At 59.5% G+C, this 57,671-nt stretch carries 51 protein-coding genes, 1 tRNA gene and 1 pseudogene (2 of these 53 running past the window's edge); 24 read left to right on the top strand and 29 right to left on the bottom strand.

Annotation, left to right across the window (positions count from 1 at the left end; all coding sequences use genetic code 11):
- Positions 1-65, top strand: partial view of a zinc ribbon domain-containing protein YjdM gene (locus tag PspTeo4_RS17425; RefSeq protein WP_322365153.1) — the 3' end only. Its footprint begins 277 nt before the window's first position; the window shows 65 of its 342 coding nt (coding positions 278-342); its start codon lies off the left edge, out of view; its stop codon occupies positions 63-65.
- An 85-nt stretch (positions 66-150) separates the two neighbouring features.
- A complete protein-coding gene (locus PspTeo4_RS17430; RefSeq protein ID WP_322365154.1) occupies positions 151-396 on the top strand; it encodes a hypothetical protein in 246 nt (81 codons plus the stop codon).
- A gap of 114 nt (positions 397-510) precedes the next feature.
- Here the strand turns inward: PspTeo4_RS17430 and PspTeo4_RS17435 are convergent, their stop codons facing one another.
- The 5 genes from PspTeo4_RS17435 to PspTeo4_RS17455 all read right to left on the bottom strand — a co-directional run bounded on the left by PspTeo4_RS17435 (position 511) and on the right by PspTeo4_RS17455 (position 5,180).
- Complete coding sequence (locus tag PspTeo4_RS17435) at positions 511-1,128, bottom strand: FKBP-type peptidyl-prolyl cis-trans isomerase (RefSeq protein WP_322365156.1); 618 nt, start codon at positions 1,126-1,128, stop codon at positions 511-513.
- An 85-nt stretch (positions 1,129-1,213) separates the two neighbouring features.
- Positions 1,214-1,519 carry a DUF6482 family protein gene (locus tag PspTeo4_RS17440; protein ID WP_322365158.1) on the bottom strand — a complete coding sequence of 102 codons (306 nt, stop codon included), beginning with the start codon at positions 1,517-1,519 and terminating at the stop codon, positions 1,214-1,216.
- Positions 1,520-1,653: 134 nt separating this feature from the next.
- On the bottom strand, positions 1,654-2,142 hold the full coding sequence (locus PspTeo4_RS17445) for a TIGR00645 family protein (protein WP_003247486.1): 489 nt from the start codon (positions 2,140-2,142) through the stop codon (positions 1,654-1,656).
- 98 nt (positions 2,143-2,240) lie between these two features.
- A complete protein-coding gene (locus PspTeo4_RS17450; RefSeq protein WP_322365160.1) occupies positions 2,241-2,579 on the bottom strand; it encodes a hypothetical protein in 339 nt (112 codons plus the stop codon).
- A 162-nt stretch (positions 2,580-2,741) separates the two neighbouring features.
- On the bottom strand, positions 2,742-5,180 hold the full coding sequence (locus tag PspTeo4_RS17455) for a Lon protease family protein (RefSeq protein WP_322365161.1): 2,439 nt from the start codon (positions 5,178-5,180) through the stop codon (positions 2,742-2,744).
- Between the two features lie 255 nt (positions 5,181-5,435).
- Between PspTeo4_RS17455 and PspTeo4_RS17460 the strand changes: the two genes are divergently transcribed.
- The 4 genes from PspTeo4_RS17460 to PspTeo4_RS17475 all read left to right on the top strand — a co-directional run bounded on the left by PspTeo4_RS17460 (position 5,436) and on the right by PspTeo4_RS17475 (position 9,004).
- Positions 5,436-5,924, top strand: a complete 489-nt coding sequence (locus PspTeo4_RS17460; RefSeq protein ID WP_322365163.1) for a DUF3015 domain-containing protein — start codon at positions 5,436-5,438, stop codon at positions 5,922-5,924.
- Between the two features lie 76 nt (positions 5,925-6,000).
- Entirely contained in the window at positions 6,001-7,854 is a 1,854-nt protein-coding gene (locus tag PspTeo4_RS17465) for a DUF4105 domain-containing protein (RefSeq protein WP_322365165.1), read from the top strand.
- A gap of 212 nt (positions 7,855-8,066) precedes the next feature.
- On the top strand, positions 8,067-8,423 hold the full coding sequence (locus PspTeo4_RS17470) for a hypothetical protein (protein ID WP_322365166.1): 357 nt from the start codon (positions 8,067-8,069) through the stop codon (positions 8,421-8,423).
- Between the two features lie 83 nt (positions 8,424-8,506).
- Entirely contained in the window at positions 8,507-9,004 is a 498-nt protein-coding gene (locus PspTeo4_RS17475; RefSeq protein WP_322365167.1) for a GreA/GreB family elongation factor, read from the top strand.
- 217 nt (positions 9,005-9,221) lie between these two features.
- Here PspTeo4_RS17475 and gdhA read toward each other — a convergent pair whose 3' ends face one another.
- The 3 genes from gdhA to PspTeo4_RS17490 all read right to left on the bottom strand — a co-directional run bounded on the left by gdhA (position 9,222) and on the right by PspTeo4_RS17490 (position 13,299).
- The gene (gdhA, locus tag PspTeo4_RS17480; RefSeq protein WP_322365168.1) at positions 9,222-10,562 is read right to left on the bottom strand and encodes an NADP-specific glutamate dehydrogenase; all 1,341 of its coding nucleotides are present in this window, start codon (positions 10,560-10,562) and stop codon (positions 9,222-9,224) included.
- 322 nt (positions 10,563-10,884) lie between these two features.
- Complete coding sequence (ettA, locus tag PspTeo4_RS17485; RefSeq protein WP_322365169.1) at positions 10,885-12,552, bottom strand: energy-dependent translational throttle protein EttA; 1,668 nt, start codon at positions 12,550-12,552, stop codon at positions 10,885-10,887.
- Between the two features lie 336 nt (positions 12,553-12,888).
- Positions 12,889-13,299 (bottom strand): hypothetical protein, encoded by a 411-nt coding sequence (locus tag PspTeo4_RS17490; protein WP_322365170.1) that lies wholly within the window; start codon positions 13,297-13,299, stop codon positions 12,889-12,891.
- A gap of 257 nt (positions 13,300-13,556) precedes the next feature.
- Between PspTeo4_RS17490 and PspTeo4_RS17495 the strand changes: the two genes are divergently transcribed.
- From PspTeo4_RS17495 to PspTeo4_RS17505, 3 genes are all read left to right on the top strand, one after another.
- Complete coding sequence (locus PspTeo4_RS17495; RefSeq protein ID WP_322365171.1) at positions 13,557-17,387, top strand: EAL and GGDEF domain-containing protein; 3,831 nt, start codon at positions 13,557-13,559, stop codon at positions 17,385-17,387.
- Between the two features lie 286 nt (positions 17,388-17,673).
- The gene (gene glyA, locus PspTeo4_RS17500; protein ID WP_322365172.1) at positions 17,674-18,927 is read left to right on the top strand and encodes a serine hydroxymethyltransferase; all 1,254 of its coding nucleotides are present in this window, start codon (positions 17,674-17,676) and stop codon (positions 18,925-18,927) included.
- Between the two features lie 426 nt (positions 18,928-19,353).
- Positions 19,354-20,310: an arsenic resistance protein gene (locus tag PspTeo4_RS17505; RefSeq protein WP_322365173.1), complete on the top strand. Its 957-nt coding sequence runs from the start codon at positions 19,354-19,356 to the stop codon at positions 20,308-20,310.
- A 40-nt stretch (positions 20,311-20,350) separates the two neighbouring features.
- On the opposite strand, the gene arsH is transcribed toward PspTeo4_RS17505, so the two are convergent.
- The 5 genes from arsH to PspTeo4_RS17530 form a co-directional block, all read right to left on the bottom strand.
- Positions 20,351-21,052: an arsenical resistance protein ArsH gene (gene arsH / locus PspTeo4_RS17510; protein WP_322365174.1), complete on the bottom strand. Its 702-nt coding sequence runs from the start codon at positions 21,050-21,052 to the stop codon at positions 20,351-20,353.
- An 8-nt stretch (positions 21,053-21,060) separates the two neighbouring features.
- Entirely contained in the window at positions 21,061-21,531 is a 471-nt protein-coding gene (locus PspTeo4_RS17515; RefSeq protein ID WP_322365175.1) for an arsenate reductase ArsC, read from the bottom strand.
- Positions 21,532-21,558: 27 nt separating this feature from the next.
- Positions 21,559-22,842: an arsenic transporter gene (locus tag PspTeo4_RS17520; RefSeq protein ID WP_322365177.1), complete on the bottom strand. Its 1,284-nt coding sequence runs from the start codon at positions 22,840-22,842 to the stop codon at positions 21,559-21,561.
- A gap of 20 nt (positions 22,843-22,862) precedes the next feature.
- Positions 22,863-23,210, bottom strand: coding sequence for a metalloregulator ArsR/SmtB family transcription factor (locus tag PspTeo4_RS17525; protein ID WP_322365178.1), 348 nt, complete (start codon positions 23,208-23,210; stop codon positions 22,863-22,865).
- A 72-nt stretch (positions 23,211-23,282) separates the two neighbouring features.
- On the bottom strand, positions 23,283-24,905 hold the full coding sequence (locus PspTeo4_RS17530; RefSeq protein ID WP_322365179.1) for a methyl-accepting chemotaxis protein: 1,623 nt from the start codon (positions 24,903-24,905) through the stop codon (positions 23,283-23,285).
- Between the two features lie 253 nt (positions 24,906-25,158).
- On the opposite strand from PspTeo4_RS17530, the gene PspTeo4_RS17535 reads away from it, so the two are divergent.
- Genes PspTeo4_RS17535 through PspTeo4_RS17545 form a run of 3 tightly spaced genes read left to right on the top strand, consistent with a single transcriptional unit; the run spans position 25,159 to position 28,296 of the window.
- A complete protein-coding gene (locus tag PspTeo4_RS17535; protein WP_322365180.1) occupies positions 25,159-26,619 on the top strand; it encodes a CHASE2 domain-containing protein in 1,461 nt (486 codons plus the stop codon).
- Entirely contained in the window at positions 26,579-26,944 is a 366-nt protein-coding gene (locus tag PspTeo4_RS17540; protein ID WP_322365181.1) for a hypothetical protein, read from the top strand. Before PspTeo4_RS17535 ends, PspTeo4_RS17540 begins: the two co-directional genes overlap by 41 nt.
- Complete coding sequence (locus PspTeo4_RS17545; RefSeq protein WP_322365182.1) at positions 26,935-28,296, top strand: M48 family metalloprotease; 1,362 nt, start codon at positions 26,935-26,937, stop codon at positions 28,294-28,296. Before PspTeo4_RS17540 ends, PspTeo4_RS17545 begins: the two co-directional genes overlap by 10 nt.
- A gap of 289 nt (positions 28,297-28,585) precedes the next feature.
- Here the strand turns inward: PspTeo4_RS17545 and PspTeo4_RS17550 are convergent, their stop codons facing one another.
- Positions 28,586-29,044, bottom strand: a complete 459-nt coding sequence (locus PspTeo4_RS17550) for a helix-turn-helix domain-containing protein (protein WP_322365183.1) — start codon at positions 29,042-29,044, stop codon at positions 28,586-28,588.
- Between the two features lie 136 nt (positions 29,045-29,180).
- Here PspTeo4_RS17550 and PspTeo4_RS17555 point away from each other — a divergent pair, with 136 nt between their 5' ends.
- Positions 29,181-30,461: an MFS transporter gene (locus PspTeo4_RS17555; protein ID WP_322365184.1), complete on the top strand. Its 1,281-nt coding sequence runs from the start codon at positions 29,181-29,183 to the stop codon at positions 30,459-30,461.
- Positions 30,462-30,521: 60 nt separating this feature from the next.
- Here PspTeo4_RS17555 and PspTeo4_RS17560 read toward each other — a convergent pair whose 3' ends face one another.
- From PspTeo4_RS17560 to PspTeo4_RS17605, 10 genes and pseudogenes are all read right to left on the bottom strand, one after another.
- On the bottom strand, positions 30,522-30,761 hold the full coding sequence (locus tag PspTeo4_RS17560; RefSeq protein WP_322365185.1) for a hypothetical protein: 240 nt from the start codon (positions 30,759-30,761) through the stop codon (positions 30,522-30,524).
- A gap of 396 nt (positions 30,762-31,157) precedes the next feature.
- Positions 31,158-31,322 (bottom strand): DUF2256 domain-containing protein, encoded by a 165-nt coding sequence (locus PspTeo4_RS17565; protein WP_322365186.1) that lies wholly within the window; start codon positions 31,320-31,322, stop codon positions 31,158-31,160.
- Positions 31,319-31,681 (bottom strand): annotated as a pseudogene (locus PspTeo4_RS17570) (cryptochrome/photolyase family protein); the annotation flags it as partial. The gene PspTeo4_RS17565 and the pseudogene PspTeo4_RS17570, both read right to left, overlap by 4 nt.
- Before the next feature lie 167 nt (positions 31,682-31,848).
- Complete coding sequence (locus tag PspTeo4_RS17575; protein ID WP_322365187.1) at positions 31,849-32,088, bottom strand: hypothetical protein; 240 nt, start codon at positions 32,086-32,088, stop codon at positions 31,849-31,851.
- Between the two features lie 447 nt (positions 32,089-32,535).
- The gene (locus PspTeo4_RS17580; protein WP_322365188.1) at positions 32,536-32,679 is read right to left on the bottom strand and encodes a DUF2256 domain-containing protein; all 144 of its coding nucleotides are present in this window, start codon (positions 32,677-32,679) and stop codon (positions 32,536-32,538) included.
- Positions 32,676-34,190, bottom strand: a complete 1,515-nt coding sequence (locus PspTeo4_RS17585) for a cryptochrome/photolyase family protein (protein ID WP_322366884.1) — start codon at positions 34,188-34,190, stop codon at positions 32,676-32,678. Before PspTeo4_RS17585 ends, PspTeo4_RS17580 begins: the two co-directional genes overlap by 4 nt.
- Before the next feature lie 23 nt (positions 34,191-34,213).
- Entirely contained in the window at positions 34,214-34,756 is a 543-nt protein-coding gene (locus PspTeo4_RS17590; RefSeq protein ID WP_416196962.1) for a DUF3833 domain-containing protein, read from the bottom strand.
- Between the two features lie 11 nt (positions 34,757-34,767).
- On the bottom strand, positions 34,768-35,319 hold the full coding sequence (locus PspTeo4_RS17595; RefSeq protein ID WP_322365190.1) for a chalcone isomerase family protein: 552 nt from the start codon (positions 35,317-35,319) through the stop codon (positions 34,768-34,770).
- 535 nt (positions 35,320-35,854) lie between these two features.
- On the bottom strand, positions 35,855-39,397 hold the full coding sequence (locus PspTeo4_RS17600; RefSeq protein ID WP_322365191.1) for a hypothetical protein: 3,543 nt from the start codon (positions 39,395-39,397) through the stop codon (positions 35,855-35,857).
- A 257-nt stretch (positions 39,398-39,654) separates the two neighbouring features.
- Positions 39,655-41,034 carry a B12-binding domain-containing radical SAM protein gene (locus tag PspTeo4_RS17605; protein WP_322365192.1) on the bottom strand — a complete coding sequence of 460 codons (1,380 nt, stop codon included), beginning with the start codon at positions 41,032-41,034 and terminating at the stop codon, positions 39,655-39,657.
- A gap of 41 nt (positions 41,035-41,075) precedes the next feature.
- On the opposite strand from PspTeo4_RS17605, the gene tmk reads away from it, so the two are divergent.
- Entirely contained in the window at positions 41,076-41,708 is a 633-nt protein-coding gene (gene tmk, locus PspTeo4_RS17610; protein ID WP_322365193.1) for a dTMP kinase, read from the top strand.
- 44 nt (positions 41,709-41,752) lie between these two features.
- Positions 41,753-44,464, top strand: coding sequence for a tetratricopeptide repeat protein (locus tag PspTeo4_RS17615; RefSeq protein ID WP_322365194.1), 2,712 nt, complete (start codon positions 41,753-41,755; stop codon positions 44,462-44,464).
- 608 nt (positions 44,465-45,072) lie between these two features.
- Here the strand turns inward: PspTeo4_RS17615 and PspTeo4_RS17620 are convergent.
- Both PspTeo4_RS17620 and PspTeo4_RS17625 read right to left on the bottom strand, forming a co-directional pair.
- Positions 45,073-45,669, bottom strand: a complete 597-nt coding sequence (locus PspTeo4_RS17620; RefSeq protein WP_322365195.1) for a hypothetical protein — start codon at positions 45,667-45,669, stop codon at positions 45,073-45,075.
- Between the two features lie 65 nt (positions 45,670-45,734).
- Positions 45,735-48,872, bottom strand: a complete 3,138-nt coding sequence (locus tag PspTeo4_RS17625) for an HsdM family class I SAM-dependent methyltransferase (protein WP_322365197.1) — start codon at positions 48,870-48,872, stop codon at positions 45,735-45,737.
- Between the two features lie 1,553 nt (positions 48,873-50,425).
- Here PspTeo4_RS17625 and PspTeo4_RS17630 point away from each other — a divergent pair.
- Both PspTeo4_RS17630 and PspTeo4_RS17635 read left to right on the top strand, forming a co-directional pair.
- Positions 50,426-50,644, top strand: a complete 219-nt coding sequence (locus PspTeo4_RS17630) for a hypothetical protein (protein WP_322365198.1) — start codon at positions 50,426-50,428, stop codon at positions 50,642-50,644.
- Positions 50,645-51,315: 671 nt separating this feature from the next.
- Positions 51,316-51,519, top strand: coding sequence for a hypothetical protein (locus PspTeo4_RS17635; RefSeq protein ID WP_322365201.1), 204 nt, complete (start codon positions 51,316-51,318; stop codon positions 51,517-51,519).
- Positions 51,520-51,950: 431 nt separating this feature from the next.
- Here PspTeo4_RS17635 and PspTeo4_RS17640 read toward each other — a convergent pair.
- Positions 51,951-52,026: transfer RNA gene (locus tag PspTeo4_RS17640), tRNA-Thr, on the bottom strand.
- 71 nt (positions 52,027-52,097) lie between these two features.
- Complete coding sequence (locus tag PspTeo4_RS17645) at positions 52,098-52,508, bottom strand: pilin (protein ID WP_322365203.1); 411 nt, start codon at positions 52,506-52,508, stop codon at positions 52,098-52,100.
- A gap of 215 nt (positions 52,509-52,723) precedes the next feature.
- On the opposite strand from PspTeo4_RS17645, the gene PspTeo4_RS17650 reads away from it, so the two are divergent.
- Genes PspTeo4_RS17650 through yacG form a run of 4 tightly spaced genes read left to right on the top strand, consistent with a single transcriptional unit; the run spans position 52,724 to position 55,621 of the window.
- Positions 52,724-53,932: a type II secretion system F family protein gene (locus PspTeo4_RS17650; RefSeq protein WP_322365204.1), complete on the top strand. Its 1,209-nt coding sequence runs from the start codon at positions 52,724-52,726 to the stop codon at positions 53,930-53,932.
- Positions 53,933-53,934: 2 nt separating this feature from the next.
- Positions 53,935-54,801 (top strand): A24 family peptidase, encoded by an 867-nt coding sequence (locus tag PspTeo4_RS17655; protein ID WP_322365206.1) that lies wholly within the window; start codon positions 53,935-53,937, stop codon positions 54,799-54,801.
- Positions 54,801-55,424: a dephospho-CoA kinase gene (gene coaE / locus PspTeo4_RS17660; protein ID WP_322365208.1), complete on the top strand. Its 624-nt coding sequence runs from the start codon at positions 54,801-54,803 to the stop codon at positions 55,422-55,424. The genes PspTeo4_RS17655 and coaE overlap by 1 nt, the downstream gene beginning before the upstream one ends.
- Positions 55,421-55,621, top strand: a complete 201-nt coding sequence (yacG, locus tag PspTeo4_RS17665; protein WP_114169548.1) for a DNA gyrase inhibitor YacG — start codon at positions 55,421-55,423, stop codon at positions 55,619-55,621. The genes coaE and yacG overlap by 4 nt, the downstream gene beginning before the upstream one ends.
- Before the next feature lie 197 nt (positions 55,622-55,818).
- Here yacG and PspTeo4_RS17670 read toward each other — a convergent pair whose 3' ends face one another.
- A complete protein-coding gene (locus PspTeo4_RS17670; RefSeq protein WP_322365211.1) occupies positions 55,819-56,502 on the bottom strand; it encodes an energy-coupling factor ABC transporter permease in 684 nt (227 codons plus the stop codon).
- Between the two features lie 105 nt (positions 56,503-56,607).
- On the opposite strand from PspTeo4_RS17670, the gene PspTeo4_RS17675 reads away from it, so the two are divergent.
- The 3 genes from PspTeo4_RS17675 to PspTeo4_RS17685 form a co-directional block, all read left to right on the top strand.
- Entirely contained in the window at positions 56,608-57,237 is a 630-nt protein-coding gene (locus tag PspTeo4_RS17675; protein WP_322365213.1) for a DUF1780 domain-containing protein, read from the top strand.
- A 133-nt stretch (positions 57,238-57,370) separates the two neighbouring features.
- Positions 57,371-57,544, top strand: coding sequence for a DUF3094 domain-containing protein (locus tag PspTeo4_RS17680; protein ID WP_012316344.1), 174 nt, complete (start codon positions 57,371-57,373; stop codon positions 57,542-57,544).
- Positions 57,545-57,628: 84 nt separating this feature from the next.
- A protein-coding gene (locus PspTeo4_RS17685; protein WP_322365215.1) for an NAD(P)/FAD-dependent oxidoreductase crosses the window boundary here: on the top strand, positions 57,629-57,671 show its beginning. The gene runs 1,253 nt beyond the window's last position; only the first 43 of its 1,296 coding nucleotides appear in the window; the start codon lies at positions 57,629-57,631; its stop codon lies beyond the right edge, outside the window.

Genomic DNA, 57,671 nt, shown 5'->3' on the forward strand with positions numbered 1-57,671 from the left:
TCGACTGCAAGATCGACGGCATTGGCGCGATGAAGCTGAAGTCGGAGTTCGTACGTAAGGTCTGACTTTACACAGAAATTGCCAATTGGCGCTTGCTATTTAGATAATAAGAATTATTCTCATTGGGACTGCTATCCAAGGAGAATAGCCATGACTTATCTGATCGACGCCTGGCTGGACCGCCCTCACCCTTACCTGCGCATACTTCATCGCGAAACCGGCGAGGTGTGCGCGGTGCTTGAAGAAGAAGCGCTCGATGAACTGCGTGACCAGGGCGACCTGGACATGAGCGGGTTGAATTCGAGTGAACCGGGGGTGCTCAAGGAGCTGGTGCGCAACCTGTTTCTGTTCTGCTATGCGCGGGCGTTGCGCCCCACGGGAACAGACTGGAATTGAGGCTGGCAGCGCCGCCCTCATCGCCGGCAAGCCGGCTCCCACAGGTGCCCCGCAAGCCTTGAGCTACGAGCAATCCTGTGGGAGCCGGCTTGCCGGCGATTGGGCAGCAAGGTCTTACAGAACGTCGAGCAGCTCGACGTCGAACACCAGTACGCTGTGCGGCGGGATGCTGCCAACGCCTTGGGCGCCGTAAGCCAGCTCGCTCGGCACGTACAGGCGCCATTTGCTGCCAGCGTTCATCAGCTGCAGGGCTTCGGTCCAGCCAGCGATCACACCACCTACCGGGAATTCAGCCGGCTGGCCGCGCTCGTAGGAGCTGTCGAACACAGTGCCGTCGATCAGGGTGCCGTGGTAGTGGGTACGCACGTTGTCTTCGCGGGTCGGCTTGGCGCCTTCACCTGCGGTCAGCACTTCGAACTGCAGGCCCGAAGCCAGGGTGGTGATGCCGTCACGCTTGGCGTTCTCGACCAGGAATGCCTTGCCTTCGGCAGCGGCGGCTTCGGCCTTGGCGGCAGCTTCGGCTTGCATCACTTCACGGATGACCTTGAAGCTGGCCGACAGGTCGGCTTCGCTGACGCGGCTGTCGGCGCCGTTGAAGGCATCGGTCAGGCCGGCCAGGATCGCGTCCAGGCTGACGCCTGGTGGCGGGTTGTCGCGCAGCTGGCCGCCCAGCTGACGGCCGATGCCGTAGCTGACGCGAGATTCGTCGGTGGTCAGGTTGAGTTCGGACATTGTCGTGCTCCACTGCAGGGCGCAGTGAGGCCGCGCCCTTGATGAAAAGGGCGAGCAGCCTAGCACACTGGGAAGCTGTGAGCAGCTACCAGGCCGAGCGCGGGGAAATCGGTACTTTGAGGTCTTCTTCCGGGTGTGAGCCCATGCCGACCATTTCGTCCTGCACGGACCAATGCACCAGGTTCATGGAGACCATCGGGATGGTCTGCAGCAACTTGCGCGCATCCTCCACCGAATGCACCCGCAAGCGCTGGCCACGGGTATCGGCCAAGGGATGGGCATGGCCCTTGACCCGGGCCTCGAGCAGGTAGTCTCCCCCCTCGATGGCGATCAGGTTGACTTCATCGACATGGCCGGCCCTGGCCTCGGAATTGAGCTGATGCAGGTTCATGAGAGCACCTCGCTTTGGGAACCACGCATGAGTGCTCATTTTTTGTACAGGCGCTTGGAAAGCACAAGCCGAAAACGACACCGCCCGTCCGTTTTGCAACGGACGGGCGGTGCCAGGCAGGGTTAACGCCCGGATCAGTGCTTGGTCAGCTTGTCCAGATAACCCATGCAGAACGCCGACACCACGAAGGTCATGTGGATGATCACGTACCACATCAGGTAGTCGGTAGAGATGTTCTGCGCGTCCATGAACACCCGCAGCAGGTGGATGGAGGAAATGGCAACGATCGAGGCAGCCACCTTCATCTTCAGCGACGAGGAATCCATCTTGCCCAACCAGTTGAGCTTTTCCTTGCTTTCATCGATATCCAGCTGCGAAACGAAGTTTTCGTACCCCGAGATCATCACCATGACCAGCAGGCCGCCAACCAGCGACATATCGATCAGTGACAGGATGACCAGAATCAGGTCGGCTTCGCTCAGGGCGAAAACGTTGGGCAATACATGGACGACTTCCTGGAAGAACTTCAGGGCAAGTGCCAGTAAGCCGAGGGACAGGCCAAAGTAGATGGGTGCGAGCAGCCAGCGCGAGGCATACATCGCGTTTTCGAGAATACGTTCCATGAAGTAATAGGGACTCGTCAGGTGACTGGAAAAGCGTGCGCGAGTATAGCCAGCCACCTGTGACAGCAAAAGCCTGCGGCTTGATGCCGCAGGTCTGCTCAGGTTTCAGGATGGAACTGATAATCCCCAAGGTTCCGGCATCGCTCGCCATTGATCCGTCGCAACTGCGCCTGCAGGTGCAGCGCCCAGATCTGCGGGTCGTTGGCCACCTGGTACCCATGCAAGGTCAGGCTGTCGACGATGGCATTGAGCACCGATTCGGCCACCAGTGGCCCATGAAACGGGCCTTGGGCCTTGATCGCCGAAGGTTGTTCACCGGCCATGCCGGCTGCGAACAGCAGGGTCCACATGCCGTTGTCCCCGGCCAGTGGGCGAATGCTGCATTCAATGCGAGTCACCAGGCCCAGGCACTGGCGAGTAAGGCTGAGGTTGCGCATGGCCGCGTCCCCTCCAATGAGCCCTGTTCAGCCTGCAATCCCAGGCTGTTTCCATCCTGAACCCTGACAACGTCCTTAGGTTCCAGCATAGAAGAACACCGGAAAAAGATGGAAAACCGGCGCTGAACGGTAGCACATCGCCTTCAGCGCCGATTTATTGACTCAAGCCGGTTTGGCTTGGGCAATCATGTCCTCCAGTCGTTCTTTTTCTGCCTCTTTGATGTCTTCTTCGCTGATCATCTCGGCGATTTCACGCAGGCGTTCCACCACTCGGGCATTGACGCTGCCTTCGGTGAACTGGCCCTTGTCGTCCAGCACCCCGGCCTCCTCGCCCACCAGCAAGCTCAACGCCTCGTCGGCCTGGCTCACTGCATAGACATGGAACATGCCGCTCTCGACCGCTTGCAGTACCCGTTCGTCGAGCATCAGCGTGGCGACGTTGGCCCGCGGGATGATCACGCCCTGGTCGCCGGTCAGGCCACGGGCATCGCACAGGCGGAAGAAGCCTTCGATCTTCTCGTTGACTCCACCCACAGCCTGCACTTCACCGAACTGGTTGATCGAGCCGGTGATCGCGAAGCACTGCTTGAGCGGCGTGCGCGACAAAGCCGAGATCAGCGTGCACACCTCGCCCAGCGACGCACTGTCGCCGTCGACGTAGCCGTAGGACTGCTCCAGGGCAATGCTCGCCGAAATCGCCAGCGGGAACTCCTGGGCGTAACGGCTGCCCAGGTAACCGGTGAGGATCATCACGCCCTTGGAGTGGATCGGCTGGCCAAGGTTGACCTCTCGCTCGATATCGACGATGCCGCTGCCGCCTGGGTAAACCGTGGCGGAGATACGCGCCGGCATACCGAACGCCGAATCACCGACTTCGAGCACCGTCAGCCCGTTGCACTTGCCGATGGCGGCACCTTCGGTGTCGATCAGGATGATGCCGGCGAGCATGTCGTCCAGCACCCGCTGCGAGACCCGTCCGGTACGCGTGGCCTTGGCCTTGAGCGCACGCTCGATATGCCCGGCGTCGGTCATCGTGTCGCTGGCCAGGTGGCGGATGAAGTCGGCCTCGCTGACCAACTGGAACAGGTCACCGATACGCGCCGACAGCCGCGACTGGTTTTCCGCCAGGCGAGCGCTGTAGGTGGCCAGGCGTGCCACGGCATCGCTGGTCAGCGGCGCCATGCCTTCTTCGTTGGTGCGGGTACGCAGCAGCTGGGCGAACTGCTCCAGATTTTCGTCGACCATGGGCATGTCTTCGTCGAAGTCCACCAGTACCCGGAACATCTCCTGGAAGTCCGAGTCGTGGTCCTGCAGCGCGTAGTACAGCTGACGCGAACCGATGATCACCAGTTTGACGTTCAGCGGGATCATCTGCGGCGTGAGGCTGACGGTGGCCACACGGCCCAGCTCGCCCAACGGCGACTCCATCTTCAGCTTGCGCGACTGCAGGGCGCGCTTGAGCGCATCCCACACGAACGGCTCACCCAGCATTTTCTCGGCTTCCAGAATCAGGAAGCCGCCATTGGCGCGGTGCAACGCGCCTGGGCGCAGTTGGCGATAAGAGGTGTACAAGGCGCCCTGGTCAGTGCTGTATTCGATACGGCCGAACAGGTTGTCGTAGGTCGGGTGCGGCTCGAACACCACCGGTGCGCCGCCATCGGCATGGTGGCCGACCACCAGGCTCGGGGCGTACTGCTCTTCCAGCAGCTTGCGCGCTGCGGCGTCGGCCTTGCTGTCGTCGACCAACTGCTCGACGACCGTGCGCAACAGGTTCAGCTGCATGGACTGCAGGTACGCGCACACGGCCGCGTTCTCGGCGTACTTTTGCGACAACGGCGCCAGCAGCGGCTGCAAAGCCAGGGTGATGGTTTCTTCGTTGAGCTGGCGCAGCTGGTTGTTCGATTCACGCTTCCACTGCGGCAGGCTGGCGAGCTCTTCGTTGAGGCGCTCTTCCAACAGGGCGATGTCTTCGTGGAACTGCTCACGCACCTCTTCCGGCAGCTGCGCGAACTCGGCTTCGTCCAGGGCCTTGCCATCGGCCATGGGGGTGAAGGCGACGTTGCTGGCGTCGCGGTACAAGGCCACGTCCTTTTCCAGCGAGGCGCGTTCGATCACGTCCAGGGCGCGGTCGTAGCGCTGGTTGAAGGCGCGGTCGATGGCGCCCTTCTTCTGCTGGTAGGACGGGTGCTCGAACACCGCTGGGAAGGTGGCCAGCAAGTTGTCGATCAGGCCGCCCATGTCGGCGATGAACTCGGCGGCGCTGCCCGACGGCAGCTCCAGCGCACGCGGCTCGCGGGTGTCATCGAAGTGGTTGACGTAGACCCAGTCGGCGGGGGTCTGCTGACGCTTGCCCTCGGCCTTGAGGTAGCGTTTGACGAACGAGAAGCGGCCGGTGCCGGGCTCGCCCATTACATACACGTTGTAACCAGGGCGTGGCATGGCCACGCCGAATTGCAGGGCCTCTACGGCACGCTCCTGGCCCAGGACTCCGCGAAACGGCTCCAGATCGTCGGTGTTGGTGAATGCAAACTGCTCGGGGGAAAAACGCCGGGTCAGGGCTTCAGGCGCGAGACGCAGGCGCGCAGCGACAGGATCGGGCATTGGGTTTCCTTACTTCGGCGGGCGGATAGCAGCATTCTGGCGCTGCCCGCGCGCGCCTTGCAAGGCTCGGCGGGACTTTATGTCGCAGCTGCGATAACCCTTGAATTGCGAGCAAATTTTTCGCAATCAACAACGCAACCTTTAGATCGTGCCTAAACTCCAAGCTGCGCGGGTGGGTGAAACGCTTTCCCGACCTGGCAACCGCGTTGCCAGACAACCCTGACCCTTGGTTAAGACAAATAGAGAACAAATGCTATGAAACGGATTCTTCTGGGTACTCTGTTCACCGTGGTCTCTCTCAACGCCCTGGCCGAAGCGCCAGGTGGCCCGAACTGCGGCTGGGGCAACATGCTGTTCGAAGGCCAACGCGGCACCCCGGCCCACTTCCTGGCCTCCACCACCAACGGCACCTCCGGTAACGCCACCTTCGGCATGACCTCCGGCACCAACGGCTGCTCGACCAAGGCATCGCTGACCTATGGCGGCAAGTCGTGGTTCGCCATGAATGGCATGATGAACGAGCTGTCCGAAGACATGGCCATGGGCAAGGGCGAAGCGCTGACCACCTATGCCGTGGTCCTCGGCGTGGCACCTGAAGACCGCGACTACTTCGCATCGGTCACCCACCAGCACTTCAACCAGATCTTCAGCAGCGCTGACGTCACTGCCGAGACTGTCCACAGCAATACCCTGGCCGTTCTGAAAGGCGACCCACGCCTGGCCAAATACGCTACCGAGGCTTGAGTGCAGTTGCTCCCGCCCCGTTCCCGGGGCGGGTTTCGCCTTTTCTTTCGGCATCGTTAAGAAGTAGTTGCCCGACATGCTCAAACGCCTCGCTTACCTGGCGCTGATTGCCTGCGCCCCCGTTCATGCCGCGCCGGTGCTGGATGACGCCCGCGTGCAGCAACTGGCCAACACCCCTTACTGGATTGCCCTGGGCCATTACGAAACCGCCAAGCTCGGCGGCTGGCGCAGCTATGTGGACGATGATGCGTTCTTTCTCGCCGACGATGGCGCCCACCACCCCGAGCGCGAACTGCGGGCTACCGTACAGGCGCTCTACGCCCCGGCGAGCCTGGGTGACAAACACGCCCAATGCGTGTTTCCCGCCCGCACCCGCTGGCTGCGCGAGCAGCTTGGGCTGACTGACCTGCCGCAGCCGGACTGCCAGGAGTTCAAGACCTGGTACCAGTCGATCGACCCGCACAGCGCCGCGTTGATATTCCCGGCGGCCTACCTGAACAGCCCGTCGTCGATGTTCGGCCATACCCTGCTGCGCATCGACCAGTCCAACACCCGCAGCGACGACACCACGCTGCTGAGCTACGCGATCAACTTCGGCGCGTACATCGAAGGCAGCGACAACAGCATCCTGTATGCCTGGAAAGGCCTGATGGGCGGCTACCCCGGTCTGTTCGCGCTGATGCCCTACCAGGAGAAGCTGTCCGAGTACCGCAGCCTGGAAAACCGCGACCTGTGGGAGTACCAGCTGGACCTGACGCCCGAAGAGACCGGGCGCATGGTCGAGCACGTGTGGGAACTCAAGCAGATCCAGTTCGATTACTTCTTCTTCGACGAGAACTGCTCGTACCGTCTGCTGGAGCTGCTGCAGGTGGCCCGCCCGAGCCTGGACCTGACCTCGCAGTTCCCGTTGACCGCCATCCCCACCGACACGGTCAAGGCGGTGAAGCAGTCCGGCCTGGTCAGCAGTATCAACTACCGCCCCTCACGCGAGCGCGAACTGCTGGCCCGCGCCGAGCCGCTCGATCACCAAGAAAAGCGCCAGGTATTGGCCGTCAGCGCCGACACCGCGCAATTGCAAAGCCCTGAATTCACCGCCCTGCCCCGTGAGCGCCAAGCCCTGGTGCAGGACGCCGCGTACCGCCTGGAGCGCTATCGCGCCAACGGCCAGCAGCGCGACCCCGAGCAGGCCAAACGCAGCTTCGAGCTGCTGCGGGCGATCAACCGCAACCCGCCGCCGGCGCTTGAAATAGAGCGCCCAGGCCTGCCCGAGGACGGCCATGACTCGCGCACCTGGCAACTGGGCGTCGGCACCCGCGAAGACCGCGCCTATGCCGAGTACGGCCTGCGCATGGCCTATCACGACCTCAACGACAACGCCTATGGCTTCCCCTTGGGCGCGCAGATTGAAATCCTCCAGCTCAAGCTGCGCCAGTACGAAGGCAACGACTGGCAGGTGCAGCGCCTGGACCTGGCCACCATCCGCTCCCTGACGCCTCGCAACGAGCTGCTCAAGCCGTGGTCATGGCAGGTTACCGGGGGCCTTGAGCGGGTACCGGGCAAGCATGATGACGAGGTACTGGTCAGCCATGTGAACGGCGGCGCTGGTGGCACCTGGCAACTGGCCGACGGGCTGCTGGGCTTTGCCCTGGGCACGGTACGGGTCGAGCATCACAACGACTTCGCCCAGTTCATCGCCCCTGCGGCGGGTTTCAACGGCGGGCTGTTGTGGCGCAACGGGTTGGGCAACATGACGCTGGAGGCGAAGGGTGATTACTTCACCAATGGCGAAGTGCGGCGCAGCGTGAGCCTGAACCAGCAGTGGGAGATCAGCCAGAACCTGGGGTTGCGGTTGAGTGCTTCGCGGGAATTCAGCCACCTGGCGACGGCGCAGAATGAGGTGATGCTGGAGTTGAAGTGGTATCACTATTGAGGGTTTCTGCGCTGGCCTCTTCGCGGGTAAACCCGCTCCCACAGGTACACCACAGTCTTTGAAACCTGTGGTGTACCTGTGGGAGCGGGTTTACCCGCGAAGAGGCCGGCACAGACTGCCAAGATACCCAACCGACTCTTTGACACCGTTTTGACGACTCCCCAACAAAACGCCACCTAGACTTTCCATGATCGATCAGAGGTCTTGTGGATATGTCGCGGTACTGGTTTGGGTTGTGCGTGGCCCTGTTGCTTGCAGGTTGCGAAACCACCCACGAACAGATGGTCAACCAAGGTTATCCGCCCGCCTACGCCGACGGTTTCCAGGACGGTTGCAGCAGTGGTCGCCAGGCGGCCGGGCTGACGGTCGGCGACTTTCGCAAGGACGTACCCCGCTACCTGCACAACCGACAGTACGAAAGCGGCTGGGACGACGGCTTCCGCCAGTGTCACGCCATGCAGAACAGTGAAGACCAACGCCAGTACCGTGAGCGTTACTGGGACGAACGCGACCGTGAGTGGCAGCAGGAAAAAGACCGCGACGCCGGACGTGCCTATCGGCGCAACTAGTTTGTAAATGCTGGGGTCGCAAACGGACATTCCCTGAAACCGCTGACCTGTCACCATGGTCTCCAGCACAAGGAGGCCCCAGCATGAGCCGAGCATTCGTCAACGAAGACCAAGCCGCCGCCCAGGCCGACCAGCCGGTGGAGCGGCGGGTCAGCGAGCAGCCCAATTACGTCACCGCCAGCGGTCTGCGCCAGTTGCAGGAGCGCGTGGCCGAACTCAATGCCTTGCGCAGCGAATTGCAGGCCCAGGGGGAGCACGCCGACAAGCAACGCCTGGCCGATGCCGAGCGTGATCTGCGCTACTACAGCGCGCGGGTGCAGAGCGCGCAGGTGGTGCCTGCCGCAACCTCGCGGGACAAGGTGCAGATCGGCAGCCAGGTGAAATTCGTCGATGAGCAGGGCCAGGAGCATGCGGTGCAGCTGGTTGGCGAGGATGAGGCCGATGCCAGCCGTGGGTTGATCAACTGGGGGTCGCCGCTGGGGCGGGCCTTGCTGGGCGCGGGGCCTGGGGATGAAGTGATGTGGCGGCGGCCGGCGGGGGATCAGTTGATCGAGGTGGTCGACATCGAAGGGGAGCGGTAAGGGGCCGCTGCGCGGCCCAATCGCCGGCAAGCCGGCTCCCACATGGACCGCGACGATCTTGAGATCACTGCAGCTCCTGTAGGAGCCGGCTTGCCGGCGATGAGGCCGGTACAGCCAACACAAGACAGTTGCTCCCACAGGTACTGCGCTGGGCTACATACTTGTGGGAGCTGGCTTGCCGGCGATTGGGCTGCAAAGCAGCCCCAGATACCCTAAATCAAACTACGCCCTGAGCCAGCATCGCGTCGGCCACTTTCACGAAGCCTGCGATGTTCGCGCCTTTGACATAGTTGATCTTGCCGTCCGCCTCTTCACCGTAGTGCACGCACGCATGGTGAATCGACTGCATGATGTTGTGCAGCTTGCTGTCCACTTCACCAGCGGTCCACAGCAGGCGCATGGCGTTCTGCGACATTTCCAGGCCCGACACGGCCACGCCGCCGGCATTGGAGGCCTTGCCCGGGGCATACAGGATGCCGGCTTCCAGGAAGATATCCACAGCCTCCAGGGTGGTCGGCATGTTGGCGCCTTCTGCCACGCAGATGCAGCCATTACGCAGCAAGGTGCGGGCGTCTTCGGTGTCCAGCTCGTTCTGCGTGGCGCATGGCAGGGCGATGTCGCACGGCAGGCCCCATGGGGTCTGGCCCTTGCGGAACTCCAGGCCGTACTGGCTGGCCAGCTCGCTGATGCGGCCACGCTTGACGTTTTTCAGCTCCATCAGCGCGTCCCACTGGGCATCGGTTAGGCCCGCTTCGGCGTACAGGGTGCCTTCGGAGTCCGACAGCGAGATGACCTTGCCGCCCAGGTCCATCACCTTGCGTGCGGCGTACTGGGCCACGTTGCCGGAGCCCGAGATCGCCACACGACGGCCATCGATACGCAGGTTCTGGCGCTTGAGCATTTCTTCGGCGAAGTACACGCAGCCATAGCCGGTGGCTTCCGGGCGAATCAGGCTGCCGCCGTAGGTCATGCCCTTGCCGGTCAGCACCGAGGTGAACTGGTTGGCCAGACGCTTGTACTGGCCGAACATGAAGCCGATTTCGCGGGCGCCGACGCCGATGTCACCGGCCGGCACGTCCAGGTCCGCACCGATGTGGCGGTACAGCTCGCTCATGAAGGCCTGGCAGAAGCGCATGACTTCGGCATCGCTCTTGCCCTTGGGGTCGAAGTCCGAGCCGCCTTTGCCGCCACCCATGGGCAGCGAGGTGAGGGAGTTCTTGAACACCTGTTCGAAGGCCAGGAACTTGAGCACGCCCAGGTTCACCGACGGGTGGAAGCGCAGGCCGCCTTTGTACGGGCCGATGGCGCTGCTCATCTGGATGCGGTAGCCGCGGTTGACCTGAACCTTGCCCTGGTCATCGACCCACGACACACGGAACAGCACAGCGCGCTCCGGCTCGACCATGCGCTCGAGAATACCGGCTTTGAGGTAGTGAGGGTTGGCTTCCAGGAAGGGCCACAGGCTGCGCAGCACTTCTTCCACCGCCTGGTGGAATTCAGGCTGGGCAGGGTCGCGCTGCTTCAGGCGCGCAAGGAAATTATCGACAGATTCGATCATGGTAGACATCTCACCAAGAGGATTGGACTTATTGGTTTTTTCTGGAATGTACCAAGAAGCAATCGCACTGGAACAGGGCGTTATGTCGTTTTTCTGAATTTTTTGGTGCGCTTTATATAATTGTATACAAAACCAACGCTTTTATGCTGAACAAACTGGCCTCTTCGCGGCTAAAGCCGCTCCCACAGAGCCCCCGCTGATGCCAGGTTTTGCGATGTTCCTGTGGGAGCGGGTTTACCCGCGAATGGGCCAATCCCCGTTATCCAGCCAGGCACAAAAATGGGGCCACTAAGGGCCCCATTCCTGTGCAGCTTGAACCGGCTTACTGGGCCAGCTTCTTGTGCCGTACACGGTGCGGCTGGGCAGCAGCGTCACCCAGACGCTTCTTGCGGTCAGCTTCGTACTCGGTGTAGTTACCTTCGAAGAACACCACGTTCGAGTCGTCTTCGTACGCCAGGATGTGGGTGGCCACACGGTCCAGGAACCAACGGTCGTGGGAAATCACGATGGCGGCGCCCGGGAAGTCCAGCAGGGCTTCTTCCAGCGAACGGAGGGTTTCGACGTCGAGGTCGTTGGACGGTTCGTCGAGCAGCAGGACGTTGCCGCCCTCTTTCAGGGTCAGCGCCAGGTGCAGACGGCCACGCTCACCACCGGAGAGGTCCTTGACGAACTTCTGCTGGTCGCCGCCCTTGAAGTTGAAGCGGCCAACGTAGGTGCGCGATGGGATCTCGTAGTTGCCGATGCGGATCATGTCGGAACCGTCGGAAACCTGCTGGAACACGGTCTTGCCGCCGTCCAGGTCTTCGCGGCTCTGGTCGACGCAAGCCAGTTGCACGGTTTCGCCGATCTCGATGCTGCCCGAGTCCGGTTGCTCCTTGCCCATCAGCATGCGGAACAGGGTCGACTTACCGGCACCGTTACCACCGATCACGCCGACGATGGCGCCCTTCGGCATGGCGAACGACAGGTTGTCGATCAGCACGCGATCGCCGTAGCCCTTGGTGACGTTCTTGAACTCGATGACCTTGTCGCCCAGGCGCGGACCGGCCGGGATGTAGATCTCGTTGGTCTCGCTGCGCTTCTGGAATTCCTGCGACTGCATTTCTTCAAAGCGCTGCAGACGGGCCTTGGACTTGGACTGGCGGGCCTTGGCGCCTTTGCGCACCCACTCCAGTTCCTCTTTCATGGCCTTCTCGTGGGCGCTCTGCTGCTTGGATTCCTGCGCCAGACGATCCGACTTGGCCTCCAGCCAGCCCGAGTAGTTGCCTTCGTACGGGATACCGGCGCCGCGGTCCAGTTCGAGGATCCAGCCGGCGACGTTGTCGAGGAAGTAACGGTCGTGGGTGATCGCCACCACGGTGCCGGGGAAGTCGTGCAGGAAGCGCTCCAGCCAGGCCACCGAGTCGGCGTCCAGGTGGTTGGTTGGTTCGTCGAGCAGCAGCATGTCAGGGGCCGACAGCAGCAGGCGGCACAGGGCCACACGGCGCTTCTCACCACCGGACAGGTGCTCGATGCGGGCGTCCCAGGCCGGCAGGCGCAGGGCGTCGGCGGCGACGTCCAGCTGACGCTCCAGGTTGTGGCCGTCGGCAGCCTGCAGGATGGCTTCAAGCTTGGCCTGCTCGGCAGCCAGCTTGTCGAAATCGGCATCAGGCTCGGCGTAGGCGGCGTAGACCTCGTCCAGGCGAGCCTGGGCGTCCTTGATCACGCTGACCGCTTCCTCGACCACTTCACGGACGGACTTGTTCGGGTCCAGTTGCGGCTCCTGCGGCAGGTAGCCGACGTTGATGTCGGGCATCGGACGGGCTTCGCCGTCGAATTCCTTGTCGACGCCCGCCATGATCCGCAGCAGGGTCGATTTACCCGCGCCGTTCAGGCCGAGAACGCCAATCTTGGCGCCAGGGAAGAACGACAGGGAAATGTTCTTGAGAATTTCCCGCTTCGGCGGCACGACCTTGCTCAGCCGATGCATGGTGTAGACGTATTGAGCCAAAACCAAGCCCTCTATCAGATAGGTAAAGACATCGACGTACGCCCCGGCCGAGTGACCAGGGGGATGTGTTTACGGGGTGTCATTGAACAAAGTCGACCATTCTACGCCAAGACGCGGCGTTGCACAGGGTGGTCGGATGGTGGGGATGAAGTCGCGGGGATTCAGCGAGGCTTTACATAGTCCGCTACGGCCCTTTCGCGGGTAAACCCGCTCCCACAGGTGGATTGCCCCAAAGGTTGGATTTGTGTCCAGCTTCTTGGGGCTGTCCATGGGCTGTGGTGGCCCTGTGGGAGCGGGTTTACCCGCGAAGAGGCCCGCACAGACGTAGCGAATGTGTCAGACGTGACGCTGCCTGGCCTTGCCACGCGGCAAACGGCAACGGTCACCCTGCTCCGCCAGGCGCGCGGCCCAGGCGGCCTTCACGCTGAAACCGCCACTGCGGGCCGGTTGCTCGGCAGCCATGGCCGGACTGGCTGGCTTGGCGGCAGGTGCGCTGACGACCTTGGCGGCCGGCTTGGCCGCAACGACCGCCGGTGCTGCAGCTGGCTCTGCGGCCGCTTTGGCGGTCTTGCGCAGTTCAGCCAGCGACGGGCTCTTGCTCTTGGGCGCGGAGGCTGCGCCAGGTTTGTCCAGCGAACGCTGGCAAGACTTGCAGGATACGTCCTCGGTCACGGCAGTGCTGACAAGGGTCTGACTGCTGCGCCCGCAGGCGGAATCGAGGCCATTGGTGGAATAGTGGGTAACCAAAACCGAACATCTCCGATGCGTTGTCATTGAAGCGGGCGGCATTCTCGCACAGGTTGCAGGGGCTTGCCGAACCCACCGGTTCAGCAGCGACCGTCGGCACAGGACAGGCTGGCTGGCACTTTGCCACAATGACAGGCATGCTAGCCCGCTCCCGGTGTCCGGCCGTATAGTGCGCCACGCCCGTACGGACACGGTCTCCGGCACACACCGTGCATGATCAAACCCTGCCATCGCCAGCCCAATCGCAGGACCTCCGCTTGACCGATCTCACACACTCGTCTTCGCAGCGCCCTGCCTCCACCGCTCCCGCTACGTCCATGCGCGGCTCGGTCAAAGGTGCACTGGCCCTGCTGGCCCTGGTTCTGCTGGGTTTGCTGCTGTGGCAGCTGTTTGCCCAGTTCCGTCACACCCAGGCCGACCTTCGGCAACAAAGCCTGGCGGCAAGCGCCGACCTGGCGGACCACCTGAGCCTGAACATGGCGCTCAAGGCCCAAGAGGCCGTGAATGTGGTCCAGCCCTATGTCAAAGCGCCGACGCCCGCGGCACTGCCCAGTCTGCTGCAGACCCTGCGCGAACGCCTGCCAGACTTGCGTGAAATGGCCTGGCTCGACGATGCCGGTACGATCCGCAGCGATAGCTGGGCCGGCAGCCCCGACCGCCAGTTGATTGGCGAACTGGTCGAGCTGAACAAGGGCCGCGCGTACTTCTTCGCCAACTCGGCCGACAACCGCATCGTCTACCTGCTGCTGCGCCAGTCAGCCGAGCAGGATCGCGGCTACTGGCTACTGCGCCTCGCCCCGGCCTACTACAAGACCCTCACCATCCACCTCGATGGCCCAGGGCACCCCTTGTGGCTGCTGGAGAACAGCCGCAGCAGCGACGTCCTGGAACGCCACGCCCCGGCGCATACAAGCGATGACCCGCTGCAGAGCGTGATGCTCGCCTTCATCGACAACAGCACCTGGCAGTTGCGCGGCCTGTTCGACGCAGGCCTTGCCCGGCAGAAGCTGCTGCCGGCGCTGGCGGGTAAATGCCTGCTGGCGCTGTTCTGCGCCCTGCTGCCGGTGCTGGCGCTGATCAACATGCGCCGGCGCCAGCGCGCCCTGCAGGAAGACCGCCGCCGCTACCACGAGATTTTCGAAGGCACTGGCGTGGCCTTATGCGTGCTCGACCTGTCCAGCCTGCCCGGCCAGCTTGACCGCTACCACCTGCGCAACCGCGCCGCACTCAAGCAGAGCCTGGCCCTGGACCCCAACCTGCGCCGCTCGCTGCTGCTGGAGCTGAAGATCACCGAAATCAACCAGGTGGCGCGCCAGCTACTCAACGTCGACTGCAACGAAGGGGCCTGGCAACGCCTGATCGACGGCAGCGGCGATGGCCGCGACAGCGTCGGCATGCAACTGATCGACGCGCTGATAGAACAGCGCCCCCTGCTTGAACTGGAAGTACGCCTGCCCGCCCCGCTCGGTGGCGAACTGCACCTGTGGCTGATGGCCCGCCTGCCGCAGCAACGGCGCAACTACCAGGCGGTGATCCTGAGCATCAGCGACATCACCAGCCGCAAGCAGGTGGAGCTGTCGTTGCTCGAGCGGGAAAGTTTCTGGTCGGATGTGGTGCGCACCGTGCCCGACCAGTTGTACGTGCAGGACGTCTCGACCAAGCGGATGATCTTCAGCAACCGCCACCTCGGCCAGACCTTGGGTTACGACCGCACGGAGCTGGCGCAGATGGGTGACCGTTTCTGGGAGCTGCTGCTGCACCCCGAAGATGCCGCGCACTACCAGGCCCTGCTTCAGCAGCAACGCGACACTGGCCACAGCCAGTCGCTGCATTGCCAACTGCGCTTCCGTCACCGTGACGGTGGCTGGCGCTGCTACGAGATACGCGAACAGGTACTGACCCGGGACGCCGATGGCGAGGTCACCCGCATCATCGGTGTGGGCAAGGATGTGACCGTACAGATCGAGGCCAGCCAGTCTCTGCGCGACAGCGAACAACGCTACCGCATGCTCGCCGAGAGCATCAGCGACGTGATCTTCTCCACCGACAGCCAGCTGCAACTCAACTACGTCAGCCCTTCGGTACAAGCAGTGCTGGGTTACCAGCCCGAGTGGATCTTTGAAAACAGCTGGCAGTCGATCATCGCCAACCCAGCCCAGCTCACCGGCATCTATAGCCTGATGGAGCGGGTCAGCAAAGCCATGGGCGACCGTGAACAACTGGCACAACTGCGCAGCCAACTGCCTACCCAGCTGTTCCTGTTCGACTGCATGCGTGCCGATGGCCGCAAGATCCCCATCGAGCTGCGCCTGGTGCTGGTGTGGGACGACCACGAGCGCTTTGAAGGTGTGCTGGGGGTTGGTCGCGACATCAGCCAGCAGCGCCGTGCGGAAAAAGACCTGCGCATGGCCGCCACGGTATTCGAGCACTCGACCTCGGCCATTCTGATCACCGACCCGGCCGGCTACATCGTCCAGGCCAACGAAGCGTTCAGCCGGGTGAGCGGCTATGCGGTGGGCGAAGTGCTCGACCAACTGCCGGGCATGCTGACCGTCGACGAACAGCAGGAAGGCCACCTGCACTATGTGCTCAAGCAGTTGCACCAGCGCGGCAGCTGGGAAGGCGAAGTGTGGCTCAAACGCCGCAATGGCGAGCCCTACCCGGCCTGGGTCGGCATTACCGCCGTGCTCGACGACGAGGGCGACCTGGCCAGCTACGTGTGCTTCTTCACCGACATCAGCGAACGCAAGGCCAGCGAGCAACGCATTCACCGCCTGGCCTACTACGACGCCCTGACCCACCTGCCCAACCGCACGCTGTTCCAGGACCGCCTGTACAACGCGCTGCAGCAGGCCGAGCGGCAAAAGGCCTGGGTGGTGCTGATGTTCCTCGACCTGGACCGTTTCAAGCCGATCAACGACTCGCTCGGCCATGCCGCGGGCGACCGCATGCTCAAGGACATGGCCCTGCGCCTGCTGGCCTGTGTCGATGACGACGACACCGTGGCACGCATGGGTGGCGACGAGTTCACCCTGTTGCTGCAACCCCGCGCCACCCGCGAAATGGCGCTGAACCGCGCCATCCATGTGGCCGAGAACATCCTCGCCAGCCTGGTGCGGCCGTTCGTGCTGGAAGGCCGCGAGTTCTTCGTCACCGCCAGTATCGGCATCGCCCTCAGTCCGCAGGACGGCAGCGAGCTGAGCCAGCTGATGAAGAACGCCGACACGGCCATGTACCACGCCAAGGAGCGCGGCAAGAACAACTTCCAGTTCTACCAGGCCGAGATGAACGCCAGCGCCCTGGAGCGTCTGGAGCTGGAAAGCGACCTGCGCCATGCCCTGGAGCAGAACGAGTTCATTCTTTACTACCAACCGCAGTTCAGCGGCGACGGCAAGCGCCTGACCGGCGCCGAAGCCCTGCTGCGCTGGCGCCACCCGACCCGTGGCCTGGTGCCGCCGGGCGACTTCATCCCGGTCATCGAAGAGCTGGGCCTGGTGGTGGATGTAGGCGACTGGGTGCTGCGCGAGGCCAGCCGCCAGTTGAAGACCTGGCACAAGGAGAAAGTGCGTGTGCCGAAAGTGTCGGTGAACATTTCCGCGCGGCAATTCTCCGACGGCCAACTGGGCACGCGGATCGCCACCATTCTGGAAGAAACCGGCCTGCCGCCGGCGTGCCTGGAGCTGGAGTTGACCGAAAGTATCCTGATGCGCGAGGTGAACGAAGCGATGCAGATTCTGGACAGCCTGAAGAACCTGGGCCTGAGCATCGCCGTAGACGACTTCGGCACCGGCTACTCGTCGCTCAACTACCTCAAGCAGTTCCCCATCGACGTGCTGAAGATCGACCGCACGTTCGTCGACGGCCTGCCCGAAGGTGAGCAGGATGCACAGATCGCCCGGGCAATCATCGCCATGGCCCACAGCCTGAACCTGGCGGTGATCGCCGAGGGCGTGGAGACCCATGAGCAGCTGGAATTCCTGCGTGAGCACGGCTGCGACGAAGTGCAGGGTTACCTGTTCGGGCGGCCGATGCCGGCCAACCAGTTCGAGGCGCAGTTCAGCAACGAGACGTTGTTCATGTTCCAGTGATGTATCGCCGGTAACGGCCCCATCGCCGGCAAGCCGGCTCCTACAGGTACTGCAGTGACCTCAAGCCCTGCGCGTTCCATGTGGGAGCCGGCTTGCCGGCGATGAGGGTGCACAGCGGCCCGCAAAAACGGACCTTTGAGTCAACTCCCGCGTCCAGCCAGCCCAGACACGGCGCGGGATACAACATGAAGGCCATTGGTCCGCGACTTGATGCCACTTCATATGCCAGGCGCGAATCAATCGGTTAGAATGCCCCCCCAATTCAGCCCGATCCTTGAGGACCGCCATGTTCAGCCGTGATTTGACTATTGCCAAGTACGACGCCGAGCTCTTCGAAGCCATGCAGCAAGAAGCTCTGCGCCAGGAAGAGCATATCGAGCTGATCGCTTCTGAAAACTACACCAGCCCCGCCGTCATGGAAGCCCAAGGCTCCGTACTGACCAACAAGTACGCCGAAGGCTACCCGGGCAAGCGCTACTACGGTGGTTGCGAATACGTCGACGTGGTCGAGCAACTGGCCATCGACCGCGCTAAAGAGCTGTTCGGCGCCGACTACGCCAACGTTCAGCCGCACGCCGGCTCCCAGGCCAACGCCGCCGTCTACCTGGCCCTGCTGTCGGCCGGTGACACCATCCTGGGCATGAGCCTGGCACACGGTGGCCACCTGACCCACGGTGCTTCCGTCAGCTCCTCGGGCAAGCTGTACAACGCCATCCAGTACGGCATCGACGCCAACGGCCTGATCGACTACGACGAAGTCGAGCGCCTGGCTGTCGAGCACAAGCCGAAGATGGTCGTTGCCGGCTTCTCGGCCTACTCCCAGGTCCTGGACTTCGCCCGCTTCCGCGCCATCGCCGACAAGGTCGGTGCCTACCTGTTCGTCGACATGGCCCACGTTGCCGGCCTGGTTGCCGCTGGCGTGTACCCGAACCCGGTTCCGTTCGCCGACGTGGTCACCACCACCACCCACAAGACCCTGCGTGGTCCGCGTGGCGGCCTGATCCTCGCTCGCAAGAACGAAGAGATCGAGAAGAAGCTGAACTCCGCCGTCTTCCCAGGCGCCCAGGGCGGCCCGCTGGAGCACGTCATCGCTGCCAAGGCGATCTGCTTCAAGGAAGCCCTGCAGCCTGAGTTCAAGGCCTACCAGCAGCAAGTGGTGAAAAACGCCCAGGCCATGGCCAGCGTGTTCATCGAGCGTGGTTTCGACGTCGTTTCCGGCGGCACCCAGAACCACCTGTTCCTGCTGTCGCTGATCAAGCAGGAAATCTCCGGTAAGGACGCTGACGCCGCGCTGGGCAAAGCCTTCATCACCGTCAACAAGAACTCGGTCCCGAACGACCCACGTTCGCCGTTCGTCACCTCGGGCCTGCGTTTCGGCACCCCAGCCGTCACCACCCGTGGTTTCAAGGAAGCCGAGTGCCGCGAGCTGGCCGGCTGGATCTGCGACATCCTGGCTGACCTGAACAACGAAGCGGTCATCGACGCCGTGCGTGAAAAGGTCAAGGCCATCTGCAAGAAGCTGCCGGTTTACGGCAACTGATTGGCGATTGCCTGATGTGAGAAAGCCCGGCCTTGTGCCGGGCTTTTTTGTGGGTGGTGGGGTTCGCCTTGAGATGTGGGTGGATGCGTAAATCGAGCGCCGCCCGCGCGGCGCATCGCGAGCAAGGCTCGCTCCTACGTTTGTTTCGGGCCAGTTATGCCTGTGGGATTTGCGCGCGAACGCCTTGGCGCATGGCGCGGTATCGCGTCGTACAAACAAGGCGGTCGCGCGCGTCTGTCACAGGTGTTATTGGCCGTAAACAAACGTAGGAGCGAGCCTTGCTCGCGATGCGCCGCGCGGGCGGCGCTCGATCTCATCAGCGCTACAAATCGATCGGCAGGTGGAGGCCCGGCACCGCCCAACACAAATCCCCGCCCTCCTGTATTACCCTGTGCCCCTTCCAAGCCCCCGAGCACAGGCCACTCCGTGACCAGAGAGCAACTCGAAACCCACCAGATCCCGGTGTACTTCGCCGCCGTGATCGCCGCCGTCGTCTTCGGCCTGTTGGCCACCGACACCGCGCGCCACCTCCAAGCCTTGGTCACCCCCGCCATCGCCGTGCTGATGTACGCGATGTTTCTGCAAATACCCTTCCTTGACCTGCGCCAAAGCTTGAACAACCGCCGCTTCATGGCTGCACTGCTACTGGCCAACTTCGTGCTGGTGCCGTTGCTGGTGTGGGGCATCACCCGTGGCTTGGTTTCGCACCCGGCAATCCTTGTAGGCGCCCTGCTGGTACTGCTGACGCCGTGCATCGATTACGTGGTGGTGTTCACACACATCGGCAAAGGCGACTCACGCCTGACCCTCGCGGCCACCCCCGTCCTGCTGTTGGTGCAATTGGTGCTGTTGCCCGTTTACCTGGCGATGATGCTCGGCAGTGGCGCGCAAGTGACGGTCTCCATTGCCCCGTTCGTGGAAGCCTTCGTGCTGCTGATCGTGCTGCCGATGATGCTCGCCGTGCTCACCAGCGCCAGCGCCCGCCGCAGCCGAGTCGTGTCGGCGTGGAACGACGCTTGGGCGTGGATGCCCGTGCCGGCCATGGCGCTGGTACTGGTGGTGGTGATCGGCTCACAGATCACAATGGTGATGCGAGACTTCAACAGCCTGCTGCCGGTGATTCCGGTGTACATCGGCTTCATGCTGCTGGCGCCAGTCGTTGGCTTCGTGTCGGCGCGGCTGTTCCGCTTGCCAGTGGCCGAAGCGCGCTCGGTGACCTTCAGCGCCTCGACACGCAACTCGCTGGTGGTGCTGCCCCTTGCGTTGGCGCTACCGGAAGAGCTGCGCGGGTTGGCAGCGGCGGCGGTGATTACCCAGACGCTGGTGGAGCTGGTGAGTGAGTTGATCTATGTGCGGCTGGTGCCGCGGTGGGTGCGGGCTTGAGCAAGGCCTACGTGCCTTGCTCAAAGCGGCGATCACGAAATCAGATCGAACGCTGATTCACGCGCGCCGAAAGCTGCTCGGCGCTTTCCTTTCGCTCGGAATAACGGTCAACCAGAAACTCCGCGCGGTCACGCAGCAGCAAGGTGAACTTCACCAGTTCCTCCATCACATCGACGACCCGGTCGTAATAGGGCGAAGGCTTCATGCGGCCGGCGTCGTCGAACTCCAGGTAGGCTTTGGGCACCGAAGACTGGTTGGGGATGGTGAACATGCGCATCCAACGCCCAAGCACGCGCAGTTGGTTCACCACGTTGAACGACTGCGACCCACCGCACACCTGCATCACCGCCAGGGTCTTGCCCTGAGTGGGGCGAACCGCTCCGAGGGCCAGGGGAATCCAGTCGATCTGCGCCTTGAACACGGCCGACATCGCGCCATGGCGCTCCGGTGAGCACCACACCTGCCCCTCCGACCACAGCACCAGTTCACGCAGCTCTTGCACCTTGGGGTGCTCGACAGGAGCGTCATCTGGCAAGGGCAGGCCGGATGGGTTGAACACCCGCACCTCAGCGCCGAAATGCTCCAGCAGGCGTGCCGCTTCTTCGACCAGCAGGCGGCTGAACGAGCGTTCGCGGGTCGACCCGTAAAGCAGCAGGATGCGCGGTTTGTGGTCGCTGGCCTGGACGGTGCCCGAAGGCGTCTCGAACAGGGAAAGGTCGAGATTGGGAAGTTGCTCTGACATGTGTCCTCCTAGAGCGTACCGATGCGATCCAGCTCACGCTTGAGCTCATCACACCCGAGCGTGTCGAAGGGAAGTGCGAAGAAGGCGTTGCAGCGCTGCTCGATGCGCGCCAGCGTGGCCCGGAAAGCGGCGTCAATCGACGCCTCGTCACCCACCACATCGGATGGGTCTTCCAGCCCCCAATGGGCTTTCAGCGCCGGGCCGAAGTACACCGGGCACGCTTCACCGGCAGCCTTGTCGCATACCGTGATGACGATGTCCGGCGGGTTGCCCTCGAAGGCGTCGTTGCCCTTGCTGCTCAGCCCTTCGATGGAAATACCGGCCTGCTGCAGGGTGACGAGGCTGCGCGGCAGCACCTGGCCCTTGGGGAAGCTGCCCGAACTCACCGCAGTGAACCCCGCCGGCGCCAGGTGGTTGAACAGGGCTTCGGACAGAATGCTGCGGCAGCTATTGGCCGTGCACATGAACAGGACTTGCATGGGTTGCTCCTTCGCGTGGTAACGGCTTCAGAGGCTCAGGCGCAGAGCCAGGGCCGAAAGAGTGATCAACAGAACCGGCAGGGTCAGCAAGATGCCGACCTTGAAGTAGTAACCCCAGGTGATGCGCATACCCTTGCGCTCCAGCACGTGCAGCCAGAGCAGCGTGGCGAGGCTGCCAATGGGGGTGATCTTCGGACCCAGGTCGCAGCCGATGACGTTGGCGTAGATCATCGCCTCGCGCACCAGCCCATCCACACCGCTGCCGTGGATCGACAACGCCCCGACCAGCACGCTGGGCATGTTGTTCATCACCGAAGACAGCAACGCCGAAAGCAGGCCGGTACCGATGGCCGCGCTCCACAGGCCCTGCCCGGCCAAGCGCTCGAGCAACATGCTGAGGAAGTCAGTGAGGCCGGCGTTTTTCAGCCCGTACACCACCAGGTACATGCCCAGCGAGAAAATCACCACCTGCCAGGGCGCTTCGCGCAGCACGCGGCGGGTGGAAATACGGTGGCCACGGGCGGCCACCGCGAACAGAATCGCCGCACACACGGCCGCCACCGCGCTGACCGGAATACCCAGCGGCTCCAGCACGAACAGGCCCGTCAACAGCACCAGCAGCATCCATCCGCCGACGATGAAGGTGGCACGGTCATGGATGGCTGCTTTGGGCGCTTTGAGCGCCTCCAGCGAATACTGCGCCGGCAGGTCGCGACGGAAAAACATGAACAGCACCAGCAGCGTGGCCGCCACACTGGCCAGGTTCACCGGCACCATCACCGACGCGTACTCGGCAAAGCCCAGGCCGAAGTAGTCCGCCGAAACGATGTTGACCAGGTTGGACACCACCAGCGGCAGGCTCGCCGTGTCGGCAATGAAGCCAGCGGCCATGACGAAGGCCAGGGTCGCGGCGGGCGAAAAGCGCAGGGCCAGCAGCATCGACATGACGATGGGCGTGAGAATCAGCGCCGCACCGTCGTTGGCGAACAGCGCCGATACCGCCGCGCCCAACAGCACGATGAAGGCGAACAGCCTGCGCCCGTCACCACCGGCCCAGCGCGCCACATGCAGCGCTGCCCACTCGAAGAAGCCGGCTTCATCCAGCAGCAGGCTGATGATGATGATCGCAATGAAGGTGGCCGTGGCGTTCCAGACGATGGCCCACACCGTGGGAATGTCGTGCAGCGACACCGCGCCGACGGCCAAGGCGATGATCGCACCCAGCGCGGCACTCCAGCCGACGCCGAGGCCTCTCGGCTGCCAGATGACCAGGATGAGGGTGAAGATGAAGACAGCAGCAGCAACCAGCATGGGCACGATCTCGAAGGGGTTCAGCAGCAGGCGCTGGCGCGGACGGGGCGGTCGTTCATGTTCTGCAGGCGCGAGGTGTTGTCCTGCAGCCACTCGGCGTTGGCCTGCAGCGTTACCTGCAACATCTCGTGCACCCAGGCGGGCAGTTGCGGGTTGAGGCGGTAATACACCCACTGGCCCTGGCGGCGGTCCAGCAACAGACCACTGCTGCGCAGCTGCGCCAGGTGACGGCTGATCTTGGGTTGGCTATCGCTGAGCGCGCACATCAACTCACAGACACACAGCTCACCCAGGCTGGCGATCAGCAAGGTGGCGCGGGCGCGGGTCTCATCGGCCAGGCTTTTGAAGACCTCGGTAGGCGTGATCATGGGGGCTGCCCTTAACATATGGATAAACGAATATACGGATATCCATATACAAAGCGCAACCCCCGCTGAGCATCAGAAGCGGAAGCGCTTCATCATGTCGTTAAGCCCGATCGACAAGCTGGCCAGTTCCTGACTGGCGGTGCTGATCTGGCTGGCGCCGTCGGAGGTCTGCAGCGACAGGTCGCGGATGTTCAGCAAGTTGCGGTCGATCTCGCGCGCGACCTGCACCTGTTCTTCCGTGGCGCTGGCCACCACCAGGTTACGCTCGTGGATGGTGCTCGCACCCGAGGTGATCTCATCCAGGGCCTGCCCTGCCAGCTCGGCCACTTCCAACGTTTCGCGCACTTGCTGGCTGTTGCTCTGCATCGACGTCACCACACGGGCGGTGCCGTTGCGGATGGCGTTGACCATTTCCTCGATCTCCAGCGTCGAGCTCTGGGTACGCGCCGCCAGCGCCCGCACTTCATCGGCCACTACCGCAAAACCTCGCCCAGCCTCACCCGCCCGCGCCGCCTCGATGGCGGCGTTGAGCGCCAGCAGGTTGGTCTGCCCGGCAATGGCACCGATCACATCGAGCACCTTGCCCACTTCCTGGGACTGCTCCGAAAGCTCGCCGATCTGTCGGCAGGCCTCACCGACATTGTCATTCATCCTGTCGATCGAGCTGATCACCTGCCCTACCCGCTCACGGCCAAGACGCGCGGCGTCCTCGGACTGCCGGGACACCTCGGACGTGCTCACGGTGTTGTGCGCGACCTCCTCCGCCGCCGCGCTCATCTCGGTGACCGCCGTGGCCGCCAGCTGAATCTCGTCACTCTGGCGGTTGAGGTCGCTGGAAGTCTGCCGGGTGATGGCGGACATCTGCTCACTGGCCGCCGCCAGTTGCTGGGACGAGTCGGCGATCAACCGCAGCGCATCCTTGAGGCTGTCCTGCATTGCCGCCAGGGCTGTCATCAGTTGCGTGGCCTCGTCGCGGCCATGGGTGCGCACCACACGAGCCAGGTTGCCCCCGGCAATGCCCTGCGCCACATCGATGGCCTCGCGCAGCGGGCTGACGATACTGCGGGTCAGCAGCCAGGCCAGGCTGACGGTCAGCACCAGCACCAAGCCCAGAATCGTGTAGGTGAGGTACAGGGCGCGTTGGTAAACGGCGCTGGCATCGGCGGTGTAGCGTGCAGCGGCTTCGCGGCTGGACTTGACCAGGGTGTCGTACAGCTCGCCGATACGGTTGGAGATGTCCTGCATCTCACCGCTGAGCATGGCCTGCATCTGCGGCACCTGGTTCTGGTCGGACAGCAGCTTGTACTGGTCGATCAGCACGCGGTACTTACCGATCAATTGCTGCATTTCGACGAAGGCGGATTGGCTCGAAGGCGGTGCCACAGCGCTGTAGTCCTTCATCCCGGCATCCAGCAGCCCCTTGAGCTCTTCCAGTCGCGTCAGCGTCGGCGCCAACTGTGCCGGGGCCCGGGCGAGGGTCATGCGCATGGTGATGACCCGCAGGCCCAGCATATGGCTGCGGATCTCGCCCAGGTAGCGGGTACCGGCGTTGGTGACCTGCTCGGTGTACACCACCGCTTCGCGCATGGTGGAGATTTTGTCGATGGAGAACAGGCCGAGGATGACCACCAGCACGGCGATCAGACTGAAGCTTAGGTAGGAGCGAGTGGCGATGTTGAGGCTGCGTACGGACATGGCGGGTTACCGGCAGGTGGTGGACTGCCCGTACGATCGGCCGGATGTGCTCAGGTTTTACCCAGGATTTGCGGGCTTTGTGCGGTGATCGAACACAATCACTGTGTTCGAGCGGTAGCGGGGGAAAAGGGGCAGCGGGTGTGCGCTGCCGAGCCGTGACGATCCATTTGAATTTACACAATGTGAAGCGTTTGGATACACTTTGCCATCAAGTGGCCATATGACATCACGGAGTGATGGGTGAGGATTTGTTGTGCGTTGTTGTCGTAATGCAAAGCGTTACGCGCGAAGAAAATTTGCTCCGTCCATCAAAGTGGCAGACACCAAACTTGAACTGGTGCGTCGGCTCCCACTTGTTCGTCTAGGGCTTTATCTTCTCTTTGCCTCGTGGGTCATGTTCAGTGACCCGTTCGGCCTGTCCTCTGCTGCGGACAAGGCATTGTCGGATCAGCTCGGGCGGTTCCGTGCGTTCGCTCAACCTGTCGCCCCTGCCCCCGTAACGGTCGTGGCCATCGATTACCCGAGCATCGCTGGGTTGAACAATGACGGACAGGGTTGGATGGCGGCCAATGACTGGCCGCTGACCTATGCGGACCATGGGCGAATCCTGCGTGACCTTGCTCTACCGAAAGACGGTGAGGCCGCCCCCGCAGCTATTTTCTACGACATCTTCTTCGAGCGCCCACGCACCACTAGCGGAGACTTGGGGCAGCTCGGCCGCATCTTGAAGCGGCTGGACGAGAACCCCTCTGCATCGAGAATTTACCTGGCCGGTGGCGGCAAATTCGTGCCGATGTCCCAACAGTCCCGCGAACAGCTGCAGCCCACGCCACTGGCAGTCTCAGCCTGGGAAGGTAGCGGCGACCTTTACCCGTTGCAGGCGCCTCTGGCAGAAACGGCAGGCGCTAAACCTGTAGCAACGGCGGCCAGTGCACTCTACCAAGCGCTATGCAGGGCGCGGGGTGATGATTGCCACTGGATCGATTCGACAAACCTGCCTGACCTGGCCATTCAGTGGAGTATCACGGACACGGACGACTGCCGAGCCGGATCGCAGAACACTTGGCAGGATGTCGCAGCCATTCGCAACCGGCTATTTGGCTTCGAAGCAGAAGCGCATAACCCGCCTGCCGAATGCATGCCTGTGCATCAGGTGCGGTTGTCACAGCTGTACGCAGAGCACCCGGTTAGCCTCAGGCCGCCACACCTCAAGCCCGGCGAACCGTTCGTGGTGCTGGTGGGGAACGTCATGCCAAGCCTGAACGACTATGTTGCCTCGCCACTTTATGGGCAGGTGGCTGGCGTATACCTGCACGCCAATGCATTGGCGAACTTGAATGAACTGGGCCAGAGCTACGTACGAGAAAGCGACTCTAAAATCCCAATCTCCGTCTGTTTTTCTGCAGCAATTGTGTACTGGATGTGGCGGTTCGGCACGCTTGGTTACCGGGGCCAGGTTCGGAAGGCGGCTGAAGCCACGAGCGATTCGCTTGTACTGAGCTTACTCATTGGTGGGGGTTTAACCCTGCTCACCCTAGTGATGGTCTCGTTAACTTTCTATCTGTGCTACGAGCTGCGTGTCGCTCCCGAAGGGTGGATGTCCTTGGTGGCCTTCCTACCGATACTGAGGGGAGCAATCGCGGCGACTGAGTCAAATTACAAGGACGCACCTGGTGAAAAATCGCACTCCGATCTACCTGCTACTGCTCGCTAGCCTGAGCATCGCTTCCGTCTCGGCCGAGACACTGCGGATCCAACGGATTACCAACCCCGATCAGGTTGAGGTCGAGGCTGCCAAGGGCGGTGAACATCGATGGGTATCGCAGTTGGGGAATTTGTCCTACCCACTACCGGCCAAGGCCGTGGGAGTCGATCGCCTGGAGTTCCGCCAAGGCACCGGGGCATGGAGGGTTTCGCGTGCCGACGTGGAGTTGGTGAATGAGAAACTGGTGGTCGACTCCTGCAGCACCATCCCTGTGACCCTGCCCAGCGACGCAACCTATGCAAGCGTCAAAGGAGCGGGCGAAGGATGCAAATGACCAAGCTGGGATGCTGCTTGCTCGCACTGGCACTTGTGGTGCTTTCCGGCTGTGCTGTCGACCCCAAGTACAGCCCGCTGAAACCACTGGAAGGCGCCGATCGGAAGGTCAATATCAATGACATCCGGCTATTGCGACAAATGGACCGCACTCCGATTCTGGACCCGAACCTGATCGGTTTTGTGCAGCGCATTCGCCAGCGCCTCGAGGACGCTTGGGGTAAGCCGTGCGATTGCGTTGTGGTCGTCGACTCGTTCAGTGGCTATGAGGCCTATTCCCTCTCGACGACAACCATCGTGGTGTCGGCCGGGCTGATCGCCCAGGCGGGTTCCGAAGACGAGGTGGCTGCGGTTATCGCGCACGAACTCGGGCATGTCTATCAGGGCGACACCACCAAGGGCAGCCAGCAACAGATCGCATTGGACATGGCCAAACTGGCTGGCTGGGCCACTGGGGCGGGCGGTTACACACTGCTGCTGGGCGAGACTGTGGATGACGTCACCAAAGGCCTCGTCTACCGGCGCTGGAATCAGGATCAGGAAATTGCCGCAGACGGTTTCTCTGCGCAGTTGCTGCTCAAGGCTGGATATTCTCTCGATGGCCTGAAAATGGCTATTCGTCGTCTCGGGCGATACAGCGAAGGCGCACTGTTGGCAAAAGCTCCGCAGACGCCTAATTGCGTCACGAGCAAGAACGGCAATTATCAATTCAACCTGCGAGGCTGCAGCAAGGCCCTGAGCGGCGTGGACGAGAGCATCTATCAATCGTCCGAGAACCGGCTGGAACCCATCATGAAACTTGCCGCCAGCCTGCCGCCCGAGCAGCGCCGGCGCCGCCAGGGTGGGCCACTGCCGGTGTTTTCTTCGACCGACTACCTGTTCCGCCTGAATGATCTGGTCTCCAGCAACCAAGCACAGCTCAAGGCGACATTGGCGAAAATTGAAGCTCAACCGATGCCCAAGACACTGCAGGGCAATGTCGCCGTCACCAACAAACTGGCCATGGCTTACGCCATAGCCGGCGACTCGGAGCGCGCCAAATCCTATTTGCGCACCAGTTTGCAGAGCACTGGGCGTACTGCCTGGACATTCAACATGCTGTTCAAGGAAGTCGACCGAAGTGGTGATCAGAAGCAGGTCAGGAAGGCCATTGAAGATTCGCACCTGGAAGTCGGCTACATGGCTCAGCTGTTACCGGTGGAGTACTACCTGACCAAGCGCCACGGCCTGCAGGTGTACGAGTTGGTCGCTTATGGCCGCTGCGCGTCCAATCTGGTCGATGATGTGGCCACCTACAATGCCTGCTCCAAATTCGAGAAGCTTGCGAAACAGTATGGTGGAGCGAGTTGGTGAGGAGGTCTCACGCGCACAGTACCTTCGGCTGCGCTGTCGGAAATAGAACAGTGGTCATTGTTGCTGTACCGGCCTCATCGCTGGCAAGCCAGCTCCCACAGGTACGGTAGCGATCTCAAGATCGGCGAGGTTCATGTGGGAGCAACTGTCTTGCTCAATATCTAAAAAGCCTGCGTGATCCTTGTGGGAGCCGGCTTGCCGGCGATCACCGGCAAAGCCGGTGCCATACACCGCGCTGCCTGTATCGCCCCGGTTCGTCGCCACGACAAGCCGGCGATGCTCTGCCAACTCAGGCCTTTTCAGCGACAACCCTGACTCGGTGACAATCAGCCGGCCCAAGCAGTTCGCCGCTGGCAGAACGGACAGCCATCGTCATCAACGGCTGGCCGGATGCATTGTCCAGCAGCACCGAGCGCGTCTCATCCGGCTCAAACTGAAACCGCTCGCCCCACTGCCGCAGGCTGACCACAATCGGAAAAATCTCCCGCCCTTTGTCCGTTAGCACGTATTCCTTGTAGGCACTGCCGTCCGACGCCGGACATATCTCGAACACCCCTACTTCAACCAGCGCTTTGAGTCGCGATGCCAGGATGTTTTTGGCGACCCCCAGGCTCTTCTGAAATTCGCTGAAGCGGCGGATATCGTCGAACGCATCCCGAATGATCATGAGCGACCAACGATCACCGATCACCTCGAGCGATCTGGCGACCGGGCATTCACGACTGTGGGGCGAAAGGGCTTCGGCCATGCTTCTACCTTCTGAACGACGAGACTATCGGTGCGGTCGGGTGACCTGCGCAATTCTGGTTGCAATTTAAAACAAGAGCGAGCAAGAATTCAATCAAGTTGCAATTTGAAACCAGATTACCGACAGGGAAGACGTAATGACAGCCGAGTTCGAGTCACCGACGCGTCGCTTATCAGCATCCCGCTCAGCGCAGATTCCTTCGAGTGAAGATCACAGTGGCGACAAACAACCATCCGGCCTTCCTGCATCGCTCACCCTGCTGTTCTCGGTGACCTGTGGATTGGCGGTCGCCAACGTGTACTTTGCCCAGCCTCTGCTCGACTCGATGGCCAAGAGCCTCGGTGTAGTATCAGGGCTGATTGGTATCGTGGTCACCATGACTCAAGTCGGTTACGCACTGGGGCTACTGGTTCTGGTGCCATTGGGTGACCTGGTCAATCGCAAGCGGCTGGTGCTGAGCCAGACCCTTCTGTCTGCCATGGCGCTAGCGGCGGTCGGCGCGTCGCAGACTTGGCTGTTTTTGCTGGGCGCCATGGTCATCGTGGGTTTGATGGCGGTGGTCGTCCAGGTACTGGTCGCCTATACGGCGGTGCTGGCAACGCCTTCACAACGTGGCCAGGCCGTCGGTACGGTCACCAGCGGCATTGTCATGGGCATTCTTCTGGCGCGTTTCATGTCGGGGTTGATCGCTGATCTGGCCGGTTGGCGCGCGGTTTATTTTGTCTCCTCAGGCCTGATGCTGAGCCTCGCTGCGGTGCTGTTCAAATGCGTGCCCGATACCCCATCGCGACAGGCTGGCGGCACGTATGCAGGGCTGATCCGCTCGCTATTCGATTTGCTGCTCACCGAGCCTGTGTTGCAGATCCGCGGGCTGCTGGCACTGCTTATCTTCGCCGCGTTTTCCGTATTGTGGACCGCGATGGTATTGCCATTGAGCGCCCCACCGCTCGCGCTGTCCCACACGATTATCGGCCTATTCGGCCTGGCAGGTGTGGCCGGTGCATTAGCCGCCCGGAGGGCCGGCCGCTGGGCAGACCAAGGGCTCGGCCAACGCGTCAGCGGCCTCGCGTTGGGCCTGCTGACGTTTTCATGGTTACCCATCAGCTTCGCCCAGACCTCACTGTTCGCCCTTGTCTGCGGCGTGATTCTGCTCGACTTCGCCGTCCAGGCCGTTCACGTCACCAACCAGAGTCTGATTTTTGCCGCACGACCGGATGCCCAAAGCCGCATGGTTGGGGCCTACATGTTTTTCTATTCCGCCGGTAGCGCACTCGGCGCGGTGGCTGCGACTCAGGCTTATGAGCGCTGGGGATGGCCTGCCGTTAGCCTGCTGGGCGCTTCGATCAGCGCTAGCGCTTTGATCCTGTGGTTTTTGACCTCCCGCTGCCCAGCTGCCTATCAAGCAAGAGCGCGATGAAAGATGGCGTCGGTCGACAACACGCAGTTCGACCGCGCCAGCATTCAGCGGTATCACAGGTTACTGAGCGAGGTCGCCTTCAGCGGCGTTGCCCTGCATCAAGCTAACTTTTGCGCATTGCTCACTGGCCAGGCGGCTGATGATGCGGATGGCCTGATGGATACCTGCGGTGTTGCGAAAGCTCAGGTGCGGGTTGTGTTCGCACTCCAGCATTTCGTCGTGCTGGACCAGGGCTTCGCCGAGCAGTTCAAGGGTCCAGGCGTAGCTTTGCAGGGTGGAGAGGCGTTCTTGATCAGTCATGGGGCACCTGCTTGGGTGCGGGGTGGGTGTGGATGGGGTAGAAGGTTGGAGGGGTGTGGGCCGGCTTGGGGCGGAGGCGGAGAGCGGATGCGAGGATCCTTGATGGACTTAAGGTAAGCATGCATGAGGTCCTTTTCAGTTGAAGCACCACGCTGACCGTCGCCAAACGGTTAGGGTGGCAGCTGTGCGCAGGTTGGCGAACCGAGGAAAAGGAACTCGGCAGACCCGAAGGTCTCCCACGCACAGCCGCCATTACACGAAACTGCGGACGCAAAAAAAAGCGCCTGCAATCGTGATCGGGGCGCCGTTGCGCCTTTTCGTACGGGTCGCCAAACCCGGTCGCGGAATTGGCCGCGACGGGGGCAATTTATCCCTCTGCGCCTGCTATCGCAAGCATCACGGGTGTGCGAAAGGTCTCTGATTGCAATAAGAAGCTCGTGCAAGCCGGCAGCGCTCGGAGCAGTAGCGCACCTCCTCCCAGCAACGTGCCCAGCGACGCCGCCAGGCGAATGGCCGGCCGCATACCACGCAAGTCTTCTGCGGAAGATGGGACTTTTTCACAGCGACTCTCCGGCATCCATCCGCGCCAGCAACTGCTCGCCACGACTCCAGAGCGCAGCGACGCGGGACTCATCCATGCGATGCAGGTTGCGATAGGCCATGGCCATACGCGGATTGCGGCCCAGGCGGTCCTGATGGCGCATCAGGAAGTGCCAGTACAACGCGTTGAACGGGCACGCATCGTCCTCGGTCGCATGGTCCACCCGGTAACGGCAGGCGGCGCAGTGATCGGACATCCGCTGGATGTAGCGACCGCTGGCGCAATAGGGCTTGGAGCCGAGGTAGCCGCCGTCGGCGTGCATCACCATGCCCAGGGTGTTGGGCAGCTCGACCCACTCGAAGGCGTCCAGGTACACCGCCTTTCCAGCGTGAAGACCACCAAAACATATATTCCAGCAAAAGCTGGAAACAGGCTTTGCGCGGTGACCGAACACATTTGCTGCTGCGAGGTAGCGCCCCATCCCTGCCGCTGGCGTCGGTCGATAAAACGCAGTTCGACCGCGCCAGCATTCAGCGGTATCACAGGTTAGTGACCGAGGTCGCTTTCAGCGGCGTTGCCCTGCATCAGGCTCACTTTTGCGCATTGCTCACTGGCGAGGCGGCTAATGATGCGGATGGCCTGGTGGATGCCTGCCGTGTTGCGAAAGCTCAGGCGCGGGTTGTGTTCGCACTCCAGCATTTCGTCGTGCTGGACCAGGGCTTCGCCGAGGAGCTCGAGGGTCCAGGCGTAGCTTTGCAGGGTGGAGAGGCGTTCTTGATCAGTCATGGGGCACCTTCTTGGGTGCGGGAGAGGGCTGGGTGTGGATGAGGTAGAAGGTTTGAGGGGTGGGGGCCGGTTTGGGGTGGCGGCGGAGAACGGATGCGAGGATCCGTAAGGGATTTCTGGTGGTCATGCATGAGTTCCTTTCGTTGTGGAACTGCCACCGCTCGCGGCCAAGCAAGTTTAGGTGGCAGCAGTACGCGGGTTGGCCGACCGGGACGAAAGGAACCCGGCACACCCGAAGGTGTCCCGCGCACCACCGCCATAACACGACATCGCGGGCACAAAAAAAGCGCCTACGATGAAGACTGGGCGCTGACGCGCCTTTCGATTCCGACCGGCCAAGGTCGCATCGCCGATGCTTCGGCGACGGAGGGAATTTATCCCGATGTGCTTGCTGTCGCAAGCATCACGAGTGAGCCTTCCTCAAGAAGCCCCGAATAACGATTCACATCACAGCGTGTGCTGCGAACGCTGACTACGGCAGCGCTCGGAGCAATAGCGCACCTCCTCCCAACAACGCGCCCAGCGACGCCGCCAGGCGAATGGCCGGCCGCAAACCACGCAAGTCTTCTGTGGAAGATGGGACTTCTTCATATCGACTCTCCGGCATCCATCCGCGCCAGCAACTGCTCGCCACGATTCCAGAGCGCAGCGACGCGGGACTCATCCATGCGCTGCAGGTTGCGATAGGCCATGGCCATACGCGGATTGCGGCCCAGGCGGTCCTGATGGCGCATCAGGAAGTGCCAGTACAACGCGTTGAACGGGCACGCATCGTCCTCGGTCGCATGGTCCACCCGGTAACGGCAGGCGGCGCAGTGATCAGACATCCGCTGGATGTAGCGACCGCTGGCGCAATAGGGCTTGGAGCCGAGGTAGCCGCCGTCGGCGTGCATCACCATGCCCAGGGTATTGGGCAGCTCGACCCACTCGAAGGCGTCCAGGTACACCGCCAGGTACCACTCGCAAATAGCCGCGGGGGCGATACCTGCAAGCAGGGCGAAGTTGCCGGTCACCATCAGCCGCTGGATGTGATGCGCATAGCCCAGCTCCAGCGTCTGGCCAATCGCCTGGGCCATGCAGCGCATCTCGGTGCGGCCGGTCCAGTAGAACTCCGGCAGTGGCCGGCGATTGCCGAACACATTGAGCGCAGCGTAGTCCGGCATGCGCAGCCAGTAGATACCGCGCACGTATTCGCGCCAGCCGATCAACTGGCGGATGAAACCTTCGGCGGCATTGAGCGGGACCCGGCCCTGGCGGTGGGCGCTGTCCACATCGGCGCAGAGCTGGCGCAGGTCCAGCAGGCCGATGTTCAGGGCGGCGCTGATACGCGCATGGAACAGGTAAGGCTCACCCTCGGCCATGGCGTCCTGGTAGTCGCCGAACGATGGCAGCGAGAAATCCAGGAAGTGCTGCCAGAGCGCCTGCGCCTGGGCGTGGTCTACCGGGTAGTCGAAGCCCTCCAGGCGGCCATAGTGGCCGCCGAACCGGGCGCCCACCAGGGCCACCACCTCACGGGTGATGGCGTCCTGCCCGAATCGCGCGGCAAACGGGCCACGCGCGCCCTTGGGCAGAGCCTTGCGATTATCGGCATCGAAATTCCAGCTATCGCCCAACGGCTGGCCATCCAGCTCCAGAAGCAGCCCGGTGCGTTTGCGCATCTCGCGGTAGAACAGCTCCATGCGCAACTGCCGGCGATTGCCCGCCCACCGCGCGAAATCCTCACGCGAACAGAGGAAACGGCGATCGGCGTGCCAGTTCAGCGGCAACCCACTGACACGCAACGCCTCCTCCACCCGCCACTCACCGCATTCGGTGAGGTGCAGCTGCGGCCCGCCGAGGGCGTCGTGCCAGCGGCGCAACTCCCCCGCCAGGCTGCCGCTGTTGTCGGGTGCGTCGAGCCGCACATAAATCACCCGCCAGCCACGCTTCTCCAGCGCTGCAGCAAAGTGGCGCATGGCGCTGAACACCAGCACGATCTTCTGCGGGTGATGCGGCACGTACTGCGCTTCCTCGCTCACTTCGGCCATTAGCACCGCGTCGCTGGCCGGGTCGAGGGCATCGAACAGCGAGAGGTCGAAGCTGAGCTGATCGCCCAGGACCATGCCCAGGCGGCGCACACCGCCGCTCACCCGCCTACCCGTCCAGCAGGGTCGCGGCGGAAGAACAGGGTCACCTGGCCCAGTTCGACACCGAGCTTGCTCATGCTCGAACGGTTGATGAGGGTATCCTCGTCCATCAAGTACATCCAGTCATCGAATTCCACTTCCCAGGTCGTCCCGTCCACGTCCAGGTTCATGCGATAGCGCCAACGCAGCGCATTGCCCGCCACCTCGCCATCGGCCTCGCCGATCACGTCCCCGGCTCGCCCCCGCCAGCGCCCCTCGCCCACCGGAACCAAACTCCAGACCCGCTGCTGACGGGTACCGTCGCTGTAGAGAAAGTGCTCGTCGAGGATCAGCCGCTCGCCCTCGCGGCGGCTGATAATGTCGACCTTGAAGCGCTTGACCACCTCACCCGAGCGATTCTGGAAGATGCCCCAGGCCTGCACAGGCCGAGAGAAGTAGCCCGGCAGATCGAGCTGCGGGCGCTCCCCCGCGTAGTGCCCGACCTCGGTGCTGCCGCAGCCACTGAGCAGCAGGCTGCACAGCAACCACATCGCGATGCGCATCATCGACCTCCTCACGGACTTGTCTCATTGAGGCCCAGCAGTTCACGGCGCAGTTGGGGATGGCGAGTGCGGGCATCCAGCCAAATGGCGAAGAAGGCGCGGGCGAAGGCGGTGTCGGCTACCGTGTGGCGCAGCGCGCCATCGACATAGAAGCGGCCCCCCTTGCCCGGCAGGTAGAGGCCTGTGATGCGCTGGCCCGGCTGGACGTCGACGAAGGCCTTGCGCATCTCGCTTTCCCAGGCTGCCAGGCGGGCCTCATCGACCGAAGGGCCACCCAGGCGGCGCATTTCGTCGAGGCTGGCTTGCACCAGCGTGTCCCGCGACAACTCGCGGCGGTAGATCAGTTCTAGAGCAAAGGGCTGCTCCCAGGAAACCTGTACAGCCGGGCTCCACATGCGCGCCTGGTAGACCCGCAAACCGAACCAGGTGAAATCGCCCTGGCCGACCAGTACGGCGCCTGGTAGGTCGCTGCGCCAGTCGGCCCAGGTTGGTGGGCCTGTCAGCAGCAGGGCTGCCGTGGCTAGGCAGCGCACGAGTGTGCGGAAAGAAGTTGCCAGACTCATGGGGCCTCCAAGTCTGTTCAGCTCTTTAGGATACTTATACAGAATTACATGTTTGTATAGGTTTTGATGCTGGCGCTGGCCATCACGTACCGGAATGGCCTGTGAGCTTCTCGCATACGATCAGCGCGAGAGTCACCTGTAACCGGGGGGCTGTTGCACCGGGTTTCAGCTCGATACCGCAATCGTGACTGATCGCAGCAGAGGTAGATGGTCGGCTACATCGTCTGCGGGAACGTTCGGCAGGCATGCGGCCCTGTGCTTGCCCTTGAACACAAAGGCCTGCATCGCTGCAAGCCTTGATATCTAGGGCGGAGACAGGAATCGTATCAACACGAAAGAGGCTGAATTCAATGGGTATTGTTCTTCAGGGTATGACTCATTATCTCTAAAATTATCCTCAGCCTATTTCCAGGTGGCGAACCATCGTGAAAAAGCCCTGACTTGCGGCAGACCAGTCTGGAAGGAATTCAAAGTGATACGCCGAGCCACCCACATTCAGCAGGAGGGTGGTCATCAATAGCTTTCATTGCCGAGCTTATGCACTGCGCTGACAGTCGAACACGGTAAGTCCTAGGACGAATGACTCGATGGCTTCGATAGTCTGGGTCCGCTCGCCGTGCAGCAGCCTTGCAGCGGCATTCGCAATCGAGAGCTCGCCTTGAAGAGCGGCATCCACAAGTTGCAGGCCAGCCTCCTTGATGTCATCCGTGAGCGCCAAGTTGCTCCAAGCCTCCCTCGCTTCGTCGAGAGTCTCGAAGATCGCCCGATAGATGCGTTCCTCCTCGGGCATCCTGGTTCCCTTGCTGCTCCAATACGCATCAATACCTTGGAGCTCTGCCAACGGGTTGGTGAGACGAGTAAATACGTTTAGCGAATCCAGTGGAGCTGCCTGGAGTCCTGCGGCGGCACACCAGGGTTGCGCCAGTTCATTTGGTAGGACAGGGAACAGTCTGTCGAAGCCAGATGTAGCGAGATTCGTCAATCCGAGCTTGTTCATGACCGGCAGGACGCAAATCTTGCGCCCGTCATCAACGAGAGCGCGCCAGGCTGGCCAGCCACTCTCTAGATCCACGCCTGTTCCATCGGTGTTCACAGGCAACGTGACCAACACATCCGCAGGCGGCCACACCCCGGGAATGGTAGCCTCAGGCAGCAGATGAACGCCGATGCCAGGGCTTATTGCGGTCATCTCGGCCCTTAGTCTACCTTCCAAGTTATTGAACTCGGCCTCGCGATATCGGCGCGCTGCAAGTGCAGCTTTGCCAAGCGCACTTCCCTTTGGGGCCTTCTGGCAGCGGTGGGTGAGGAACGGATGCAGCCCTCTTTTCTCGGACTCACCGGCCATGGTCTGAAACATTTCCACGAGGCGTCGTAGCTCATCCAACTCTTTCGGAGCCTCGATTGACAACACATCCCATGACTCCTCGGACGCCGCAATCGTGATGCTTTTCTTTAGGTCTGCAAGCCACCCCATGTAGGCCGAAGCACCCTGCGGCAGCGCAAGAAACCTCCGGACGAGGTCCGTGGAGCAACTGGACAGGATCGATGGCAGCCTCGACAGGCTCTGAACCTCAGCAGTTGGCTGCTCCTCCTGTGGCGCCACCAAGCTGATAGCAACGTCGTACACGCGCCCCAAGACGTTGAGTGCCGTTGTATCAGTCTTCCCTCTGAATTGCCCGTCAAGCAGGGCTCTGAGGTTCGGGACGAGCAAATTGAGCAGATCCAGGCATTGCGCTAGATATGCGGTGTAACTCTTAGCAGCTAATTCCGAGTTGAGAATGGCCAGCCACGCACGATTGCGGGCAACCTGTTCGGGCGCAGGAACGTTCGCTCTGGGCATGCGTTTGCAAGCAAGCGGGTAGCCTCCAATTGTGGACGGGACGATGCTCCCGTCAGCTCCGAGCGCGTTGCTGGAGACAATATCTGCTGCAGGTGTCAGCGCCAGCAAGGTCTCACAAGTCTGATACACCTCGTGATTAAGGTCGGTTTGCACGGAGGTTGCTACATACCAGAAGTCTGAGCGAACCTCTTTACCTTCCTCGCATGGGCTAAGACACGGCGCCTCAGCCCATGCGACATGGTCGGAGAAGCGCTGGAACAACACCTCTTGCCCTACTGCATCGACCCAACTGATCGCCAGCGCCCTGTCGACCCTTGCTGTGACTCTTAGTAGCGAAACTACGGCTTGGAAGTCCGCGTCGACAAGCGGGGGAGAAAGTGTGGCCAGCTCCCTCAAGTGCGAAGCTGGGATGACTTGGCCGAGTAGCGAAGCCATGAGCCGGGTCAAGTCCCCCATGCTGCTCCCCACCTGAAGCGTGCGGCGCAGATCGCTTGGAGCTAACCGAGCCAAAAAGCGAGCGGTCAAACCTGAAGCGATGACCTCAGTCCTGATTTCAGTAAAGCGTCGAGATACCGAGACTATCGGACCGATATCTGGTGGCTCGACGTCGCCAATCGCAAGTCCAGCAGGCGTTCCCAGCAACGACTTCGCCATCGCTAGTGTTTCGGCGGTCTGGAGCCATCGTCTTATCACCCGATGCGCGTTCGTGTGATCCAGCCCTGTCAGAATCGCGCCGAGGAGCGCCGTTGTCGGTGCTGCCTCCAATCTAAATGCCAGACCTTCAATGACCTCGTCATCGCATCCCTCGTGCCTAGAGAGCGTGCGCTCAAGGAACCGAGACATCTCGGATGCCGGCACCAGCCAAACTGCAGTTGCGACCGTAGTCGACAACAAGGGGGGCGCGAACTCGTGAGACAGAAAAAGTAGCTCTGCAGATCTCAACTCATGCAGCCCCACGATCCTGCCGTCATGTGTGTCTTGAACCAGGTGCTCATCCTTGAGTCTGGTCAGCGCTAGCGAGACCGTAGTCGCTGGCTTGGACAAGACGCGAGGCAACTCTGACACATCAGCACCGCAACCCGCGGCGTTCACACAAGCCACCATCCTCAAGACATCCAGTTCGTCGTGTCGAGTGACGTCGTTCATCCGCGCAGCAATCTGCGCGTGCAGCGTCTCGCTCAATCGATGCCCCTGGGTAAGCACGTGGGTGTACTCAAGTAGGTGGCCAGCCGCCAGCGCCCAGGGTTCTCGCCATCCTTGCCAAGCGGTTTGCCCTCTATCCCTCAACTCTCGCCACACTCGTTCAGCAAGAGTGTCGTCGCCCTGAACCTTGACCTGGGCAGCGCGACGGTTATCTACCAGCGGATAGCGATCCTCCTCTCGTACAGATGCCAAAAGCAGCAGCCCGGGAGTGCGATTTACCTCCGCAGTCAACGCGGTCCAACCCTCCGAGAACCCTCGGCCCACGTCATCGATGATGAAACCGACGGGCGCATCTGCAGTCGCTCGTCTGGAGCGCGCAAGCTGGACAAGTGACGCAACTGCTGTCTGCGGCAGACGATGAATCTGAAACCAACGCACTGCGTGGCGACTGGCATACGCGGCTTCCCAAAGAACTGCTGACTTTCCTGAGCCGGAAGCACCGTGAATGAGCGCGTTTCTACGGCTTTCCAGTCCTTGGAGAACGGCTGCACGGAGCTCAGGGCGTTCCACAACAAGTCCTGCGGCTACATGTGATGCCTGCGCATCGACACCCAGGTAGAACTGCGGATCCTCATCAGGAGTCAGGAAGTCCACAGCTGAACACAAGCCCTCGGTTAGCGCTGCCTCGACTAGTGCTGAGGTCAAAAGCGGCTGTAGCGCATCGAACCGCTGCTGAACATCAGATACTGCAAGCCCAAGATAGGCGTTCTCCGGCCGAGTACCATTTACATCAGAAAGATGCCCCACCACGCCCAAGAGGTCCGCGAAGTACATCTCGGCTTCGAAGGCGGTGCAGGCCTGTCTAGCCGAAATCTGGGCTACTGCGCTTCCGCGAGGGTCAGGCAGCACAAGCACCTTGGTTCGCGCAATGAGGCCAGCCAGCCCCTTGCGTCCCTTCAGCTGGGCTACGACGGTCGGATAGGCGGAAAGGTCCTGCAACTGGCGGATGGCAGTGCGGCGTTCGTCAACATTGCTTTCGAGCACCAGCAGAAATTGGTCGTCAGATAGCAGCCCTTTTCCTTCCCACATCTTCATGACGAAGCCCGCCACTGAGCGAGCTGAAAACGGGCCCATGTGGTCGCGTCGTGACTTGACCTGCGCGAGTGCTCTAGCGCTGGCCGTCCTGAGCTCAAGATCGTCCCCCCCTTCAGGGACGACGTTGCCGTACCCAAGCTGGCCAACAAAGCTTTCCACGGCAAGGCTTGCCGCAACCGCATCCTGATATCGGAACCCGCGTCCCGCATGAGAGCCTGCTCTTGTCGCCAAACCAAACCTCTCCTTCCGTGACTTGCTTAAGAAACACGAAACGGTAGCTTTGATACGTCACTCGCCGCAACATCGCGATCAAAGTCAACGCGCGTATAGTCACGAGAGTAATAGGAAAAACTTTTTAACTTGAAGTACGCATCCATATCCATATAGCGTCGAGACAGCTCTAGGCTTGCAGCCTCAGCTGAACCTGCATCAAAATCATCACTTAAATGAATCGCAGAGATACCACTTTCATACGCACTAGTTGAGTCAACTACTTCAGCACCAAGCTCAGACCACTCTCGCAAGAGTACATTTGCGGCTATTGGCGGCCCATACGCCACAACGGGACCAACCGAAACTCCTGCAATCGAGTCTTTATGATTATCAAGAAAAGACCGCGTTTCCTCAAGCGTCGTGGCCGTTTCTCCGGCATAGAGTAAGACATTTACTTTGGCGGATATGCCGTTATCCCTACAGGCTTCGAGCAAAACAGATGCTCGGCGAATATAGCGCTCGGGATCCTTCGATTTACGCATATTTAGGATTTGTGTTGGCGAGGCCGTTTCGAGCCCCAGATCAAGCACCTTCATCCCCGCTTCCGCAAGACAAGCAATCGTTTCAGGCGTAAGCACATCTACACGACTTTCTGTCCGCCACGAGATATTGAGGCCGCCAGCCTTTAATGCCTTCGCAAGGCCAGTACCCCATTTCACATTAGGGACGAACATTGATGACTGAAAATAGGGCCGGATCTCACGCCCCCCGTACTGATCAGAAACTGCTGATAACGCATTAGCCATGTGATTCACCGCACCTAACTTCTCAAGTGGGATATCTCGCTCCTCGCAGAAAGCACACCCCATGCCACAGCCACGTGACGCTTCAATGCTCGGTTGATAACGCTCAAAGCCTGATACCAAGGTATGGTTCAGGGCGACATCTGGCTTCGGAGCAGAGAGGATCCGCAAGTCAGGTGCTTCAGTAAGCAGGCTGGCTATTCGTGGCTCTGCTAGGCCTGGGACCAAAAGGTCCGCTTCCGGCAGCTTCGCGTGTAACCAGTCAGGATCAGGTCCAACGACCCATCGCCCACCAACAATAATTTTGGCCCCTGGGTCAGAGCGACGTACCAGCCTACAAAAAATCTGAGCCCAAGGAAGGGCGTAGAAGCTTGGGATGGATAGCATTATGGGGAAATTGGACGGAAAGATCCCTTCTTCCAGCAGCGCCCTAAGAATCTCGGCGGGCTCGCGATGCTCACCATGCACCATGAAGGTCGAAGTCCCCATGGTATCGAGGGTCGTTGCAAGAGATAATGCACCGTAATTAAGATAGAGCTGTCGACGAGCAAGCATATGGTCGCGTTTTTTGGGCGATAACATGCCAGCGGATACGAATACCACTGTATTAGAACGCTTCATTAAACACCAGTTTCTCTTGACTTTACAGCGAAAGGATACGTATGCCATTTGTAAGCATTGAGGGCATTGACGGTAGCGGGAAGAGCGAGCAAGTTAAACGACTTGTTGACCATCTTAGAGCTCTAGGGCTCTCGGTGCTACAGACAAAAGAGCCGGATGGAGGGCATTTGGGTAGCGAGGTTCGGGCGATCTTAACGCATGCCGATCGAAACCTCGCCCCTGCTGAGCAATTGTTGTTAGTCAGCGCTGCACGTTATGACCACGTGAAAAATGTCATTCGACCTGCATTAGCGAAGGGCCAGTGGGTCATCTCCGATCGTTTCGTTGACTCAACCTATGCATTCCAAGTCGCAGTGTCCGATGCCGATCTTCATCAGTTATTTCGATCAGTCACCGACATTGTTGTAGGCACTACGCTCCCCGACTTCACATTCATCCTCGACCTTCCGCTCGAGGTCGCAGGAGCCCGGAGAGACCAGCGCCATGACGATATCAGCGACCCGGCGGAAGCGACGCGGGATTTCGCGGCCATCCGGAACGGGCTATTAGAGGTGGCAATCCAAAATCCGGGGCGTTGCCACATCATCGACGCGAACCAGCAACCGGGTGAGGTTGCACGCGACATCTGGCGCATAGTGGAACTGGTACTGCGAGATTTTCCTGCAAACCACTGAGCAACTAAAGTCTATCGCGTAAAATTTGATAACCTGAGTCTTTAATGAATCCGCAAACCCGTAACCTACTCATTCAGCGTGTGATTGATTCGCTAGGCATGTTGGCACCCGGTTCAACTTTCGAGCGTTTCGGGGTCATCCTGATTCAGCGGATGTGTGGTGTCAAACTGGTTCAACGTGGCTCTTCGGTCAACGGCAGTCCAGTTGGGGGCGCTTTGGACGCTGTCTCCGAAGATGGTCGGATTGTGGTTGAGGCGTCGATTCAAAAAGGATACTTTTCCGGTGCAATGAAAAAGCCCTGGGATGATCTCAAGCATACCCTCGCGCTTGCGCCACTCGCCGAAGAGATCTATTTGCTGAGCTCGCAGCGCGCGGAAACAGGCGCTATCGAAGCAATGGTGAACTCAGCTTCGCAAGAGAGCCGCATGGTTGAGCGACACCTCCATCTGATGGACAGCCGCGCCATCGCGGAGGCTATCATTGACACGCTGATGCTCTGTGACGATGCAATCGACGACCTAGCGGAATATCTGCCTGTCCTTGCCGAGATACGAGATGATCACCCTGCGTCATTGAAAGTGCCTCTACTGAGCGAGTTTTACGTTAGAAATGAGAAAGTTGATGAAGAGCTCGATCAACGGCTAGAAACATCAGCCTGTGTTGAGATCAGTGGCATTGGTGGTATTGGTAAATCACAAGCCGCCGCCGCATGTCTAATGCGGAGTGCAAACCGTTTTGAATACAGATTTTGGGTCAGTGGCCGAGATATCGACACTGTCGAGCGGCTCTCTTCAGTACCAGTCAAGCGAGGCGGCGCCGAGCGTAATGTTAGCGGTTTATTGAAGAAGAACTGCACCTTTTTAGTCGTAGATGATGCACGCCCAGATCTGAAGATCGAGGAATTAGCTGCTCTTTGCGGGCCAGATTCGCGAATCCTGATCACTCGGCAGAGCCCCTCAAAAGGAGCATTCCCTATGCCACCCATGGAGGAGATGCAGGCTCGAGAACTGGTTGGCAAAGGCCTCAGCACCCACCCATCTGAGGAAGAGTTTCAAACGATTTGGAGCGCTGTCGGCGGACATCCGCTAAGCCTCGTTATGCTGAATGCTGCCGCCCACGAAGAGGTGCCGTGGGACGAACTCGCCAACGACTGCGCTAATGTCGCCAATATGCCCCATAACGGTGCACGGCTTGCCGACTGCATTCTCGGCCGACTGAAACCAGTTCTGGAAGAAGAGTTGTGTATGTTCCAGTGGGCAGGCCAAAGCCACTGCGATCGTGAATTTTTCAAATATGTTATCGGTTCACTGCGTTTAAAACCGTTTGAGCGTCATGGTTTGACTGCACCCGAGAGCAAAGCATCAATCCGTGTTCACGATATAGTTTTTACCGCCTTAAACTCGTTGAATTGGCTAACCGAGGAAAAAGCGAGAACAATCAATAACAGACTCGAAGAGTTCATTCTCCAGCAAATCCGAACGGATGGGCATGCGCTGCAACTGATCGCATCTCAGCTTAAAGGGAAGATCGCTAGCAATGTCAAAAGTGGTGATCGGCGTCCAGCCTTCCTTTACACCTTAGCTATGGTCTGGAAGGGCACTGAAATTCAGCATGAACTACTGTCTGATCCGCTTGAGGATGCAAGTCGACTCAGACAGCTAGACGCCTCACAAAATGAGGTAGCTATTTTAGTGGTTCTCGAGACCATAGAAGCAAAAGAACGCTATCTACGTCAAACTAAAGGCGAACCGACGGCCAGAACATGGCTTGGAACAATCCTAGAAGCATATGACGACCTAGCGGCCATGTCCGGCCTTGATATTCGCCAAGCTGCTGAAATCAAATATCACCATGCGAAAACTCTCCATAGCCTGATGAGGTACGAGGAGGCGAAGCGCTTATTCTTGGAGGTAGTTTCCAGTTACCCACTGAATCAGGCAAAACTTCAACTTTTGAGATCTTTTGGTCGTCACCCTGATGGCTATGAAACAGCTCAACGATATGCCTCAGAGATAATCGATGCAAAACTGAACAACGACAATGTATCCCCTTCCCTGCTAATGGCACTGGGCGATGCCCTTAATGGAGCGAGACAAACATGGGCAGGGGAACTCCTCAAGCAACATGAGGAGCTATTTCTACAGCAGGCTCTATATAGTGCCGCCATCGGGATACCGCAAGGTTATCACTCCGTCGCAAGTTTCATTCGTGCATTGACCTGGCATGAACCAGAACGGGTTAAAAGCGTATTGGAGCAGTTACCCGAACCAACCCCTCTGATGTTGGACGATGACCAAAGCCGCGGTGGCTATGCAGAAATCATGCTGCTCGCATCGGACGTCAATGCTGCTGAGCTAAGCCTTGTTCTAGAAGCTTTCGAGACGCTGAAGTCACCAGATCCCTATCAGAAGCGCAAGTGGGGAGAATCGCTTTATAAACTTGGCCGCCACGAAGATGCAGAAAATATTTTAGAGTCCATCGAAGATGGGAGTGGGCGGATATGGCTGGCTCATAACCTCTCGCAGGTGAAACTTGAGTTAGGCAAGCTAGATGAGGCCCTTAACCTCGCCACTGAGTCTATTGAGGGAGCAAATGGCGTCAACATCAAATACCGTAGTAGCTTCCTTTTGCAGCGTGTCAAAGTTAAGATTGCGCTTGGCCAGGACCCAACTTGCGACATAGCCGAAGGTCGAAGTCACACAACCAACCCCGGACTCCTAAATCAATTTTCCTCATTTGAAACTAGCAACGCATAGTTTTGAAAGTAAGTTCTTCGTTTCGCTTAGGTGGAGATCGTACGAACCGGACGGTCGCCTAAACAAACTAAGCGTTACTCTTGCCCTCCTCCTCCTCCTCCTCAAGTGAAACTCCACACCACTCACACCTGCAACCAAAATACACATCATAGGCGCCTTGACACACTATCTGGTGCTCCTCGCCAGCTTGAGCATCCCGCTCAATGCAGTCATTACAAAGATTGATAGTGGGATACTGTTCAGAGGTGCTGTCAGATTGCATATCCCCAAAGACGGTACATGTTTTCATAGTTAGCGGCTCCTGGCTGATAAACCCAGCATAATCACTGTGAGGCTTAGAAAAACATGAGATTTTTAAATTCTTCCGACCTTTGCTGAAAGGATCTAAATATAGATAACCACAGGGAACCCAATGCTTTTTCGGACCTCCGAAACGGGGCAATGAGCATGATAAATCGCTTTTGCTAAAGCTGCCAAAGGTTTTCCGGCCTGATCTCCTAGGTGTACTAGCGGTACGGTACTAAGTTTCTTACCTGTAACGTAGAGTTCGCTAAGACGAACTCAGCCCCTCTAGCCTTCAGCACTCCAAAGTAAAAATTATTAGCCAGTTAAGACGAAGAGCGTTTTAAACCCAAGTACTCAAGAATAAGATGATGGCAGTCAAAGTTAATTGGATAGCTCTTGCCAGCAGGCACAGTCCGAGTATGGGTCGATTTTCGATGTGGCCTTGCAGAATATCCATTTACTGACTGCAATGTACAACCAAGCTTCTTTTCAATACCAGTAAGGGCATCTTCAGTGCTTCCGCTTAACAAATATCCCAACATAGCGCCAGAGCCAGAAAATGGAGCATAACGGCAAGTCAAAAACTCATCATTTACATCCTTAGCATAATCAGCCAATCGACCGGGTGTCTCAAGCACCTTTGCCTCGATTGGCCACATAACACGCTCATCAGCACGTAGAACAAAAGCAAGATCATATGCCGGCGGCTGCGCGGGAGGAGCCGCCATCGTCTCATGCTCAAAAGAGCCATGTTGCACATAGAATGGCTCATCTCCACTCATGGCATCATCTACTCTTTGCTCCAGTAGTTGCGTGATGCTTCGCTCAAGGTCTTTAGTTTCAATCACTGGACGATTGGAAGCCATTTCGTCATAAGCTTCCCAGATGAACCCTAGAAGCTTCTCCGAAGGATCGGGCATCCAACTGCAGGCCAATGCAGAGAAAGTAGGATCTGGGGAATTGCTAGAAGTGGGCCACACCGATGTCACTTACTCACCTCCATGTTTACAGCTGATTGCCCCCAGCGGAAAAGATCAAGAGCCACTTCATCCGCATCGTTCAGTCCTGCACTCCGCGTCCAGTATCGAGCTATATCCGGCTTCAAAATTAGCACTGTTGGCGCACCACTACTGGAGTCATATACCTTTACGACTCTTTGATGATATATGCCACGCCTTTTGGTTTTACCTTCCGGGTGAGAAAAATCTATACGCTCCAACTCCCTTAGCAAGGCAACAGTTCCGATGTCTACGACATCTACCGCTGAGTCCGACTCGACGCCAAGCTGGAATGCTACCAGACGATATGGCAAAGGCCGTGAGCCCACACACCTAAAAATAGTTGCTTTTACCGCCTTATCATCACCAAAACCCGCCCTTATAACGCGAGTAAAATACTGGCAGTATTCCCGCAACATCTGCTCACCATAATTTCCACTGGTAACCTGCCTGCCCGCCGAGCGCTCATCGCCCCTAAAATCTGCAAGAGTGTAGTTGAACATATCTTCAACCAATACTCTTTCTGCATCTTTTAAGCGATAAGCCTTGAATGCAACATGATCAATTTCCTCAAAAGAAGAAATATCTCCCAGCGTGCTCGAAGAAGGAGGTAGCGGAACCCTAAGCAGCTCATTAACCAAAGCAGCAGGACGGTAGGCTGCAATTCGACCGCTAGTTAACTGTAGAAAGTAGACCGCAACCATACTATTCAATGCAATCAAGGCCCGCTCCAGGATATCTGAATCGGCATGAATACTTACATAACTATCATTGAATATTGCAGCGTTCTTCATAGATGACGAAGCCAATCTGGCCTGAAATCTTGATACTGCTTTCTGCCACCCTTTCTTAATTATAAGTTGCGGCCAGGCAAATGCGCTAAAATCAGAAGAATCTTTAGAATGAACCGAGACATCAGTTACTTTAGGTAGAGAGTCTACATCAATAGTAAGCAGCGATCCTTCCGGGAACGACCGTCCCTCAAACAGGGGGCGTCCGTTCAAGCCAGGCTCCGGTCTAGATCTATCACCGTAGATCACACCCTGCCTAATCTTTACATCGCGACTCAAAGATTCAGAATAAAGACTTGCTTGCTTCTGCAGTTTTTTCAGAAGAATCCTGTCTCTACTTCCACCCCACATCAAAGATATCCAGACAAGATCGTCAGATATAGCTTCTCGAACCGTAACCCAGCGGCAATCTTGCGGCTCTACAACTATAGTAAACTCATCAACCAGAGGTTTTAAATGCTTAGGACTAACATAAGAAATACGCTCGTCGAGCTCTGGCTTTCGAGCCCGCATAATTACTACGCACGACGGTGAAACAGACGTCTTGGTTGTATGCGACTTCCTCTTAAAGACCGTAAACCTCAAAGCCGAAAGATTATAAATAGCCTCAACGCGGTGCCTTAAGAAAAGTTCCTTTCGGAATCCCGCAGCTCTAGACCCGTTAAAAAGCAATGCGCTTGCTGATTGAATCATCGCAATAACGCCGCTACTTTCTCTCAGCATCATTGCAGCTTTAGCCAAGAACAAACCGCCTATATCCCTATTAGCGACAGTCCAAGCGGGACGTGAATTTTTTGCCCATTCAATAGCAGAATTGGTTACTAAGTTTTCACCCCACGGAGCATTACCAACGACTAAATCGTATGACCCGAGGTCGTGCTCGGTACTGAAACCAGGCAGCGTCTCCTCGAAAAAATCCGAGCAAATTAGTCGCTTACCTCGCATACTTGGAAATACAACTTGCGTCCAATAATGCCTTGGCTCGATCTCATCGCACATAGCCAGATATAGACTAAAACATGCTACACGTACAGCATGTGGATCTTTATCTACACCAAATATGTTACGATCCAAAATCCTGCGCAATACCTCCGCCCGAACAACTTGATTCGGATTGGAAAGTTTCCAACGGTGCACTAGCCGTTGAAATGCCTTGACGAGAAAAATACCAGACCCGCACGCAGGGTCTATTACCTTTAAGTCCCACTCTTTCCCTCCCCACGGTAGAACCCTATCAAGAACAAAGTCTACGAGATGAGGTGGAGTGTAGAATATCCCATCAGCAGCGGCACGCTCTGTAACAAATGTTTCGTAGATGCTACTAATGAACTCTAAAGGAATAACATCAAAGGAATACTGCGGCCATAAACATCCCTGCCCAGAAGGCATATCCACATCACCACGTATAAACTCAGCAAGAATTGCAAGATGCTCACTACTTACAGCACCCTTTTCTTTCGCCCATCCTTGAGCGCGACGCTGTGCAGTATCACCCTTACCTGGGAAGAGGTCACCATTAAACCTGACGTTCAACCAATCAAACAGGCTATAGGTATCATGATAATCTGAAAGAACACTATCAAAGCTTGCATGAGTCTTCGCCAAGATCCCATCTGCATGAAGTCGCCCTAACTTTGCCGGAGTCAGTGCGGCTGCGCCATCAGAGTCTTTTCTGTCAAAAAGAAATTGTACAAAAATTATTCTAGCCAACAAATCATGGCAGACGTCATCATCCACAAGCCCGGACTTAGCTAACTCACCACGAATATAGCGGAGATTGCCAAGAAGCATCTGATCCGCTCTACCATCACGGTCAAAACGATCAGGGTATTGCGAGAAGAACTCTCCAGAAACCAAGTTAATCCAGTGCAGAGCACGAGCCGCGTTATTTTCTAAAGCCTCGCCATCGTCTAGATCCTCGGACATCAACTGATGGACAAGAAACTCTGAAATTGACTTACCTGGATCCGGTGCCTCGCAACAGCTCCATACACGCAGAAGATTCGGCTCTAGCGTTATAAGAATCGGGCTATGCGAAAAGTTCCAACTAAGACGGTGGAGTTCTCTGAGAGTTCTTTCACTAGCCACGCTTGCAAACTCAACAACGATCGCAATGGGTGGTTCGGTTGTAGAGGAATGTACATCGGGAGATAGCACACCGACGTACGCCTGCTGGCCGTCAGTAAAATGAACCAGCGCTCGACCAATTTTTTCGCGTGCGAGGTCTGCAAAGATCGCAGCCCCAGCTCCGCTAGGGTGCGTGACATTTTTCGGTTCTGGCCAACCGAGGATGGCGTGAGCCTTCGCAAGTGATATGGGCGTCGCGTCCTTCACGATCCTAGCTCCAAGCGTCCTTGGCGCTCCCCGCCAAAACGTCCTGGCTTAGCGGTTCCGCGATGCTTTTTGGGTGTCATTTCTATTCGTTCTATAACCGAGTGGTAGGCAATACCGCATACATTCATCTCAGCGATCAACGCAGCGATGACAGCCAAATGACTCGGGACAACGCCAGTTTTGGCGTAATTAGAGACCGAGTTCCTGTTCATCCCTACCAGGTCGGCAAAGGCCCGTACGGTAAGGCCCGCTCTTCCCAGCTCGGTTAAAAAATCAGCGTATGTCATTGCTATAGCGGCGACCAGAGGAATACACAGAATTTTATGACATCCACACATAAAAGTCTGTGTTTTTGCAACGATAGCGATAGGTGGAGCCCCAATTCACATAACCTGAGACCAAGGCAGCTCTGCTGCCGCAGCCGGTCGAGGGTTGGAACGCAGGACCTGAGCCGAACAACGTTAACACCGACCTCAAGCCGGGCTGATGTACCTCGAAAATAGGTACACTAGCGGTACAGCACGAAGGTACTCACCTGTAACCTACCGTTCGCTAACGTACTGATTGCCCTGTGCTTTCGCGTACTGTACCGTTTCCTCGTGCAGCCCAATGAAACCTAGCGCTTGCGGCCCTGCGTAACCATGAGCCTGTCATAGCCGCAATTACGGCCATCGCGCTTACCCGCCACCAATGCCATGTCGGTCACCTCATCTGCCGTTCTACGATCCTCGCCCCACGTCATCCCGCCAAGAATGCCGAGTGTTATCAGGGATCAAGGCCCCTGCGACCTGTGGGGAATGTCCTCTACGCGGGACTGGCGGCTCCTTACGACCGGGAGCAAGGGCATCTCATGATCTGGCCTCCTGAGCACCGTTACCGGTGGGCGGGTGGAGGCTGCATTGGCTGACGAGACCAGTGCCGCGAGATCCTGAGCCAAGTGCAAGCAGCAATGCGATGACCGGGGCATGCCTGACTGTCAGTCAGGTGCAGTCCATTCCGTGGTCTGTGGCACCATCATCTACAAGGCTATTGCTGGTGACATCGGCGTTTGTCACGCCAATTGTCACGAGGGGGAATGCCGCAAAGCCATGTGCGATCAGGGCTGAAGCAGTGGTAGAAGTGCCCGTCTCTTTCCACAGAAAGAGACGGGCACAGGTTGGCGCAATAGTCGGCCAAGCGGATAGGTTGCTGCAGGGCAGCGAGGTACGGTGTGTCTGGCGCACGAGGGCCATATGTGTAAGAGCATCCATCACCGGGGAAGTGACCGGGCGAGCTGCCGGATGCTAATCGCCCTTGGGGAGAACCACCGCGGGAGCGGCGTGGCCTTGAAGGTTCGGGCCACCTGGGGTGCTGTCTTCGACAGCGCTTGCACAGCCAACTCTACCCCTGTGGACAACCCCGATAAGGGGCAGCAATTCACTACTCCATAAGACTTCCGGGGCAGTTATCCACTGATGGCGCGGTGGCTTCCTCCGCCCCTCAATGAAGGCCATGTGATAGCATTCCCGCACCCCAGGAGGGGTAATTATCAACAGCCGCAAGGAATAAGCCCTGTGAAAGACTTCGTCATCAGCGTCAACAATACCGTCCTCTACGTCTCCCTGGCCGTGATCTGGCTTTTCGCCTTCGTCGCCATGTTCACCAGCGGCTTCCTGCCAGCCCTGGGGATTTTCGTAGTGGGTACCTTGAGTTGGTGCATCGTTTCGGGCTTCTGGTTTGTCCAGTCGGCCACCTATGAAGAGCTGCGCAAGCTCAACGCTAATAAGGGCTGAAGAAATGGGGCGATGCCGAATGTGTGTCGCCCTGCTTTGAGGGCTTGGCTTTATATGGTGCATGCACGCTCGCGGCGAAATAGCACTCGCCTACCCCGTGTTTTCCGAGATGTTCCATGGCAAGCCTGAATGCAACGCACGACATCCTTTGGCTTGGGGTGGCAGGCCCATAATCGCGTTTGGAAAGCACAAACTGCCTTCATGGCAGCCCACCGTTCCAGAAGGAAATCCCCTTAAGCGGGGTCACGTGCTGGATGGCACGGGCTTCGCCCGTGTTCGCGGGCAAGCCCGCTCCCACAGGTACCGCGCTAACCTTTAGATGTTGAGCAAGGCAGTGGCTACCACTGGGATTGCGCCAGCCTTTAGATGCTGAGCAAGGCAGTGGCTCAAACAGGCACGGTGCAATTTCTGAAATATCAGATACCCAGGTTTTCCCAGTTCGGCTGGACTAGATGGATTGCCCTGGGCAACGAGCGCACGAGCTATGAGTGCAAACGGGTATCCACAGCCTTGCCGCAATACCAGATGCTCCCCCTCGCCACGCAGACTTTTCCCCAGCCTCAACCCACGGATCCAAGTCCTCCTTGGCCCAAGGGAAACACGCGGCAAACGTTCTCCAAGGAAAGCATTCCGCAAATTTTCTTACCATAGCGGCCAGCAAAGGAGCTGCCGTGGTTACCACACCATCCCCCATTTTCAAGATGAAACCCGCCGACCTGGTGGACCACCCCACAGGCGGCAGCGTTTTTGGTGTGATCCCGCCGATTACGGCCATGAACATCAACCTTGCCGAGGGTAAGGTTTACGTCAAAGTCGGCCAGCATTTTCACCACGCGAGGGCGATCGGGTGCTCGGCTTCCACTACTCAGTGGTGACCTGGACACCTCAGCCCACTCCACGGGGAACCAAAGTCGGTGAAATTAAGATCGATTGGGCAAAAGAAAAGGCGACCCTTGCGGGGTCGCCTTCGGATGTTACTGAGGCTGTAGTCGCAGCGATTCTTTAGTTTCCGGATCCATGATCCTTAAGTTCAGAACCCAGTCGAATCATCGGCCGTATGGTGGGGCCTATCGACTGTCCCTACGTCAGTGAGTGCCAGTTTCACTGCTGCCAGATTCGGGGGGCCAATTACTGGCAAGCCATGCCCGAAAATGCGCGTTTGCAGTCCTCGGGGATCATTCTCGAAGATTTGCCCTGAAAGGTCAAACCAGCTGTTTTCGGCAATTTGTTACAGCAGAGACTGGGGCCGTCACGTTTTCGAGGCATGGAAACAAAAAAGGCCTGCATCGCTGCAAGCCTTTATGTCTGGTGCCGGAGACAGGAATCGAACCTGCGACCTTCGCGTTACGAGTGCGCTGCTCTACCGACTGAGCTACACCGGCGTGTAGCGCAACGTACCACTGCTCGCACCCGTTACGCAAACCCCTGTTTCCCCTGACTTATTGCCCTACCCTCAAGGCGCCTTGCAACCTTTCGGCGCCAGGTCTTCCTCGATGTTGGTCACACAGCTCCACCCCGTCGCCGAACGCGTCAGGGTAATGGCCTTGCCCATCACATTGGCCGGCGCATCCACCAGGGTGCATTCAATGGTGCCGCTGCCGTCGGCGGCCTTGCCGCTCACCGTGATCGCGCAATTCGAAGTCGCAGGTTGGCCCCCAAGCGCAGCCACATCAGACACATCCTTGCCTTCGTTCAAGCGCAGGTCCATCGCGGTCTTCAGCGCTGAAATCTCCAGCAAGCCTGCCGCCGCCTTGGTGCGGGACTGGTGGTTGGTGTACATCGGGATGGCGATTGTCGCCAGGATGCCAATGATCGCCACGACGATCATCAGTTCGATCAGGGTGATACCTCGTTGCCCTTTCATGAACATCTTCCTTTTTAGTACGCGTACTCGTTGAGGTCACTCTCGACCCCAGGCTGACAGCGGCGCAGTAGGCCTGATCAGACACCTTTTGTCACCCCTGCCCGTCTGGGCGTCATGTTCGCTGAACTACTCTAGTGAGCATCAGGGAGGCGCGCCCGACAATGGACTCGGCAAGCTGTTTCGAAGCTTGTCGCACAGGCATCAAAGGACTGTTCATGACCCCATCGACTCACCTCTACACCTGGCATGGCACCCATGCCGACGGCACGCCTGTCAGTGGCAAAACCGCCGGGCGCAGCCCTGCCTATGTGCGTGCAGGCTTGCTGCGCAGGGGCATCCGCGTTGTGCGTGTACAACGGGCAGGCTCGCCGGGTTGGCAATGGCCGAAAGCCCGTGAAAAAACCGATGCCCCGGGTTTCAGCCGGCAATTGGCGACGTTGCTCAAGGCAGGTGTGCCGTTGCTGCAGGCGTTCGAGGTGATGGGGCGCAGTGGCTGCAGTGCAGGGCAAGCGGCGTTGCTTGCGCGGTTGAAACAGGATGTGGCTTCGGGTTTGGGGCTGGCCGATGCGTTGCAGCGCCACCCGGCCTGGTTCGATTCGTTGTACTGCAACCTGGTGCGGGTGGGGGAGCACTCCGGCACCCTCGACCGGCAGCTGGAGCAACTGGCCGGCATGCTGGAGCAGCGCCAGACACTGCGCAAAAGGGTGCGCAAGGCCATGCTTTACCCACTGTTATTGCTACTGACTGGGCTTGGGGTTTCGGCGCTGCTGTTGCTTGAGGTGATTCCCCGTTTCCAGAACCTGTTTGCAGGCTTCAATGCTGAGTTGCCGGCTTTTACTCAATGGGTCATCGATTTATCCACAGCACTGGGGCGCTATGCGCCGGGGCTGTCGATCGGTGGGATAATCCTGGCGTTCGGCATGCACCGGCTCTATCAGCAACGCGCATCGGTGCGGTTGTGGATAACCCGATACGCGCTGCGTCTACCGGTGTTTGGCAAACTCCTGGGGCACGCTGCACTGGCGCGCTTCGCACGTAGCCTGGCCACGGCCTATGCTGCGGGGGTTGCGCTGCTGGATGCGCTGGCGACGGTGGCGAAGGTGAGCGGCGACGATATGCACGAGCAGGCCATTCTGCGGTTGCGACAAGGCATGGCCAATGGGCAAGGGCTGCATCAGGCGATGGCCAGTGAACCGCTGTTTCCACCGTTGCTGGTGCAGCTTGTGGCCATCGGCGAGTCCAGCGGTACGCTGGACCTGATGCTGGAAAAAGCCGCCAGCCACTACGAAGAACAGGTCAGCCAGGCGCTGGACCAGTTGACCAGCCTGTTGGAGCCGGCCATCGTGCTGGTCCTGGGCGTGCTGGTTGGCGGCCTGGTGGTAGCCATGTACCTGCCGATTTTCCAGTTGGGTAGTTTGATCTGAACATGACTTTATGGACTTTCCTGGCTGCGCAGCCGGCTTACCTCATGACTTTGACAGCCTTGCTGGGGCTGCTGGTCGGCAGCTTTCTGAATGTGCTGGTGCACCGCTTGCCGATCATGCTCGAGCGCCAATGGCAGCGTGAGGCCCAGGAGGTGCTGGGACAGCCGACCTGCGAACATGAGCGCTTCGACCTGTGCCTGCCCGCATCGCGCTGCCCGAATTGCGGGCATCAGATTCGCGCCTGGGAGAACATCCCGGTGCTGAGCTACCTGGCCCTGCGCGGGCGTTGCTCGGCGTGCAAGTGCCGTATCAGCCCACGTTATCCACTGGTGGAGTTGGCGTGTGCGGCTGTGTCGCTGGTGGTGGCCTGGCATGGCGGCACCGGCATGCAGATCCTGTTGCTACTGCTGCTCACCTGGTGCCTGCTGGCCTTGAGCCTGATCGACATCGAACACCAGTTGCTGCCGGATGTGCTGGTGCTACCGATGCTCTGGCTGGGCCTGATCGCCAACGCCTTTACAAACTTCGTGCCTCTGCCCAGCGCGCTGTGGGGGGCAATTGCCGGCTATCTCAGTCTGTGGAGCGTTTATTGGGTTTTCAAGCTGGTGACCGGCAAGGAAGGCATGGGCTATGGCGACTTCAAACTGCTGGCACTGATCGGGGCCTGGGGCGGCTGGCAGGTATTGCCGATGACCTTGCTGCTGTCATCGGTGCTCGGTGCAGTGATAGGCCTCTGCCTGGTGCGCCTGCGTAGGCAATCTATCGGCACGCCGTTGCCGTTTGGCCCTTATCTGGCCATTGCAGGGTGGATTGCGATGCTCTGGGGTGATGAAATATACACCTCTTATGTGCAACTACTGGGATTCTGATGACCACTGCGGCCTTCACCCCCTGGATTCTTGGCCTGACCGGCGGTATCGGTAGCGGCAAAAGTGCGGCTGCCGAACGTTTTGTCGAACTGGGCGTGCACCTGGTCGACGCGGACCAGGCTGCGCGTTGGGTGGTCGAACCCGGCCGCCCTGCCCTGGCCAGCATCGTCGAGCGTTTCGGCCCTGGTGTGCTGCAGGAAGACGGCCAGCTTGATCGTGCGGCCCTGCGCCAGCTGATCTTTGCCGACCCGGCCCAGCGCAAGTGGCTGGAACAACTGCTGCACCCGTTGATCGGGCAGGAGATCTTCAGCTACCTGGCCAAGGCCGAGTCGCCCTATGCAGTGTATGTTTCGCCGCTGCTGATCGAGTCTGGCCAGCACCAGAAAACCCAACGTGTACTGGTGATCGATGCGCCGCAAGCGCTGCAGGTGGAGCGCACGTTGAAACGGGACAACACCAGCACCGAGCAGGTGCAGGCCATTCTGAAGGCCCAGCTGGCCCGCGAAGAGCGCCTGCGCCATGCCGATGATGTGGTGGTCAATGATCGCGACTTGAGCGCACTGCATGAGCAGATCGACCGCCTGCACCACTTTTACCTGACTTTACGAGGAGGCCAGCCATGAGCCAGCCATTGACCGTCGATTGCCCGACCTGTGGCGCACCTGTGGAATGGAACGAAAAAAGCCCGTTCCGGCCGTTTTGCTCGGATCGCTGCAAATTGATCGACCTGGGCGCCTGGGCGGCGGAAGAACACAAGATTCCTGGGGCGGATGAGTCGGAGGATGAGCTGTATTCCGGGGACCTTGAGCCTCGGCACTGATTTGGGGCTGTGCGGTGATCTTGTGTTGCCTGTACCGGCCTCATCGCCGGCAAGCCGGCTCCTACAGGTACTGCGGTAATTTCGAGGTCATCGCGGTCCATGTGGGAGCAACTGTCTTGCTCAGTTTCTAAAAAGCTGCGCGATCCCTGTAGGAGCCGGCTTGCCGGCGATGAGGCCGGTACAGGCAAAACCTACACTCACCGCTCATCATCCTTCCACGGCGCCTGCAAATAACGGGTACGGTTGAACGTCTCCAGCCATTCCGGGCAGAACACCACCAAAGCGCTGACCACCATGCCGTTGATGAAAGCCTCCGGGAACATCATCAGCCACAGGTAGCCCACGAAATCGCTTAGCCATTCCGGCATGGCAAAACGCCCATCCAGCCACAGCAGACCCAACCCTGCCAGCAAGCAGGCCAGTACCGTCAGCGCCGCCGGAAAAAAACCTGAACAGAAGATGTACACGAACAGGTTACGCGGCTGCGCCCGCTCGACCAGAATCGCGCACACTTCGGTAATCAGCACAGGCAGGCCGATCAGCAACAAGCCATTGACCCCCAAGGCCGCCAAGTCCTGCCGGCCAAGCGCCAGCAACCCGAGCTGGGCCAGGAAGCCGCCGAGAATCGCCAGTGGCCAGTCCAGCAGCAGCGTTACAGCTGTCATGCCGATAAAGTGGTAAGACACGCCGGTATCGAAGTCGCGCCTCACCAGCCAAAGCGCGAACAGGCAAAAGACCGTGCCAAACAGCAGGTGCTGGCGGCGGCTGTCGGTGAACAATTCCACCCAGCGCGTACGCGTCGCCGCCCATATCAATAGCGGTACATACGCCAGCCAACCCACGGTCATACTGGTGGAAGACAGGACCTGTGCGCTGATCAACTCAAGCTCGCTCCCGTTTCAGATACCCCGAGTCTATACCCTGGCGACGTTTCCCACGGGCAAACAAGCTCTTACCGTTCACAATTGCCGACTAAGCTAGTTCACATGGATGACTCAGACTACCTGCGCCTGCTTACCATCCAGGCCGAACAAGCCAATGCATTCCTGTCCAATGCCCGCAAATGGGAGCGCGAGCGTTGGGTCTGCCAGCGTCTGCTGCAAGGCCTGAATATTCCCTACCGCAGCGAAGACTTCACCCCCGCCGGCCAGGAGCCGCCGGATGTATTGTTTCGCGATGCGGCATTCGAGGTGTTTTTCGTGCTCGATGAAGGGCGGCGGCTCAATGACGAATGGCGTGAAGAACTGCAACGCCGGCGAAGCGCCTTTTCCCTGGCCCAACTGGTGCGGCGCGAAGCACGGCCACGGCGAATCAGCGCCGCCGAGCTGCTCGCACGGCTGGCCCCCACCTTGCGCAAGAAGTCACACAACTACCGCGAACGCGGGCTGGACCTGAGCGAGCTGGATATCATCGCCTTCTCCAGCCTCAAGCGCGAAGTGCTCGACCTCAACACCCATTTTCCGCCGCCCACCGAATACCTGCGCCAGGGCTGGCGTTCGTTGTCGCTGGTCGGGCCGACGTTCGCCCGGGTGCTGTTCGCCCACCCCGATGCGCCGGACTTCCTGCGCGGCAACCTGGGGCGCAGCATCGTGTTCGATGTCGGAATCAGTCTTTGATCCAGTGCCGAGAGTCTTTGCAATGGCGTACACTCGGCGCCAGAGATAGAAAGCATTATCATTTGTTTCCAAGCGCTTGCGTGAACGCTGTAGCGTTTGCGCAGTCACAAACGTCTATCTGACGAGGCCCACCATGACCAGCCGACTGAATCCGGAAGATCAGCGTCGTGTCGATGAGTATCTGCGAGCCCCCCAGCACCAAGTCGAGCGCAAGCCTTTCAGGCCGTGGCTGCTCCTTGTTCTGGTGGTGGCCGTGACCATCGGGCTGGGCCTCATTAGCCGCCTGTTGAGTGGACTGGTGCTATGAGCTGCTTCGCGCTCGCCCTCCCCTCACGCTGTTTGCGGCCGGCCCCCAGGGCCAAGCATTCCGTAAACCTTATGAGATATCCCCATGACTCATCGCATCGTGATTGTCGGCGGCGGCGCCGGCGGCC

Source organism: Pseudomonas sp. Teo4, from assembly GCF_034387475.1.
GTDB lineage: Bacteria > Pseudomonadota > Gammaproteobacteria > Pseudomonadales > Pseudomonadaceae > Aquipseudomonas.

Bases quoted from the DNA above. Each gene is read 5' to 3' on its own strand.
- PspTeo4_RS17430 (WP_322365154.1), top strand. From the start codon at position 151: ATGACTTATCTGATCGACGCCTGGCTGGACCGCCCTCACCCTTACCTG.
- PspTeo4_RS17435 (WP_322365156.1), bottom strand. From the start codon at position 1,128: ATGTCCGAACTCAACCTGACCACCGACGAATCTCGCGTCAGCTACGGC.
- PspTeo4_RS17440 (WP_322365158.1), bottom strand. From the start codon at position 1,519: ATGAACCTGCATCAGCTCAATTCCGAGGCCAGGGCCGGCCATGTCGAT.
- PspTeo4_RS17445 (WP_003247486.1), bottom strand. From the start codon at position 2,142: ATGGAACGTATTCTCGAAAACGCGATGTATGCCTCGCGCTGGCTGCTC.
- PspTeo4_RS17450 (WP_322365160.1), bottom strand. From the start codon at position 2,579: ATGCGCAACCTCAGCCTTACTCGCCAGTGCCTGGGCCTGGTGACTCGC.
- PspTeo4_RS17455 (WP_322365161.1), bottom strand. From the start codon at position 5,180: ATGCCCGATCCTGTCGCTGCGCGCCTGCGTCTCGCGCCTGAAGCCCTG.
- PspTeo4_RS17460 (WP_322365163.1), top strand. From the start codon at position 5,436: ATGAAACGGATTCTTCTGGGTACTCTGTTCACCGTGGTCTCTCTCAAC.
- PspTeo4_RS17465 (WP_322365165.1), top strand. From the start codon at position 6,001: ATGCTCAAACGCCTCGCTTACCTGGCGCTGATTGCCTGCGCCCCCGTT.
- PspTeo4_RS17470 (WP_322365166.1), top strand. From the start codon at position 8,067: ATGTCGCGGTACTGGTTTGGGTTGTGCGTGGCCCTGTTGCTTGCAGGT.
- PspTeo4_RS17475 (WP_322365167.1), top strand. From the start codon at position 8,507: ATGAGCCGAGCATTCGTCAACGAAGACCAAGCCGCCGCCCAGGCCGAC.
- gdhA (WP_322365168.1), bottom strand. From the start codon at position 10,562: ATGATCGAATCTGTCGATAATTTCCTTGCGCGCCTGAAGCAGCGCGAC.
- glyA (WP_322365172.1), top strand. From the start codon at position 17,674: ATGTTCAGCCGTGATTTGACTATTGCCAAGTACGACGCCGAGCTCTTC.
- arsH (WP_322365174.1), bottom strand. From the start codon at position 21,052: ATGTCAGAGCAACTTCCCAATCTCGACCTTTCCCTGTTCGAGACGCCT.
- PspTeo4_RS17515 (WP_322365175.1), bottom strand. From the start codon at position 21,531: ATGCAAGTCCTGTTCATGTGCACGGCCAATAGCTGCCGCAGCATTCTG.
- PspTeo4_RS17520 (WP_322365177.1), bottom strand. From the start codon at position 22,842: ATGCTGGTTGCTGCTGCTGTCTTCATCTTCACCCTCATCCTGGTCATC.
- PspTeo4_RS17525 (WP_322365178.1), bottom strand. From the start codon at position 23,210: ATGATCACGCCTACCGAGGTCTTCAAAAGCCTGGCCGATGAGACCCGC.
- PspTeo4_RS17530 (WP_322365179.1), bottom strand. From the start codon at position 24,905: ATGTCCGTACGCAGCCTCAACATCGCCACTCGCTCCTACCTAAGCTTC.
- PspTeo4_RS17545 (WP_322365182.1), top strand. From the start codon at position 26,935: ATGCAAATGACCAAGCTGGGATGCTGCTTGCTCGCACTGGCACTTGTG.
- PspTeo4_RS17550 (WP_322365183.1), bottom strand. From the start codon at position 29,044: ATGGCCGAAGCCCTTTCGCCCCACAGTCGTGAATGCCCGGTCGCCAGA.
- PspTeo4_RS17555 (WP_322365184.1), top strand. From the start codon at position 29,181: ATGACAGCCGAGTTCGAGTCACCGACGCGTCGCTTATCAGCATCCCGC.
- PspTeo4_RS17560 (WP_322365185.1), bottom strand. From the start codon at position 30,761: ATGACTGATCAAGAACGCCTCTCCACCCTGCAAAGCTACGCCTGGACC.
- PspTeo4_RS17575 (WP_322365187.1), bottom strand. From the start codon at position 32,088: ATGACTGATCAAGAACGCCTCTCCACCCTGCAAAGCTACGCCTGGACC.
- PspTeo4_RS17580 (WP_322365188.1), bottom strand. From the start codon at position 32,679: ATGAAGAAGTCCCATCTTCCACAGAAGACTTGCGTGGTTTGCGGCCGG.
- PspTeo4_RS17585 (WP_322366884.1), bottom strand. From the start codon at position 34,190: ATGGTCCTGGGCGATCAGCTCAGCTTCGACCTCTCGCTGTTCGATGCC.
- PspTeo4_RS17590 (WP_416196962.1), bottom strand. From the start codon at position 34,756: ATGCGCATCGCGATGTGGTTGCTGTGCAGCCTGCTGCTCAGTGGCTGC.
- PspTeo4_RS17595 (WP_322365190.1), bottom strand. From the start codon at position 35,319: ATGAGTCTGGCAACTTCTTTCCGCACACTCGTGCGCTGCCTAGCCACG.
- PspTeo4_RS17600 (WP_322365191.1), bottom strand. From the start codon at position 39,397: ATGAAGATGTGGGAAGGAAAAGGGCTGCTATCTGACGACCAATTTCTG.
- PspTeo4_RS17605 (WP_322365192.1), bottom strand. From the start codon at position 41,034: ATGAAGCGTTCTAATACAGTGGTATTCGTATCCGCTGGCATGTTATCG.
- tmk (WP_322365193.1), top strand. From the start codon at position 41,076: ATGCCATTTGTAAGCATTGAGGGCATTGACGGTAGCGGGAAGAGCGAG.
- PspTeo4_RS17615 (WP_322365194.1), top strand. From the start codon at position 41,753: ATGAATCCGCAAACCCGTAACCTACTCATTCAGCGTGTGATTGATTCG.
- PspTeo4_RS17620 (WP_322365195.1), bottom strand. From the start codon at position 45,669: ATGCCCGATCCTTCGGAGAAGCTTCTAGGGTTCATCTGGGAAGCTTAT.
- PspTeo4_RS17645 (WP_322365203.1), bottom strand. From the start codon at position 52,508: ATGAAAGGGCAACGAGGTATCACCCTGATCGAACTGATGATCGTCGTG.
- PspTeo4_RS17650 (WP_322365204.1), top strand. From the start codon at position 52,724: ATGACCCCATCGACTCACCTCTACACCTGGCATGGCACCCATGCCGAC.
- PspTeo4_RS17655 (WP_322365206.1), top strand. From the start codon at position 53,935: ATGACTTTATGGACTTTCCTGGCTGCGCAGCCGGCTTACCTCATGACT.
- coaE (WP_322365208.1), top strand. From the start codon at position 54,801: ATGACCACTGCGGCCTTCACCCCCTGGATTCTTGGCCTGACCGGCGGT.
- yacG (WP_114169548.1), top strand. From the start codon at position 55,421: ATGAGCCAGCCATTGACCGTCGATTGCCCGACCTGTGGCGCACCTGTG.
- PspTeo4_RS17675 (WP_322365213.1), top strand. From the start codon at position 56,608: ATGGATGACTCAGACTACCTGCGCCTGCTTACCATCCAGGCCGAACAA.
- PspTeo4_RS17680 (WP_012316344.1), top strand. From the start codon at position 57,371: ATGACCAGCCGACTGAATCCGGAAGATCAGCGTCGTGTCGATGAGTAT.